58 protein-coding genes (1 of these 58 cut by a window edge) are annotated in these 56,511 nt (G+C 71.5%); 36 read left to right on the plus strand and 22 right to left on the minus strand.

Translation table 11 applies throughout. The annotated features are described in order from the left end of the window. The first annotated feature begins 33 nt into the window (after positions 1–33). Positions 34–3,411, plus strand: a complete 3,378-nt coding sequence (locus FHS29_RS10135; RefSeq protein WP_184690314.1) for a pyruvate carboxylase — start codon at positions 34–36, stop codon at positions 3,409–3,411. A gap of 111 nt (positions 3,412–3,522) precedes the next feature. Here FHS29_RS10135 and FHS29_RS10140 read toward each other — a convergent pair whose 3' ends face one another. Further along, a complete protein-coding gene (locus FHS29_RS10140; protein ID WP_184690315.1) occupies positions 3,523–3,714 on the minus strand; it encodes a DUF397 domain-containing protein in 192 nt (63 codons plus the stop codon). Beyond that, positions 3,711–4,559, minus strand: coding sequence for a helix-turn-helix domain-containing protein (locus tag FHS29_RS10145; RefSeq protein ID WP_184690316.1), 849 nt, complete (start codon positions 4,557–4,559; stop codon positions 3,711–3,713). The genes FHS29_RS10140 and FHS29_RS10145 overlap by 4 nt, the downstream gene beginning before the upstream one ends. Positions 4,560–4,668: 109 nt before the next feature. Here FHS29_RS10145 and FHS29_RS10150 point away from each other — a divergent pair, with 109 nt between their 5' ends. From FHS29_RS10150 to mutM, 12 genes are all read left to right on the plus strand, one after another. Further along, a complete protein-coding gene (locus tag FHS29_RS10150) occupies positions 4,669–4,929 on the plus strand; it encodes a hypothetical protein (protein ID WP_184690317.1) in 261 nt (86 codons plus the stop codon). 70 nt (positions 4,930–4,999) lie between these two features. Beyond that, positions 5,000–6,085, plus strand: a complete 1,086-nt coding sequence (locus FHS29_RS10155) for an MBL fold metallo-hydrolase (protein WP_184690318.1) — start codon at positions 5,000–5,002, stop codon at positions 6,083–6,085. Next, positions 6,082–6,774 (plus strand): SDR family NAD(P)-dependent oxidoreductase, encoded by a 693-nt coding sequence (locus FHS29_RS10160; protein WP_184690319.1) that lies wholly within the window; start codon positions 6,082–6,084, stop codon positions 6,772–6,774. Before FHS29_RS10155 ends, FHS29_RS10160 begins: the two co-directional genes overlap by 4 nt. A gap of 7 nt (positions 6,775–6,781) precedes the next feature. Continuing rightward, on the plus strand, positions 6,782–7,348 hold the full coding sequence (gene rsmD, locus FHS29_RS10165) for a 16S rRNA (guanine(966)-N(2))-methyltransferase RsmD (RefSeq protein WP_184690320.1): 567 nt from the start codon (positions 6,782–6,784) through the stop codon (positions 7,346–7,348). Between the two features lie 54 nt (positions 7,349–7,402). Further along, positions 7,403–7,885 (plus strand): pantetheine-phosphate adenylyltransferase, encoded by a 483-nt coding sequence (gene coaD, locus FHS29_RS10170; RefSeq protein ID WP_184690321.1) that lies wholly within the window; start codon positions 7,403–7,405, stop codon positions 7,883–7,885. Between the two features lie 65 nt (positions 7,886–7,950). After that, positions 7,951–8,391: a guanyl-specific ribonuclease gene (locus tag FHS29_RS10175; RefSeq protein WP_184690322.1), complete on the plus strand. Its 441-nt coding sequence runs from the start codon at positions 7,951–7,953 to the stop codon at positions 8,389–8,391. A gap of 96 nt (positions 8,392–8,487) precedes the next feature. Beyond that, a complete protein-coding gene (locus tag FHS29_RS10180) occupies positions 8,488–9,219 on the plus strand; it encodes a flotillin family protein (protein ID WP_184690323.1) in 732 nt (243 codons plus the stop codon). A 218-nt stretch (positions 9,220–9,437) separates the two neighbouring features. Further along, positions 9,438–10,025 (plus strand): YceD family protein, encoded by a 588-nt coding sequence (locus tag FHS29_RS10185; protein WP_184690324.1) that lies wholly within the window; start codon positions 9,438–9,440, stop codon positions 10,023–10,025. A 2-nt stretch (positions 10,026–10,027) separates the two neighbouring features. After that, positions 10,028–10,210, plus strand: a complete 183-nt coding sequence (gene rpmF, locus FHS29_RS10190) for a 50S ribosomal protein L32 (protein WP_015104500.1) — start codon at positions 10,028–10,030, stop codon at positions 10,208–10,210. A 28-nt stretch (positions 10,211–10,238) separates the two neighbouring features. Further along, a complete protein-coding gene (gene rnc, locus FHS29_RS10195; protein WP_184690325.1) occupies positions 10,239–11,063 on the plus strand; it encodes a ribonuclease III in 825 nt (274 codons plus the stop codon). A 5-nt stretch (positions 11,064–11,068) separates the two neighbouring features. Then, positions 11,069–11,287 carry a hypothetical protein gene (locus FHS29_RS10200; protein WP_184690326.1) on the plus strand — a complete coding sequence of 73 codons (219 nt, stop codon included), beginning with the start codon at positions 11,069–11,071 and terminating at the stop codon, positions 11,285–11,287. 9 nt (positions 11,288–11,296) lie between these two features. Next, positions 11,297–12,157, plus strand: coding sequence for a bifunctional DNA-formamidopyrimidine glycosylase/DNA-(apurinic or apyrimidinic site) lyase (gene mutM, locus FHS29_RS10205; RefSeq protein WP_184690327.1), 861 nt, complete (start codon positions 11,297–11,299; stop codon positions 12,155–12,157). Positions 12,158–12,211: 54 nt separating this feature from the next. On the opposite strand, the gene FHS29_RS10210 is transcribed toward mutM, so the two are convergent. Further along, the gene (locus FHS29_RS10210) at positions 12,212–12,649 is read right to left on the minus strand and encodes a MarR family winged helix-turn-helix transcriptional regulator (RefSeq protein ID WP_184690328.1); all 438 of its coding nucleotides are present in this window, start codon (positions 12,647–12,649) and stop codon (positions 12,212–12,214) included. Between the two features lie 256 nt (positions 12,650–12,905). Here FHS29_RS10210 and FHS29_RS10215 point away from each other — a divergent pair, with 256 nt between their 5' ends. Further along, positions 12,906–13,583 (plus strand): response regulator, encoded by a 678-nt coding sequence (locus FHS29_RS10215; RefSeq protein ID WP_184690329.1) that lies wholly within the window; start codon positions 12,906–12,908, stop codon positions 13,581–13,583. An 85-nt stretch (positions 13,584–13,668) separates the two neighbouring features. On the opposite strand, the gene FHS29_RS10220 is transcribed toward FHS29_RS10215, so the two are convergent. After that, a complete protein-coding gene (locus FHS29_RS10220) occupies positions 13,669–14,799 on the minus strand; it encodes an NAD(P)/FAD-dependent oxidoreductase (protein ID WP_184690330.1) in 1,131 nt (376 codons plus the stop codon). 151 nt (positions 14,800–14,950) lie between these two features. Between FHS29_RS10220 and FHS29_RS10225 the strand changes: the two genes are divergently transcribed. Next, entirely contained in the window at positions 14,951–15,490 is a 540-nt protein-coding gene (locus tag FHS29_RS10225; protein ID WP_376774414.1) for a GNAT family N-acetyltransferase, read from the plus strand. Between the two features lie 5 nt (positions 15,491–15,495). Here the strand turns inward: FHS29_RS10225 and FHS29_RS10230 are convergent, their stop codons facing one another. The 4 genes from FHS29_RS10230 to FHS29_RS10245 form a co-directional block, all read right to left on the minus strand. Next, positions 15,496–16,347, minus strand: coding sequence for a class I SAM-dependent methyltransferase (locus FHS29_RS10230; protein ID WP_184690332.1), 852 nt, complete (start codon positions 16,345–16,347; stop codon positions 15,496–15,498). Positions 16,348–16,399: 52 nt separating this feature from the next. After that, positions 16,400–16,867, minus strand: a complete 468-nt coding sequence (locus FHS29_RS10235) for a hypothetical protein (protein WP_184690333.1) — start codon at positions 16,865–16,867, stop codon at positions 16,400–16,402. A gap of 160 nt (positions 16,868–17,027) precedes the next feature. Beyond that, positions 17,028–17,522, minus strand: a complete 495-nt coding sequence (locus FHS29_RS10240) for a hypothetical protein (RefSeq protein WP_184690334.1) — start codon at positions 17,520–17,522, stop codon at positions 17,028–17,030. A 156-nt stretch (positions 17,523–17,678) separates the two neighbouring features. After that, positions 17,679–18,368: a CAP domain-containing protein gene (locus tag FHS29_RS10245; RefSeq protein WP_221455738.1), complete on the minus strand. Its 690-nt coding sequence runs from the start codon at positions 18,366–18,368 to the stop codon at positions 17,679–17,681. A gap of 67 nt (positions 18,369–18,435) precedes the next feature. Here FHS29_RS10245 and FHS29_RS10250 point away from each other — a divergent pair, with 67 nt between their 5' ends. From FHS29_RS10250 to smc, 4 genes are all read left to right on the plus strand, one after another. Continuing rightward, entirely contained in the window at positions 18,436–18,732 is a 297-nt protein-coding gene (locus tag FHS29_RS10250) for an acylphosphatase (RefSeq protein ID WP_184690336.1), read from the plus strand. Between the two features lie 33 nt (positions 18,733–18,765). After that, positions 18,766–19,269, plus strand: coding sequence for a sigma-70 family RNA polymerase sigma factor (locus FHS29_RS10255; protein ID WP_184690337.1), 504 nt, complete (start codon positions 18,766–18,768; stop codon positions 19,267–19,269). Continuing rightward, positions 19,269–19,919 (plus strand): anti-sigma factor family protein, encoded by a 651-nt coding sequence (locus tag FHS29_RS10260; RefSeq protein WP_184690338.1) that lies wholly within the window; start codon positions 19,269–19,271, stop codon positions 19,917–19,919. The genes FHS29_RS10255 and FHS29_RS10260 overlap by 1 nt, the downstream gene beginning before the upstream one ends. A 79-nt stretch (positions 19,920–19,998) precedes the next feature. Further along, a complete protein-coding gene (gene smc, locus FHS29_RS10265; RefSeq protein WP_184690339.1) occupies positions 19,999–23,754 on the plus strand; it encodes a chromosome segregation protein SMC in 3,756 nt (1,251 codons plus the stop codon). A gap of 13 nt (positions 23,755–23,767) precedes the next feature. Here smc and FHS29_RS10270 read toward each other — a convergent pair whose 3' ends face one another. After that, positions 23,768–24,412, minus strand: a complete 645-nt coding sequence (locus FHS29_RS10270; RefSeq protein ID WP_184690340.1) for a response regulator — start codon at positions 24,410–24,412, stop codon at positions 23,768–23,770. After that, complete coding sequence (locus FHS29_RS10275) at positions 24,409–25,458, minus strand: sensor histidine kinase (protein ID WP_184690341.1); 1,050 nt, start codon at positions 25,456–25,458, stop codon at positions 24,409–24,411. The genes FHS29_RS10270 and FHS29_RS10275 overlap by 4 nt, the downstream gene beginning before the upstream one ends. Before the next feature lie 154 nt (positions 25,459–25,612). Between FHS29_RS10275 and FHS29_RS10280 the strand changes: the two genes are divergently transcribed. Next, complete coding sequence (locus FHS29_RS10280) at positions 25,613–26,278, plus strand: DUF2306 domain-containing protein (RefSeq protein ID WP_184690342.1); 666 nt, start codon at positions 25,613–25,615, stop codon at positions 26,276–26,278. 24 nt (positions 26,279–26,302) lie between these two features. On the opposite strand, the gene FHS29_RS10285 is transcribed toward FHS29_RS10280, so the two are convergent. The 3 genes from FHS29_RS10285 to FHS29_RS10295 are packed head-to-tail and all read right to left on the minus strand — an operon-like array spanning position 26,303 to position 28,012. After that, a complete protein-coding gene (locus FHS29_RS10285) occupies positions 26,303–27,031 on the minus strand; it encodes a lysophospholipid acyltransferase family protein (protein WP_184690343.1) in 729 nt (242 codons plus the stop codon). 15 nt (positions 27,032–27,046) lie between these two features. After that, a complete protein-coding gene (locus tag FHS29_RS10290) occupies positions 27,047–27,388 on the minus strand; it encodes a hypothetical protein (RefSeq protein WP_184690344.1) in 342 nt (113 codons plus the stop codon). A 48-nt stretch (positions 27,389–27,436) separates the two neighbouring features. Then, positions 27,437–28,012, minus strand: a complete 576-nt coding sequence (locus FHS29_RS10295) for a maleylpyruvate isomerase family mycothiol-dependent enzyme (protein ID WP_184690345.1) — start codon at positions 28,010–28,012, stop codon at positions 27,437–27,439. Between the two features lie 50 nt (positions 28,013–28,062). Here FHS29_RS10295 and FHS29_RS10300 point away from each other — a divergent pair, with 50 nt between their 5' ends. Continuing rightward, a complete protein-coding gene (locus FHS29_RS10300; RefSeq protein ID WP_184690346.1) occupies positions 28,063–28,998 on the plus strand; it encodes a GNAT family N-acetyltransferase in 936 nt (311 codons plus the stop codon). Between the two features lie 40 nt (positions 28,999–29,038). Here FHS29_RS10300 and FHS29_RS10305 read toward each other — a convergent pair whose 3' ends face one another. Further along, complete coding sequence (locus FHS29_RS10305) at positions 29,039–30,589, minus strand: sodium:solute symporter (RefSeq protein ID WP_184690347.1); 1,551 nt, start codon at positions 30,587–30,589, stop codon at positions 29,039–29,041. Further along, positions 30,576–31,691, minus strand: coding sequence for an anhydro-N-acetylmuramic acid kinase (locus FHS29_RS10310; RefSeq protein WP_184690348.1), 1,116 nt, complete (start codon positions 31,689–31,691; stop codon positions 30,576–30,578). Before FHS29_RS10310 ends, FHS29_RS10305 begins: the two co-directional genes overlap by 14 nt. Before the next feature lie 114 nt (positions 31,692–31,805). On the opposite strand from FHS29_RS10310, the gene ftsY reads away from it, so the two are divergent. Continuing rightward, positions 31,806–33,287, plus strand: coding sequence for a signal recognition particle-docking protein FtsY (ftsY, locus tag FHS29_RS10315; RefSeq protein WP_184690349.1), 1,482 nt, complete (start codon positions 31,806–31,808; stop codon positions 33,285–33,287). Between the two features lie 10 nt (positions 33,288–33,297). On the opposite strand, the gene FHS29_RS10320 is transcribed toward ftsY, so the two are convergent. Both FHS29_RS10320 and FHS29_RS10325 read right to left on the minus strand, forming a co-directional pair. After that, entirely contained in the window at positions 33,298–33,663 is a 366-nt protein-coding gene (locus FHS29_RS10320; protein ID WP_184690350.1) for a hypothetical protein, read from the minus strand. Positions 33,664–33,743: 80 nt separating this feature from the next. Continuing rightward, complete coding sequence (locus tag FHS29_RS10325) at positions 33,744–34,499, minus strand: IclR family transcriptional regulator (RefSeq protein WP_184690351.1); 756 nt, start codon at positions 34,497–34,499, stop codon at positions 33,744–33,746. 84 nt (positions 34,500–34,583) lie between these two features. On the opposite strand from FHS29_RS10325, the gene aceB reads away from it, so the two are divergent. The 5 genes from aceB (at position 34,584) to FHS29_RS10350 (ending at position 43,595) form a co-directional block, all read left to right on the plus strand. Next, complete coding sequence (aceB, locus tag FHS29_RS10330) at positions 34,584–36,113, plus strand: malate synthase A (protein WP_184690352.1); 1,530 nt, start codon at positions 34,584–34,586, stop codon at positions 36,111–36,113. Between the two features lies 1 nt (position 36,114). After that, a complete protein-coding gene (locus FHS29_RS10335) occupies positions 36,115–37,320 on the plus strand; it encodes a DUF6986 family protein (RefSeq protein ID WP_184690353.1) in 1,206 nt (401 codons plus the stop codon). A 124-nt stretch (positions 37,321–37,444) separates the two neighbouring features. Further along, a complete protein-coding gene (locus FHS29_RS10340) occupies positions 37,445–41,677 on the plus strand; it encodes a CHAT domain-containing protein (RefSeq protein WP_184690354.1) in 4,233 nt (1,410 codons plus the stop codon). Next, a complete protein-coding gene (locus tag FHS29_RS10345; protein WP_184690355.1) occupies positions 41,674–42,231 on the plus strand; it encodes a hypothetical protein in 558 nt (185 codons plus the stop codon). The genes FHS29_RS10340 and FHS29_RS10345 overlap by 4 nt, the downstream gene beginning before the upstream one ends. Continuing rightward, positions 42,231–43,595, plus strand: coding sequence for a hypothetical protein (locus tag FHS29_RS10350; protein ID WP_184690356.1), 1,365 nt, complete (start codon positions 42,231–42,233; stop codon positions 43,593–43,595). The genes FHS29_RS10345 and FHS29_RS10350 overlap by 1 nt, the downstream gene beginning before the upstream one ends. Here the strand turns inward: FHS29_RS10350 and FHS29_RS10355 are convergent. The 3 genes from FHS29_RS10355 to FHS29_RS10365 form a co-directional block, all read right to left on the minus strand. After that, on the minus strand, positions 43,585–43,764 hold the full coding sequence (locus tag FHS29_RS10355) for a DUF397 domain-containing protein (protein WP_184690357.1): 180 nt from the start codon (positions 43,762–43,764) through the stop codon (positions 43,585–43,587). The two genes, FHS29_RS10350 and FHS29_RS10355, sit on opposite strands and share 11 nt — an antisense overlap. 61 nt (positions 43,765–43,825) lie before the next feature. Then, on the minus strand, positions 43,826–44,005 hold the full coding sequence (locus FHS29_RS10360) for a DUF397 domain-containing protein (protein WP_184690358.1): 180 nt from the start codon (positions 44,003–44,005) through the stop codon (positions 43,826–43,828). 2 nt (positions 44,006–44,007) lie between these two features. Continuing rightward, positions 44,008–44,865, minus strand: coding sequence for a helix-turn-helix domain-containing protein (locus tag FHS29_RS10365; RefSeq protein ID WP_184690359.1), 858 nt, complete (start codon positions 44,863–44,865; stop codon positions 44,008–44,010). Between the two features lie 112 nt (positions 44,866–44,977). Here FHS29_RS10365 and FHS29_RS10370 point away from each other — a divergent pair, with 112 nt between their 5' ends. Beyond that, a complete protein-coding gene (locus FHS29_RS10370; RefSeq protein ID WP_184690360.1) occupies positions 44,978–45,196 on the plus strand; it encodes a hypothetical protein in 219 nt (72 codons plus the stop codon). 56 nt (positions 45,197–45,252) lie between these two features. Here the strand turns inward: FHS29_RS10370 and pucL are convergent, their stop codons facing one another. Beyond that, complete coding sequence (gene pucL, locus FHS29_RS10375) at positions 45,253–46,131, minus strand: factor-independent urate hydroxylase (protein ID WP_184690361.1); 879 nt, start codon at positions 46,129–46,131, stop codon at positions 45,253–45,255. 3 nt (positions 46,132–46,134) lie between these two features. Next, the gene (gene uraD / locus FHS29_RS10380) at positions 46,135–46,641 is read right to left on the minus strand and encodes a 2-oxo-4-hydroxy-4-carboxy-5-ureidoimidazoline decarboxylase (RefSeq protein WP_184690362.1); all 507 of its coding nucleotides are present in this window, start codon (positions 46,639–46,641) and stop codon (positions 46,135–46,137) included. A gap of 174 nt (positions 46,642–46,815) precedes the next feature. Here uraD and allB point away from each other — a divergent pair, with 174 nt between their 5' ends. From allB to ffh, 8 genes are all read left to right on the plus strand, one after another. Beyond that, positions 46,816–48,120, plus strand: a complete 1,305-nt coding sequence (gene allB, locus FHS29_RS10385; RefSeq protein WP_184690363.1) for an allantoinase AllB — start codon at positions 46,816–46,818, stop codon at positions 48,118–48,120. After that, positions 48,117–49,115 (plus strand): allantoicase, encoded by a 999-nt coding sequence (gene alc, locus FHS29_RS10390; RefSeq protein WP_184690364.1) that lies wholly within the window; start codon positions 48,117–48,119, stop codon positions 49,113–49,115. Before allB ends, alc begins: the two co-directional genes overlap by 4 nt. Positions 49,116–49,235: 120 nt before the next feature. Continuing rightward, entirely contained in the window at positions 49,236–50,828 is a 1,593-nt protein-coding gene (locus FHS29_RS10395; protein WP_184690365.1) for an alpha/beta hydrolase, read from the plus strand. 175 nt (positions 50,829–51,003) lie between these two features. Continuing rightward, complete coding sequence (locus tag FHS29_RS10400; RefSeq protein ID WP_184690366.1) at positions 51,004–52,350, plus strand: ammonium transporter; 1,347 nt, start codon at positions 51,004–51,006, stop codon at positions 52,348–52,350. Further along, positions 52,347–52,685 (plus strand): P-II family nitrogen regulator, encoded by a 339-nt coding sequence (locus FHS29_RS10405; protein ID WP_184690367.1) that lies wholly within the window; start codon positions 52,347–52,349, stop codon positions 52,683–52,685. The genes FHS29_RS10400 and FHS29_RS10405 overlap by 4 nt, the downstream gene beginning before the upstream one ends. Before the next feature lie 19 nt (positions 52,686–52,704). Further along, a complete protein-coding gene (locus FHS29_RS10410; RefSeq protein WP_184690368.1) occupies positions 52,705–55,167 on the plus strand; it encodes a [protein-PII] uridylyltransferase in 2,463 nt (820 codons plus the stop codon). Between the two features lie 629 nt (positions 55,168–55,796). Continuing rightward, positions 55,797–56,354 carry an AAA family ATPase gene (locus FHS29_RS10415; protein ID WP_312864853.1) on the plus strand — a complete coding sequence of 186 codons (558 nt, stop codon included), beginning with the start codon at positions 55,797–55,799 and terminating at the stop codon, positions 56,352–56,354. A 37-nt stretch (positions 56,355–56,391) separates the two neighbouring features. Then, positions 56,392–56,511 carry the start of a signal recognition particle protein gene (gene ffh, locus FHS29_RS10420; RefSeq protein WP_184690370.1) on the plus strand. 1,419 nt of this gene lie beyond the right edge of the window, so 120 of the gene's 1,539 nt are visible here — the first part of the coding sequence; it begins with the start codon at positions 56,392–56,394; its stop codon lies off the right edge, out of view.

Here is a 56,511-nt window from a genome sequence, read left to right on the forward strand (position 1 = left end):
TTGACCGCCGAGTGACCTGGGAGGGAACGCCGAATGTTCCGCAAGGTTCTTGTCGCCAACCGCGGCGAGATCGCGATCCGGGCTTTTCGCGCTGCCTATGAGCTGGGCGCCGGCACGGTTGCCGTCTTCCCCCACGAGGACCGCAACTCACTGCACCGGCTCAAGGCCGACGAGTCCTACGAGATCGGCGAGCCCGGCCACCCCGTCCGGGCGTACCTCTCCGTGGACGCGATCATCACGGCGGCCCGCAAGGCGGGCGCCGACGCGGTCTACCCCGGCTACGGCTTCCTGTCGGAGAACCCCGAGCTGGCCAAGGCCTGCGCCGAGGCCGGCATCACGTTCGTCGGACCGCCCGCGGACGTGCTGGAGCTGACCGGCAACAAGGCCCGCGCCATCGCGGCCGCCCGGGAGGCCGGCCTGCCGGTGCTCAAGTCCAGCGAGCCGTCCAGCGACATCGACGTCCTGCTCGAAGCGGCGCAGGACATCGACTTCCCGGTGTTCGTGAAGGCCGTCGCGGGTGGGGGCGGTCGCGGTATGCGCAAGGTGGACGACCCCGCCGGGCTCCGCGAAGCCCTGGAGGCCGCCTCCCGCGAGGCCGAGTCCGCGTTCGGCGACCCGACCGTGTTCCTCGAACAGGCCGTGGTGGAGCCCCGTCACATCGAGGTGCAGATCCTCGCCGACGGCGAGGGCAACGTCATGCACCTGTTCGAACGGGACTGCTCGGTGCAGCGCCGGCACCAGAAGGTCATCGAGATCGCGCCCGCCCCGAACCTCGACCCCGAGCTGCGGGAACGCATCTGCGACGACGCCGTCCGGTTCGCCCGGCACATCGACTACCGCAACGCCGGCACCGTCGAGTTCCTGCTGGACCCCGACGGCAACTACGTCTTCATCGAGATGAACCCCCGCATCCAGGTGGAGCACACGGTCACCGAAGAGGTGACCGACGTCGACCTGGTGCAGTCGCAGATGCGCATCGCGTCCGGCGAGTCGCTGGAGGACCTGGGCCTGAGCCAGGACACCGTGCACCTGCGCGGCGCGGCGCTGCAGTGCCGCATCACCACCGAGGACCCGGCCAACGGCTTCCGCCCGGACACCGGCATGATCAGCGCCTACCGCTCGCCGGGCGGCTCGGGCATCCGGCTGGACGGCGGCACGACCGGCTCGGGCACCGCGATCGGCGCGCACTTCGACTCCATGCTGGTGAAGCTCACCTGCCGCGGTCGGACGTTCTCCGCCGCCGTGGCACGGGCCCGCCGCGCGGTCGCGGAGTTCCGCATCCGGGGCGTGTCCACGAACATCCCGTTCCTCCAGGCGGTCCTGGACGACAGGGACTTCTACGAGGGCCGCGTCACCACGTCGTTCATCGAGAAGCGCCCGCACCTGCTGACCGCACGGCACTCCGCCGACCGCGGCACGCGTCTGCTGACCTACCTGGCGGACGTGACGGTGAACCTGCCGAACGGCGCGCGCCCGTCGGCCGTGGACCCCAGGGACAAGCTGCCGGAGATCGACCTGGCGGCCGAGCCGCCCGCCGGCTCCAAGCAGAAGCTGACCGAGCTCGGCCCCGAGGGTTTCGCCCGCTGGTTGCGGGAGAGCAAGGCGCTCGCGGTCACCGACACCACCTTCCGCGACGCGCACCAGTCGCTGCTGGCGACCCGGGTGCGCACCAAGGACCTGCTCGCGGTGGCGCCGCACGTGGCGCGCATGACGCCGCAGCTGCTGTCGCTGGAGGCGTGGGGCGGCGCGACCTACGACGTGGCGCTGCGGTTCCTGGCCGAGGACCCGTGGGAGCGCCTTGCCGCGCTGCGGGAAGCCGTCCCGAACATCACCCTCCAGATGCTCCTGCGGGGCCGCAACACGGTCGGCTACACCCCTTATCCCGAGGCCGTGACCAGCGCTTTCGTCGAAGAAGCGACCAAGACGGGCATCGACATCTTCCGCATCTTCGACGCGTTGAACGACGTGGAGCAGATGCGCCCGGCGATCGAGGCGGTGCGCGAGACCGGCACGGCCGTCGCCGAGGTGGCGCTGTGCTACACCTCGGACCTGTCCAACCCGGACGAACGCCTCTACACGCTCGACTACTACCTCAAGCTGGCCGAGCAGATCGTCGGCGCGGGTGCGCACGTGCTGGCCGTGAAGGACATGGCGGGCCTGCTGCGCCCGCCCGCCGCGGCACGGCTCGTCACCGCGCTGCGCAAGGAGTTCGACCTCCCCGTGCACCTGCACACGCACGACACGGCGGGCGGTCAGCTGGCGACCTACCTGGCGGCGATCCAGGCCGGGGTGGACGCGGTGGACGGCGCGGCGGCGTCCATGGCGGGCACCACGTCGCAGCCGCCGCTGTCGGCGATCGTCGCGGCCACCGACTACACCGAGCACGAGACCGGGCTGGACCTCCAGGCGGTGTGCGACATCGAGCCGTACTGGGAGGCCGTGCGCGAGGTGTACGCGCCCTTCGAGTCCGGCATCCCGGCGCCGACGGGCCGGGTGTACCACCACGAGATCCCCGGCGGTCAGCTCTCGAACCTGCGCACCCAGGCGGTGGCCCTGGGGTTGGGCCAGAAGTTCGAGGAGATCGAGGCCATGTACGCGGCGGCGGACCGGATGCTCGGGCGCCTGGTCAAGGTGACGCCGTCGTCCAAGGTCGTCGGCGACCTGGCGCTGCACCTGGTCGGGGCGGGCGTGTCGCCGAAGGAGTTCGAGGCGGAGCCGAACAAGTTCGACATCCCGGCGTCGGTGATCGGGTTCCTGTCCGGTGAGCTGGGCGACCCGCCCGGTGGCTGGCCGGAGCCGTTCCGCAGCAAGGCGCTGCAGGGCCGGGCCGCGCCCAAGGGCGTGTCGGAGCTGACCGACGAGGACCGCGAGGGGCTGCGGAACGACCGCCGGCAGACGTTGAACCGGCTGCTGTTCCCCGCGCCGACCAAGGAGTTCCAGGCGCACCGGGACGCGTACGGCGACACCAGCGTCCTGCGCAGCAAGGACTTCTTCTACGGGCTGCGGCCGGGCGAGGAGTACTCGGTCGACCTGGAGCCCGGTGTGCGGCTGCTGATCGGGCTCGAAGCGATCGGCGAGGCCGACGAACGCGGAATGCGGACCGTGATGGCCACCCTGAACGGCCAGTTGCGGCCGATCCAGGTGCGGGACCGGTCGATCGCGGCCGAGGTGCCGGTGGCGGAGAAGGCCGATCGGACCAACGCCGGTCACGTGGCCGCGCCGTTCGCGGGCGTGGTGACGCCTTCGGTCGGCGAGGGCGACGAGGTCGACGCGGGTCAGACCGTGGCGACCATCGAGGCGATGAAGATGGAGGCGGCGATCACCGCGCCCAAGGCCGGTCGGGTCAAGCGGCTCGCGGTGCGCGGCGTGCAGCAGGTGGAGGGCGGCGACCTGCTGATCGTCCTGGAGTGACGCCGGACGGCGTGACGCCGGACCGCGGTCGGGCCGGGCACCCTGGCGGGTGTCCGGACCCGGACCGGGTGGAACGGGGTTCGTCGGCTCGTCCGGCGGACCCCGTCCCGGTCACGCGAGGTCGAAGACGCCCAGCTTCGCGCCCTGCGTGAAGAACTCCCACTCGCTGAAGGTGAACCGCTGCGGAGCCTCTTCGGGGCGGTTGGAGTTGCGGACCAGCACCTCGTCGGCCGTCCGCATGACTTCCACGCAGTTGTCGCCGTTCGCGCTGTACTTGGTCCACTGGTGCAGCTTCAAGGTCATCTGGTGTCCTTCTTGATCTGCATCAGGAGTTCGCGGCTTTCTTCGACTCCCAACGCCTTCGCACGGGTGTGGTCGAACCAGCGACTCGTCTTCTCCACCTGGTCGGGCCGGTCGACGAAGTGGGCACCGAACGGCGTGTCGACGCTGACCAGCGACGGCAGTTTGTCGGGCAGCCGGAACAAGGTCAGCGTAGTCCCGGTCAGCATGTGCGCCCCTGCTCCTTGCGGCATCACTTGGACGTCGACATGGGCCAACTCGGTCATCTCCAGGAGGTGGTCGACCTGGTCGAGCATCACGCCGGGACCGCCGATGTTCGCGCGCAACGCGGGTTCGGCGAGCACCGCCCACATCCGCAGCGGCGGTTCCCGGTCGGTGAGCAGCGCCCTCCGGCCGGCGCGCAGCTCCAGGTTCTTCTCCAGCGCCTCGCCGGTGACGCCGCCACCGACCATGATCGCGCGGGCGTAGTGCTCGGTCTGGAGCGCGGCCGGGACCAGTTCGAACGATGAGTAGAGCGCTTCGGTGGCACTCGCCTCCACGTCCAGGATGCGGCGCAGCCACGGCGCGATCATGCCGCCGATCTTGCTCCGGGGACGCCTGCGGTGGGCCTCCGAGTTGAGGCTGAGCAGGTCCTCCCGGGTCTCGTCGTCGGCCCCGTACAGGTCGAGCAGCTTCTCCAGCTCCGCCTGCTTGATGCCGCTGACGGCGGTCTCGATGTTGCCGATCTTGGTGGGCGTGCAGTTCAGCGCCGCCACCGAGCGCTCGCGCGGGATGCCGGCGTCTTCGCGCAGCCGGCGCAGCGTGGTGGCGACCTGGATGCGGGCGGCGCTGCGGTGGGGGTTGGTCATTGCTGCCTCCTCAAGGATTCACCCGTTCGTACGTGGGCCCTATTTGGGTACCCAATATAGCCTCCGTCTATCCGGAAAGTATACGACCTCGTACAAGGAGTGATGACCGGTGGGGCACGCCTTCCAGCAGCTCAGCGTGATCGAGAACAACGGTCGCCAGGCGGCTTACCAACTCGTCGAGCGGTGCGACGAGGTCACCGGCGACCTCGAAGCGTGGGCGAAGGACCGGTTGACGGCCGGTCGGTTCCAGCAGGGCCTCTACGTGGCCGAGCGGGGCCGCACCCGCGACGACGGCCGGGACGACGAGCTGGACGTCGACGTCTGGCTGGCGTGGGACGGCTTCGGGACGTCGCAGGTCGTCTTCTCCTGAGAACTTCACTCGACCGGTTGATCTCCTCACACCTGGGAACCCATCGGTCGGGACGGCCGTTGGAGGAGCCATGAAGAAGGTCACCGCAGCGCTGCTCGGCCTGGCGGCGGGTGCGGTCGCGTGGGCGTTGCGCGACATCCCCGCCGCGCTGGGCGGCACCCCCGGCGGCGAGCGCGTCCGGCGTTCGCCGCAGTTCCGCGACGGGCGGTTCCACAACGCCTCGCGGACCCGCACCATGCCCCCGGGCGGTACCGGGGACACGGCGCGGGAGCTGTTCTTCGGTGGCCAGCAGCGGCACCCGGCGGGCGAGGTGCCGCTGGTCCCCGCCGCGCCGGGCGCTTCGGCGTCGGGGCTGCACATCACCTGGTACGGCCACGCCTCCACGTTGGTGGAGATCGACGGCGCGCGGGTGCTGATCGACCCGGTGTGGAGCGACCGGTGCTCGCCGTCCCGCCTGGTGGGGCCCAAGCGCCTGCACGCGGTGCCGCACGAGCTCAGCGAGGTCGGCCAGGTGGACGCGGTGGTCATCTCCCACGACCACTACGACCACCTGGACCTGCCGACTGTGCGGGCGCTGACGCGGTCCGGCGACGCGGTGTTCGTGGTGCCGTTGGGCATCGGCGCGCACCTGCGGCGGTGGAAGGTGCCCGAGGACCGGATCGTGGAGCTGGACTGGGACGAGTCGCACGAGGTGGCCGGCGTGCGGCTGGTCGCGTCGCCGGCGCAGCACTTCTCCGGGCGCGGGTTCCAGCGGGACAACACGCTGTGGGCGTCCTGGGCGATCGTCGGGCCGGAGCACCGCGTCTACTACAGCGGCGACACCGGGTACTTCGACGGCTACCAGCGCATCGGCGAGGAGTACGGGCCGTTCGACGCGGCGCTGATCCAGGTCGGGGCGTACGGGCCGGGGTGGCCGGACATCCACATGACTCCGGAGGAGGGCGTGGCCGCGCACCGCGAGGTGCGGGGCGGGCTGCTGATCCCGGTGCACTGGGCCACGTTCAACCTGGCGTTCCACGACTGGGCCGAACCCGTCGACCGGGTCTGGCGCGAGGCCAAGGCGTGGGAAATCCCGCTCGCCATCCCACGTCCGGGTGAAAGGATCGACGTGAACGATCCCCCGGCGGTCGACGGATGGTGGCAGGCACTCGTATGAGGACGGCAGTGGTGACGGGCGGCGGCACGGGCATCGGCCGGGCCATCGCCGAGGAGCTGGTGAAGCGCGGCCTCGACGTGGTGATCACCGGTCGGCGGGCCGACGTGCTGGAGACCACCGCGCAGGAGGTGGGCGCGCGGGCGGTGGCCTTCGACGCGGCGTCGCCGGAGGCGGTGGAGGCGGCGCTGCCCGACCTGCCGTCCACAGTGGACGTCCTGGTCAACAACGCCGGTGGTGCCGTGGGCGACGCCGACCTGCGCGCGCGGTGGCTGGCGGACTACGAGGCGAACGTGATCACCGCCGTGCTGGTCACCACGGCCCTGGAACCGCGCCTGGCCGACCAGGCGAGGATCGTGACGATCGGCTCGATCGCCGGCCGGCGCGGCGGCGGCAGCTACGGCGCGGCCAAGGCGGCGGTGGAGGCGTGGACCGCCGAACTGGCCTTCGACCTCGGCGGCCGGGGCATCACCGCGAACGTCGTCTCGCCCGGCTACGTCGAGGACACCGAGTTCTTCGGCGACCGGATGACCGACCAGCGCCGGCAGAAGCTGATCAGCCAGACCGCGAACGGCCGTCCGGGCACCCCGGCGGACGTGGCCGCCGCGGTGGCCTTCCTCACCTCGCCGGAAGCCGGTCACATCACCGGCCAGGTGATCGCCGTCAACGGCGGCGCGGCCCTGGGCCGATAATCCGCCCATGACGAGGATCGTGGCGGGCACTGCCGGTGGCCGTCGTCTGCAAGTGCCGCCGCGGGGCACCCGTCCCACCTCCGACCGGGTGCGGGAAGCCCTGTTCAGCTCGCTCGAAGCCCTGGTCGACCTCGACGGGGCGCGGGTGCTCGACCTCTACGCGGGTTCCGGCGCGCTCGGGTTCGAAGCGCTCTCCCGGGGCGCGGTCGACGCGACGTTCGTGGAGTCGGACAAGCGGGCTGCCGAAGTCCTCAAGGCCAACGCCAGGACGCTCGGGCTGCCCGGCGCGTCCGTCGTCAACCGCGCCGCCGAGGCCGCCGTCGCCACGCCGGCCGAGCAGCCCCGCGACGTGGTCTTCGCCGATCCGCCGTACGCGGTCACCGACGAGGAACTGCACCGGGTGCTGCGGTCCCTGGTGGTCAACGGCTGGACCGCGGACGGCACCGTGATCATCGTCGAGCGCGCCGCGCGCAGTGCCGAGCCGAGCTGGCCCCGCCCGCTGGAATCCTTGCGCAGCAAGCGATACGGCGATACGGCCCTGTACTGGGCCGAGCACGTCGCTTCCGACGGGTGATGCCGACCACGCGTCAGAGTGGACGCGTCCGATCGGGTGCTACCGTCCGAAACCATGACGCGTGCCGTGTGCCCCGGCTCCTACGACCCGGCCACCAACGGACACCTGGACATCATCGGCAGAGCGGCGAAGCTCTTCGACGAGGTCGTCGTCGCCGTGCTCATCAACAAGAACAAGAAGACCTTGTTCTCGGTCGAAGAGCGCACCGAGATGCTCCGCGAGGTGACCGCGCAGTGGCCGAACGTGCGGGTCGACTCCTGGCACGGGCTGCTGGTCGACTACTGCCGCGAGAACGACATCCAGGCCATCGTGAAGGGCCTGCGCGCGGTCAGCGACTACGACTACGAGTTGCAGATGGCGCAGATGAACCACCAGCTGACCGGGGTCGAGACGCTGTTCATGCCGACCAACCCGATCTACAGCTTCCTGGCCAGCTCGCTGGTCAAGGACGTGGCCACCTACGGCGGCGACGTCTCCAGCCTGCTGCCGCCGTCGATCATGGCGCGCCTCGCGCAGCGCCTGGCAGAACGCCGCTGAGCGGTCACGGCCGGTTAACCCCGCGGTGGCCGGCAAATCACTGGAAGTGATTACCGTTCGCTCGCATGAGCGAGATCACATCACGCGGCGCCAAGGCGCTGCTCGCCCTGCTGCTGGTTCTCGTCGGCTCCTTCGGGCTCGCCGGCCCGGCGACGGCCCACGGCCCGGCCCCGGCTGACGCCACCGCGCTCCAAGCGCCCTGCGGCGACACCGCTGCCTTCCGCAAGGTCGCCCTGTCCGGCCTGCCCGCCCAGGCCACCGACACCGTTCGGCTCATCCAGCGCGGCGGGCCTTACCCGTATCCGCAGGACAACCAGACTTTCCAGAACCGCGAGCGCATCCTGCCCGCGTGCGCCACCGGCTACTACAAGGAGTACACGGTGAAGACGCCCGGCAGCTCCACGCGGGGCGCGCGGCGAATCGTGACCGGCAACGCCACGCCGAAGCTGTACTTCTACACCGCCGACCACTACGCGAGCTTCGTCCTGGTGGACGTCACCCGATGAGGTAGCGCGGGACACGCCCTGCCGATCTCCCCGCCGCGGGGAGACCGGCAGGGCACACTGGGACGGGTACCGCTGTGTGGGCGTGGGGGGTGTGCCGTGTACCGGGTGTTCGAGGCCCTCGACGAGCTGGTCACGATCGTCGAGGAAGCGCGTGGCGTGCCGATGACCTCCGGGTGCGTCGTGCCGCGCGGTGACGTGCTCGAACTGCTGGACGACGTGCGCGACGCCATCCCGGCCGAGCTGGACGACGCCCAGGACGTGCTGGACCACCGCGACGAGCTGGTGGGCAAGGCGCAGCACGAGCTGGAGGCGACCACCAGCAAGGCCCGCGCCGACGCCGAGCGGATCGTCGCCGAGGCGCAGCACGAGGCCGAGCGGATGCTGTCCGAGGCCCGGGCCCGTGCCGAGCGCATGATCGCCGAGTCCGAGGACCAGGCCGAGCGGACCATCTCGGCGGGTCGCCAGGAGTACGAGGACCTGGTGGGCCGCGCGCACGCCGAGGCCGACCGCATGGTGCAGGCCGGGCGCGCCAACTACGAGCGGGCGATCGAGGAGGGCCGGGCCGAGCAGGCGCGGCTGGTCGACCAGACCGAGGTCGTGCAGGCCGCGCACGTCGAGTCCGCCCGCGTGCTGGACGCCGCCCAGTCGGAGGCCATCCGGCTGCGCAGCGAGTGCGACGCGTACGTGGACGGCAAGCTGGCCGACTTCGAGGACCTGCTCGCGCACACCCTGCGCTCCGTCGGGAAGGGCCGCTCGCACCTGCGCGGCCCGGCCGTCGCGAGCGCCGCGGCGCCGTTCGACTACCACGAGGCGAACGCCCGCACCTGACGCCCGCGCCCGACCTCCGGAACGCACCTCGCGCGGTCGGCGACGACCCGCCGCCGACCCCCGGAACGCCCGACCGAACACCCCGGAAGCCCTGCCGAACACCCCCGGAACACCCGAACGGACGACGCCGGACCTGCCGATTTCACGTCAGCGCCCATCGTCGCGTACCCTTGACCGGCTGGCCGTGGTAAGTCACCCGTCGGCAAACACCAAACATCATGCCTGATCACCGTCACGCGTCCACGCGTCCCACAGCGACCGGGCCCTGGGTCATCGACACCAGGGACCTCGGGCGTCGCGCGGGCTCCAGCCGCGCCCTGAAGCGGTCTGTGCCCGCCGAAGGAGTCGGCCTGCTCGGGGTGATCGCGGTGCCGCCGGGCGGGAACGTCGAACTCGACCTCCTGCTGGAGTCCGTGGTCGAGGGAGTGCTGGTGACCGGCACGGCCGCGACAACGGTCGAAGGGGAGTGCTCGCGCTGCCTGGAGCCGCTGTCGGCGGAGGTCGAGGTGGAGCTGACGGAGCTGTACGCGTACCCGGACAGCACCACCGACGAGACCACCGAAGAGGACGAGGTCAGTCGCCTGCACGACGACCTGATCGACCTGGAACCTGTGGTGCGGGACGCCATCGTGCTCGCCCTGCCGCAGGTGCCGCTGTGCTCGCCGGACTGCCTCGGGCTGTGCGTCGACTGCGGCGGCAGGCTGGCTGATCTCGGGCCCGATCACGGGCATGAGACGATTGACCCCCGGTGGGCCGCGCTGCAAGAGCGGTTCGACGGGAATCGTGACAATCCAGAGGAGAAATAGTCGTGGCCGTCCCGAAGCGGAAGATGTCGCGCTCGAACACGCGCTCGCGCCGCGCTCAGTGGAAGACCGCTGCCGTGCACCTGGTGGCCTGCTCGAACCGGGCCTGCCGCCAGCCGAAGCCGCAGCACGTGGCCTGCCCGGCTTGTGGCCAGTACGACGGCCGCCAGGTCGTCCAGCCGGCCTGATCCTCCGAAGGCGAAGGAAGCGGCACAAGTGGGGGGTAGGTCGTCGCGCGGTCGGTCCGCCGACCGCGCCCCGCTGCTCGAAGCGCTCGGCGTCCCGTTGGACGCCGAGCTGCTGACGCTCGCTCTGACGCACCGGTCGTACGCGTACGAGAACGGCGGGCTCCCGCCGAACGAACGACTGGAGTTTCTCGGCGACGCGGTGCTCGGCCTCGTCGTCACCGATCACCTGTACCGCACCCATCCCGACCTGCCCGAGGGGCAGCTCGCGAAACTCCGTGCCAGCGTGGTGAACATGCACGCGCTGGCGGGTGTGGCCAGGGGCTTGGGCGAGGACGGTCTGGGCGGGCACCTGCTGCTCGGTCGCGGCGAGGAACTGACCGGCGGCAGGGACAAGGCGAGCATCCTCGCGGACGGCCTGGAGGCCGTCATCGGCGCGGCGTACTTGCAGTTCGGCATCGAGACCGCGCGTCAACTGGTCCACCACCTGTTCGACCCGCTGTTGGCGGAGGCGCCGCTGCGCGGCGCCGGGCTGGACTGGAAGACCAGTCTGCAGGAGCTCACCGCATCGGCGGGGCTGGGCGTGCCCGAGTACCGGGTGGACGACCAGGGACCGGACCACCGCAAGGAGTTCACCGCCACGGTGCACGTCGGCGGCCAGTCCCACGGCGCCGGCGACGGACGCACGAAGAAGGAAGCCGAGCAGAAGGCGGCCGCCGCCGCCTACCGCGTGCTGTCGGAACGGATCCGCGGCGAGCAGGAAGCCGCCGCGGTCGGGAACGGCCACGCCGCAACCCAGGCTCCACCGCAGGCAACCCAGGCTCCACCGCAGACCTCACCCACCGAGGAAGACTGAAGCCGATGCATGCCACGAACGTCCGGACCAACCGGCGCGTGCGCGACCACCGCCACCCCCGACCGTTGACCGCCTCCCGCAGCGGCGGCATCCAGGGCCTCGTCCTGGTCCGCGACACCACGCAGGCCGGTGGCTGGATGCTCAAGCCCACCAAGCCGCAGGCCGCCGCGTACGAGCTCCTGGAGGAGCTGGAAGCCGCCGAGGCCGCGGAGACCGAGGACTGAGTCCGCCACGTGCCCGAGCTGCCTGAGGTAGAGGTAGTCCGCCGAGGTCTGCACGAGCACGTCGCCGGCCGGACCGTCGCCTCCGTCGAGGTCCTGCACGACCGCGCGATCCGCCGCCACCTGCCCGGTGCGGCGGATTTCGCGTCCCGTCTGGCCGGTCGGACGATGGTGCGGGCGCGGCGGCGCGGCAAGTACCTGTGGGTGGACCTGTCCGACGGGGACGCGCTGCTCGCGCACCTCGGGATGAGCGGCCAGATGCTGGTGCAGCCGTCCGACGCCCCCGACGAGAAGCACCTCCGGGTCCGGGTCCGGTTCGCCGACGACGGGCCGGAGCTGCGGTTCGTGGACCAGCGGACGTTCGGCGGCCTGGCGCTGGCCGAGATCGTCGAGGTCGACGGCACCCCGCTGCCGCAGCCGGTCGCGCACATCGCGCGCGACCCGATGGACCCGGCGTTCGACCCGGACGCGGCCGTGGCGGCGATGCGGCGTCGGCGCACCGACGTGAAGCGGGCGCTGCTGGACCAGACCCTGGTGTCCGGGGTGGGCAACATCTACGCGGACGAGGCGCTGTGGCGCAGCCGCCTGCACAGCCTGCGGCCCACCGCGAAGCTCACCCGCCCGAAAGCGGCCGAGCTGCTCGCGCACGCCACGCAGGTGATGCGGGAGGCGCTGGGCGAGGGCGGCACGTCGTTCGACGCGCTCTACGTCAACGTGAACGGCCAGTCCGGCTACTTCGACCGCTCGCTGAACGTCTACGGGCAGGAGAACCGGCCGTGCGGGAGGTGCGGCACGGCGATCGTCCGCGAACCCTTCATGAACCGCTCGTCCTACTCGTGCCCGCGCTGCCAGCCGAAGCCGCGCACGCCTTGACGCCGCCCAGCGCTTCGTCGCCTCGGTGCTCCGCCGGCTCGGCGCGTCCCGGCATCAGCGTTTCTTCGGCTCGGCCAGCCTGCGCAACAGCGGCGTGACCGAGCGGACGTGGTCGCGCTCCTCTTCGGACAGACGCGAGAGCCGCTCGCACAACAGCTCGGCCTCGCCGTGCGCGAGCGACAGGATCGTGTCCCGGCCCGCGCCGGTCAGCTCGACGATCGTGGCGCGGCCGTCCGCCGGATCGGCTTCCCGGCGCACCAGACCGCCGGATTCCAGGCCCGTCACGACCGTGGTCGCCGTCGGCTGCGAGCACAGCGCGCGCACCGCGATCTCGCCGATCCGCATGGGCCCCTGGGCGGCCAGCTCGGCGAGGACGAGGAGCTGCGTGGGCTGCAGCCTCCGCACGGGCGCCGACTGCCGCAGGCTGCGGACCAGCCGGTGCACGGCGACCACGAGCTGTAACGCGTCCTGGTTGGTCACACTGGTGGTCATCGAGGACCTCCTCGTGGCTCACCGACCGTGAGCAGTTGTCCTAATTCGGACAGGACATTCGCACTATCGCACTACCAATGTCCAGCGAATGGATTCATTCGCACCCGTATGTACTCACGGTTTCCGCACCGATGCGGTCCACCAGCCGCTAGAACAGCGTAAAAGCCGAGGTGAGGGGCATCAAGACGCCATCAGAAAGACTGGAAACCCGAGTCGCGCCCGGCGCGGCGGCAGGCACCCGACGTAGTGTCACACCGTGACGAAGGTGCTCGTGGTCGACGACGAACCGCAGATCGTGCGCGCCCTGCGGATCAACCTGTCCGCGCGGGGCTATTCGGTGCTCACCGCGCACGACGGCACGAGTGCCCTCAAAGTCGCCGCCGAGGGCAAACCGGACGTCGTCGTGCTCGACCTCGGCCTCCCCGACGTGGATGGCACCGACGTGATCGCCGGGCTGCGCGGCTGGACGTCCGTGCCGATCATCGTGCTGTCCGCGCGCACCGACTCGTCGGACAAGGTGGGTGCGCTGGACGCGGGCGCGGACGACTACGTGACCAAGCCGTTCGGCATGGACGAACTGCTGGCCCGGCTGCGCGCGGCGGTGCGGCGGTCGGCGGTGGCCGAGGGTGAGGACGCGGTGGTGGAGACCTCGTCGTTCACCGTGGACCTGGCGGCGAAGAAGGTGGTCCGGGAAGGCGCGGAGGTGCACCTCACGCCGACCGAGTGGGGCCTGCTGGAGATCCTGGCCCGCAACCGGGGCCGGCTGGTGGCGCAGAAGCAGCTGCTCCAGGAGGTGTGGGGGCCGCAGTACGCGAAGGAGACGCACTACCTGCGGGTGTACCTGGCCCAGCTGCGGCGCAAGCTGGAGCCCGAACCGTCGCATCCCCGGCACCTGGTGACGGAGCCGGGGATGGGGTACCGCTTCGAGCTGTGACGCCGTTCCGCGAGGTCGCCGGTCGGTGAGCCTGCCGGTGGGTGGGCCTGCCGGTCGGTGAGGCTGCCGGTCGGTCTCGGGGCGCTCAGCCCACGGGCAGCGTCGGGTGGCGCTCGAACAGGATCGTGCCGCGCACCACGGCCTCCTTGTACCGGGCGGCGAGCCGTCCGGTGAGCACGGCTTCGCGCGGGCTGTCGTCGCCGCGCACGAACTGGATCAGACCGTGCCTGCGGCCGAGGCTGATGCACTGGTTGATGTAGGAGAACCGGAACGGCTTGGGCTCCAGGCCCCGCATCCGGTCGGCGAGCGCACGCACGGCCCGCTGAGCGGTGGGCAAACCTGTCGCGCACGCCATGCGCAGCTCCAGGCCGTCCGGGCGGCGGATGGCGGCGGCGTCGCCGATGGCCAGCACCTCCGGGTGCGAGACCGACGTCAACGTCTGGTCCACGACCACCCGGCCGTTGTGGTCGACCGCGAAACCGGCTTCCCGAGCCAGCTCCGGCACCCGGAAGCCCGCCGTCCACACCACCGTGTCGGCCGGGACGCGCCCGCCGTCGGCCAACCGCAGCCCTTCGGCGTCGACCGACGTCACGTGGGCGTTCTCGCGCACCTCCACGCCGAGCCGGGCGAACGTCCGGTGCAGGTAGCGCCGTGCCTTCTCGGACAGCGCGGCACCCGGCACGCCTCCGGTGACCAGCACGACGGTCAGCTCCGGGTGGCTCTCGGCCAGTTCGGCGGCGGCCTCGACACCGGTGAGACCGCCACCGACTACCGCCACCGTGCGGGCCTGCGCGAGGTCGGTGCGCAGCCGCTCGGCGTCCTCCCGGGTGGCCACGGTGTGGGCGTGCTCGCGGACGCCGGGCACCGAGTCCAGGTCCGCGTGGCTGCCCACGGCGTAGACGAGCCGGTCGTAGCCGAGAGTCCCGTCGGTGAGCGTGATCTTGCGGGTCTGCGGGTCGATCGCGGTGACCCGGTCCACCACCAGGTCGACGCCGGTCCCGCGCAGCAGGTCGGCGAGCGGCAGGTCGCGCAGCACCTGGCCGGCGGCGAGCTGGTGCAGCCGGACCCGTTCCACGAACCGGTCACGGGCGTTGACCAGGGTGACCTCGGCGTCGGTCCACTTCGCCGCCAGCTTGGCCGCCGCCAGTCCCGCGTAGCCGGCGCCGATGACGACTATCCGATCGTTGCCTCCGCTGGTGGGCGTCTGCTCCGTCATGTCCCCGTCCTTTCGTCATGGACGGAGCGAGGTGGCGACGCGGTTCGTGACAGCCATGCGTGTGAGTCGCGTCACGGCGTCGGGAAGTCCTGCGGGCCCGCCGGCACTTCGCGGACGACATGATCGTTGTGATGGTGTCGACGGACAGAGGATTGGCGGCCAGGTGATTTCGACGGCTCACACGTCCGAAGTGGACTCCGCGCTGCTCGCGGCGGCGCGCAAGCTGTGCGACGACGCGTTCGACGGCGACTTCAGCGACGACGACTGGGAGCACGCGCTGGGCGGCGTGCACGCGTTCGTGTGGGAGGGCGACGAGCTGGCCGGCCACGGATCGGTGGTGCAGCGTCGTCTGCTGCACGGCGGGCGGGCGTTGCGCGCCGGGTACGTCGAGGCCGTGGCGGTACGGGCGGACCGGCGTAAGCGCGGGCACGGCGCGGCCGTCATGACGGCGTTGGAGGGCGTGGTGCGCGGCGCGTACGAGTTGGGCGCGCTGGCCTCGGCAGAGGACGCGCTGGACTTCTACGGTGCCCGTGGGTGGCAGCTGTGGCGCGGGCCGACCTCGGTGCTGGGCCCCGAAGGGCCGACACGCACCGAGGACGACGACGGCGGCATCTTCGTGCTGCCCGTGACGGCTTCACTCGACCTCACGGGCCCGTTGGCGTGCGACTGGCGGGACGGGGACGTCTGGTAGCCCGGTCAGGGCCGCCGCGCCGTCACGATCCACGCCGCCGAGTCGTACCAGACGCCCTCGGGGGTCTCGTGCGCCGCGAGGCTGGTCCGCAGGTCGTCGAACGCACGCGCCCTGGTGTCGTCGTCCAGTTCCCGCACCAGGTCGCGGTACCGGTGAGACGTGAAGACGAACGCGTCCTCCACGTCGCGGCCGAAGTACATCTGCTCGTTCACACCGCGCAGCCGGACGTCCGTGAACCCGGCCGACGTCAGCAGGTGCCGCACCCGTTCCGGGTCGCTCAGCGAGAACGGGCTCGGCGCGTCCGGCGGCGGCACGGGCAGCTCGCGGCCGGCCGCCAGCGCGGTCCGGAACGCGGTCATGAACTCGTTGGCCGCCAGCGGTTGCCAGGTCAGCAGCACCAGCCGGCCACCGGGCCGCAGGGCCCGCCCGACGTTGCCGAACGCGGCCACCGGGTCGCCGAAGAACATCGACCCGTGCCGGCTGACCGCCAGGTCGAAACCCGCCTCCGGGAACGGGTGGACCTGGGCGTCGGCCTGCTCGAAGGACGCGTTGCGCACGCCCTCCCGCTCCGCCAGCCGACGCGCCAGGTCGATCATCCGCGCCGACAGGTCCACGCCCAGCGCGGAGGCGCCGCGCCGGGCCGCGTCACGGGTCGTCCGCCCGCTGCCGCAGCCGACGTCCAGCACGTCCTCGGCGGGCCCGATCGCCGCCGCGTCCAGGAACCCGGGGTGGTACCGGGCCACCCCGTCCTCGAAGCGTTCGGCGTGGTCCGCCCAGAACGCGCCCTGATCACCGTTCCAGGTGTCCAGCTGACCGGAGTTGGACGGATCGACCCGCACCGCGGAGAAATCGCTCATCGGATCGGACCCTAGCGACCACTCCCCGGTGCCGCCCACCGTTTTCGGGCGTTCAGGGCTGCGCGCTCGTCGTCGGCGCCACGGTCGTCACGGCGCTGGACGAGGACGACGGGCCGTCCGTCGGCTCGTACGACGTCGGCGGGTTGCTCTGCGGCTGGGTCGTGGTCGGCGGCGCGGCCGGCTCGGTCGTCGTGGTCGCGGCCGGCTCGACCTTCGGCGCGTCCGGCTTCGGGGCGGCGGCCTCCGGCTCCTTCGCCGGCGACGGCCGGGAGGTGCGGGCGGACACCGTGATCACCACGGTGGACCTGCTGCCGTCCGGTCCGACCCGGACGGACGTGTCGGTGGTCACCTGGACGTCGGCCTGCGGCCGGGGCGGAGCCACGGCCGGATCGTCGTCGCCCGTCGCCAGCACCGAAGCGAGCGTGGCGATCACCGTGGCAACCACCGCACCGCCGCCGGCCAGCAGCGCCACCGAGGTGGCCTTCTTCTTCGGCGACTGCGGAGGATCTTCCTCGAACACACCATCTCCCTTAGGGGAACCCGGTCGGATGGGTCAGGTGTCCGAGTTATCGGCGGTTGGCGCCGGCCTCCTCATCGTTCGAGCCGCCCTCCACTCGTTCGTGTGGCGGATCGTCACCCGGCTGCCGTGTCCTCGTTTGGGCTCGGCCCGGTGTTCGGGCTCAGCCCGCCGAGACGGCGGTCGTGGTCGTGGTGGTGGACGACGAGGTGACCACCGGAGGTGTCGTGGTGGTCGTTGTCGTCGTAGTGGTGGTGGTCGTGGGCTGTGGCGTGCCCGTGGGCTGCTGCGGCGGCGGGTCGTCGACCGTGGTGGTCGTGGTGGTGCCGTCCGGGTTGGTCACGGTTGTCACGCGGGTGCGCTTCGACGTGGTGGTGGCGGTCGTGGCCGTCTCGGCCGGCGTCGTGGTCTCGGCGGTCGTGGCGAGCGCGACCGACGTGGTCGTGGTCTGCGGCGCGGTGGTCAGCGAGCTGCGCGACACCACGTCCTGGCGCGGGGTCGGCTTCGCCGGCGCGGCGCCCTCGGAAGCACCCGCGATGGACGCGATGGCGGCGAAGATCGTCGCGACCAGCACGCCGGACGCGGCCAGCAGGACGTTCGGCGACACGCGGGGGCGTCGACGGTCGGATTCCGGGGTCTCGTACAGCCCGTCGGTCACGCGTTCTCCCTGTCGGTCGGACGGCTCGCCGTCGTGTCGGTCGGACGGCACCGCCGTCGTGTCGGTCGGACAACTCGCCGTCGTGTCGCTCGGACGGCACCGCCGTCGTGTCGCTCGCGGCTCCGTCGTCGTGTCCGTCGGCCGGTGCCGCCGTCGCTACCAGCCGAAGTTCTGGGTCCAGTACCAGCCGTCTGTGTTCAGGCCGACGCCGATCACGGCGAACCGGCAGTTCAGGATGTTGCGGCGGTGCCCGTCGGAGTTCATCCACGCCTTCATGACCGCCTCGGGCGTGCGCTGCCCCTTGGCGATGTTCTCGCCGCCCGGATCCGGGTAGCCCGCGTCGCGCATCCGGGTCGCGAAGTCCACGCCCTCCGGCGTCTCGTGCGAGAAGTAGTCACGGGCCGACATGTCGTCGCTGTGGCCCTGCGCGGCCCGCACGGCCCGTTCGTCCACGGTCAGCGGTCCGCAGCCGGCGGCGGCCCGTGCCTCGTTCACCAAGTCCACGACCCGCTGCGGCTGGGCCACCGGCGGCGCGTTCGACGTGGTGGTGGTCGTCGGCGGTGCCGTGGTGGTCGGCTCGGTGGTGGTCGTCGTGGTCTCGGTCGTGGTGGTCGTCGTCGCCGTGGTCGTGGTGGTGGCCGGCACGGTCGTCGTCGGCGCGACCACGGTCGGCTCGGTGGTGCGGGCGGGCAGTCCGATGCCGCCGACCCCGCTGTCGCCCGTGTTGTCGCCCCGCGCGTCCTGTGCTGTGGTGGGCGCGACGAACGGGGCGAGCTGTTCGGGGCTGGCGAAGGCCACACCGGTCGCACCGGCGGCCCCGAGGAGCAGCCCGACGAGTCCGCCCATGACGGACCGGTTACCGCGCCGCGCAGTCACGGTCGCGCACCGTACCACTAACGGGTGAAATGTCAGGATGGCAGTCGTGGCTGGAGTAGAGCGGACGGTGCGCCTCACCGCCTGGGTGCGCGGACGCGTGCAGGGCGTCGGCTTCCGGTGGTGGACCCGTGCCAGGGCGCTTGAGCTGGGCTTGGTCGGCAGCGCGTCGAATCTCCGGGACGGCCGGGTGGAGGTCAACGCCGAAGGGACGGAGGACGCGTGCCGTTCCCTGTTGGCGGCCCTGCGCTCCGGTCGTACACCCGGTCGGGTGGAATCCGTGGTGGAGCGCTGGTCCGGGCCACGGGGTGGTCTGACGGGTTTCGTCGAGCGTTGAACGCGCCGGGGCCCGGTGGCGTAGTAAACCGTTGTGGACCGAGGCGAGGACGTGGTCAGGCAGCTGTACGGCCGCTGGCGCGGTCCGCTGCACGGCTACGTGTTGCGCCTGGTCGGCGGTGACCACCGGCAGGCGGAGGACATCGTCCAGGAGACCCTGCTGCGGGCCTGGGAGCACGTCGACGAGCTGACCCCCGAGGCCGCCGGCCCGTGGCTCCGCACGGTGGCGAAGAACCTGGTCGTCTCCGGTTTCCGCCGGCGCTCCGGGCGCGACTCCGAGAGGCCCGTCGAGCCGGCCGACCTGCCGCCGGTCGCGGACGAGGTGGAGCACGTGCTGCAGAGCTGGCAGGTGGCCGAGGCGCTGCGCGGGCTCAGCCCGGACCACCGGGCGGTGGTGGTCGAGCTGTACTACCGCCGCCGAACGGTCGACGAGGCGGCGGCGGTGCTGGGCATCCCGGCCGGCACGGTCAAGTCGCGCTGCTTCTACGCCCTGCGCGCCCTGCGCGACGCCTTGGAGGAGCGCGGGGTGACCGAGTGATGAGCTGCATCCGGACCGTCGCGCTCGGCGCGTACCTGCTCGGCTCGTCGGACCCGGCCGAGCGGTCGGCGTTCGAACGGCACCTGCGGGGCTGCGCCATCTGCCGCCGGGAGATGCTCCGGCTGGCCCCGCTGCCCGGCCTGCTCAACCAGGTCCGGTTGGAGGACCTGGAACTGCCGTTCGACGACCCGGCACCTCACCCGGACCTGCTCCCGCTGCCGCCCTCGGTGCCCGAGCCGGAACCGGAACCGGTCGCGACCCGGCGTCGCCGGCCGCTGCCGGCGGGTGTCGGAGTGCTGGCGGCCGTGCTGGTCGCGGTGGTCGCGGTGGTCGTGATGGTGCTGCGCCCCGACAACCAGCCGGTCACCTGGCAGGCCGTCGACGGCGGCACCGGCGTGACCGCGCAGGCGGACCTGGTCGGCAAGTCGTGGGGTACCGAGCTGTGGTTGACGCTCCGACACATCCCGCCCGGCCGGCGCTGCAAGCTGGTCGTGCACGACCGGAACGGCAAGACCGAGGTCGGCGGCTGGTGGGGCACCGACCACGACGCGGACGAGCGGATCCCCGGCTCCACGTCGTTCCGGCTCGACCGGATCGAGCGGCTGGACGTGGTGGTCGACATGGAGGTGCTGGTCTCGGTGCGTCCGTGAACCGCGCCGCGGGCATGATCACGCTGGTCAGCGGCGCGCCTGGCGACCGGCCCGAAGTGCCCGCGGGTACTCTGCCCCGGTGCACCTCAAGAGCCTGACGCTGAAGGGTTTCAAGTCCTTCGCCTCGGCTACCACGCTGCGCTTCGAGCCGGGCATCACGTGCGTCGTCGGCCCCAACGGGTCCGGCAAGTCCAACGTGCTCGACGCGCTCCGCTGGGTGATGGGCACGCAGGGCGCGAAGGACCTGCGCGGCGGCAAGATGGAGGACGTCATCTTCGCGGGCACCTCCGGCCGCGCCCCGCTGGGCCGCGCCGAGGTGACGCTGACCATCGACAACTCCGACGGCCTGCTGCCGATCGAGTACACCGAGGTGTCGATCACCCGCCGGATGTTCCGCGAGGGCGCCACCGAGTACGAGATCAACGGCAACTCGTGCCGGCTGATGGACATCCAGGAGCTGCTGTCCGACTCCGGCATCGGCCGCGAGATGCACGTGATCGTCGGCCAGGGCCAGCTCGCCGCGATCCTGGAGTCCAAGCCGGAGGAGCGCCGGGCGTTCGTCGAAGAGGCCGCCGGCGTCCTCAAGCACCGCAAGCGCAAGGAGAAGGCGCTGCGGAAGCTGGAGGCGATGCAGGCGAACCTGACCCGCCTCACCGACCTCACCGCCGAACTGCGCCGCCAGCTCAAGCCGTTGGGCAAGCAGGCCGAGATCGCCCGCCGCGCCCAGGCCGTGCAGTCCGAGCTGCGGGACGCGCGGATGCGCCTGCTGGCCGACGACCTGGTGACCCGGCGCGAGGCGCTGGCCCGCGAGGAGCAGGACGAGGCGCAGGCGCGGGCCCGCCGCACCGAGGTCGAGCAGTCGCTGCAGCAGGCCCAGTCGCAGCAGAACGAGCTGGAGGACCAGGTCGCGGCGGACGCGCCGAAGCTCCAGCAGGCCCAGGACACCTGGTACCGGCTGTCCGCGCTGGAGGAGCGGCTGCGCGGCACCGTGCGGCTGGCCGTGGAGCGCGAACGGCACCTGTCGGCGTCCGTGGAGGCGCCGCGCGGCGGGCGCGACCCGGACGAGCTGGACGCCGAGGCGGAGCAGACCGCGATGCTGGAGCAGGAGCTCCAGGACGGCGTGACGGAGGCCCGCGTCGGGCTGGCCGAGGCCGTCGAGACGCGCGCCGAGCTGGAGCGGATGGTGTCGGCCGCGGAGAAGGCGCACATCGCGGCCGTGCGCGCGATCGCCGACCGGCGGGAAGGCCTGGCCCGGCTGTCCGGCCAGGTGGAGGCGCTACGCTCGAAGACGTCCGCGACCGCCGAGGAGATCGAGCGGATGTCCGTGGCGCTGGCCGAGGCCGTGGAACGGGCCGAGGTCGCGGCCGGGGAACTCGCCGAGGCCCGTGAGGTCACCGGCACCGAGGACGAGGACGACGTCGGCCTGGACGAGCGGCACCGGCTGGCCGCGGAGGCGGACGACGCCGCCCGCCGGCGGGTGGAGGAGCTGGTCAAGGCCGAGCGGACCGCGGAGCGGGACATCGCGTCCTGGAAGGCCCGCGTCGATGCCCTGTCGCTGGGCCTGACCAGGAAGGACGGTGCGGGCGCGCTGTTGGCGTCCCGGCTGCCCGGACTGCTCGGGTCGGTCGCCGCCCTGCTGACCGTCGAGCCGGGGCACGAGGTGGCGCTGGCGGCGGCGCTGGGGCCGGTCGCCGACGCGGTGGCGGTGGCGTCCGGGTCCGACGCGCTGGCCGCGCTGGAGCTGTTGAAGGAGCAGGACGCCGACCGGGCCGGGGTGCTGGTGGGCGGCGCTTCGCCGGTGGACCGGTCCGCGTGGCCGGTGCTGCCGGCCGGGGCGCGGTGGGCGGTGGAACTCGTGCAGGCGCCGGAGGCGTTGCGCCCGGCGCTGCACCGGGCGTTGGACCGGCTGGCCGTCGTGGACGACCTGGCCGCCGCGCGGGCGTTGGTGGAGGCGCGCCCGGACGTCCGGGCCGTCACTCGCGAGGGCGACGTGTTCGGCTCCGACTGGGCGGTCGGCGGCACCGCGCGCACCCAGAGCGTGATCGAGGTCCAGGCGGCCGTGGACGAGGCGTCGGAGAAGCTCGCGCTGGCCGAACGGGCGGCGGAGCAGTCGACGGCGGCGCTGGAGGGCGCGCGGGCCGAGCAGCAGGCGCGGCGGGCCGAGGTCAACGCGCTGAAGGAGGAGCTCAACGAGGCCAAGGTGCGCCGGGCCCGGTCGTCGGAACGGCTCAACCGGCTGGCGGCGGCCGTGCGCTCGGCGCAGGCGGAGGTCGAGCGGGTGCGCGCGCAGCGGGAGAAGGTCGAAGCGGCCCGCGAGGAGAACCTGCTCAAGCTCGGCGAGCTGGAGGAACGGCTCCTCGTCGCGGAGGAGCAGCCGCTGGACGACGAACCGGACACCTCGCAGCGCGACGAGGCCGCCGCCGAACTGGCTTCGGCCCGGCAGGGCGAGGTCGACGCGCGGCTGCACCTGCGGACCGCGGAGGAACGGGCGCGGGCGTTGCAGGGCAAGGCGGAAGCGCTGCGCCGGGCGGCGCGGGCCGAACGCGAGGCCCGGGAACGCGCCCAGCGGGCCCACGCGGCGCGTGCCCGGGGTGCCGTGGTGGCGAAGGCCGTTGTCCGGGGCGGTGAGCTCGCGCTGGAACGGATCGCCGCGTCGCTGGCCCGTGCGGCCCGCGAACGGGACAGCGCACAGGAACGCAAGGCGCAGCGCGAGACGTATCTCGCGCAGGTTCGCAACCTGGTGCGCGAGATGTCGGTGGAGCTGGAGAAGCTGACCGACGCCGTGCACCGGGACGAGGTGCTGCGCGCCGAACAGCGGATGCGCATCGAGCAGCTGGAGACCAAGGTCGCCGAGGACTTCGGCATCGGCCTGGAAGACCTGGTCGCCGAGTACGGGCCGGACGTCTACATCCCGCCGTCGCCCGCCGAGGTCGCCGAGTACGAGGCCGCGAAGGAACGCGGCGAAGCCGTCACCGCGCCGCAGCCGATCCCGTACGACCGCGACACCCAGGCCCGGCGCGCCAAGCGGGCGGAACGGGACCTGTCGCTGCTGGGCAAGGTCAACCCGCTGGCGCTGGAGGAGTTCGCGGCGCTGGAGGAGCGGTACAAGTTCCTGTCCAACCAGCTGGAGGACATCAAGGCGACCCGCCGCGACCTGCTGACCGTGGTCAAGGACGTCGACGAGAAGATCCTGGAGGTCTTCACGTCCGCCTACGAGGACGTGGCCCGCGAGTTCGAGGTCGTGTTCAAGGTGCTGTTCCCCGGTGGCGAGGGTCGGCTGGTGCTGACCGAACCCGGCGACATGCTCACCACGGGCATCGACCTGGAGGCCCGTCCGCCGGGGAAGAAGGTCAAGCGGCTCTCCCTGCTGTCCGGTGGCGAGAAGTCCCTGGCGGCGGTGGCCATGCTGGTGGCCATCTTCCGGGCGCGGCCTTCGCCGTTCTACGTGATGGACGAGGTGGAGGCGGCGCTGGACGACACCAACCTGCACCGGCTCATCGGGCTGTTCGAGCAGCTGCGCGAACGTTCCCAGCTGTTGATCATCACGCACCAGAAGCCGACCATGGAGATCGCCGACGCGCTCTACGGCGTGTCCATGCGCGGCGACGGGATCAGTCAGGTGATCTCGCAGCGCCTGAGGGGCCGCGAGAACTTCAAGCCCTCCACCCCCGCGCCCACGCCGGAAGCCGCCGCCGAGCCCACTTCGGTGCCCGAGGCCGAAGGTGTCGCCGCCGCTGAGCCCGATGCTGCCGCGCCCGATGCTGCCGGGGCCGGTGTCGTCGCCGAGCCGACACCTGTGGCGGAAGCCGTCGCCGAGCCGGAGCCCGAGGCCTGATCCGCAGCCGAACCTAGTTCCGGTAGGCGAAACCGGTCCGGTAGGCCCACACCACGGCCTGGGTGCGGTCGCGGACGTCGAGCTTGGTCAGCACGTGCTTGACGTGCGTCTTCACCGTCTCCACCGACAGGTGCAGGGACCGGGCGATCTCCGGGTTCGACAAGCCTTCCGCCATGGCCAGCAGGACGTCCGCCTCCCGGTCGGTCAGCCGCACGGCACGGGCCCGGTCCGCCGGTGCCCGCGCCGCGTGGGCCTCGAACAACCGCCGCGTCACCGAGGACGCGATCACCGCGTCACCCGCCGCCACCGTCCGGATCCCGGCGATCAACTCCTCCGGTGAGGCGCGCTTCAGCAGGAACCCGTCCGCCCCGGCCGCGATGGCGTCGTCCACCACCTCGTCGAGGTCGAAGGTCGTCAGCACGAGGACCCGGGGCCGAGGTGTCGCGGCCATCAGCTCGCGGGTCGCGGAAACGCCGTCCCGGATGGGCATCCGGATGTCCATCACCACGACGTCGGGGCGCAGGACCGACGCCGAGGTCACCGCGTCCCGGCCGTTCGCGACCTCCCCGACGACCACGATGTCCGGTTCGGCCCGCAGCAGGGCCTTCAACCCGCCGCGCACCAACGAGTCGTCGTCGGCCAGCAGCACCCGGATCACGCGTTACCCCGCACCGGCAGCGTCGCCCGGACCCGGAAGCCGCCGTCCACCGGACCCGCCTCGAACGACCCGCCCTCCAGCCGCGCCCGCTCCCGCATGTTCACCAGGCCGCGCCCCGGCGTCGGCGTCGGCAGGTTGCGGCCCTCGTTGGCCACCTCCAGCACCACCGTGTCGCCGACCCGCGCCAGCCCGACGTCGATCCGCCCGGAATCGGTGTGCCGCAGCGCGTTCGTCACCGCCTCCTGGATGATCCGGTGCACCGCCCGCGCCGCGGCCGGCGCCAGGTCCACCTCCGCGGTGTTCATCCGCAGGTCACGGCCCGCCGCACGGACCTGCGAGGTGAGTTCCGCCAGGTCCGGTGGCGGGTCGTCGGGGTGCATCACGCGCAGCAGCCGGTCCAGTTCGCCGAGGGCGTCGCGGCCCACGGTCTCTATGTGCCCCAGCGCTTCCTGCGCGAACGCCGGGTCGTCGTCGAACACCCGCCGTCCGACGCCCGCCTGCATCACCATCACGTTCACCGCGTGCCCCAGGGCGTCGTGCAGCTCACGGGCCAGCCGGGCGCGCTCCTCCACCATCAGCCGGGCCTGCGACGCCGTCGCGTACGCCCGGCGGGTGCGGGCCGCGTCGCCGGCGGCCACCGAGATCAGGAAGCACATGGCGACGCTGAACAGTTCCGGCGCGCCCACCTCCCCCCGGTCGAACACCACGTAGCCCGCCAGGGACGCCAAGGTCAGCGCCGCGCCCACGGTGCGCTTCGCCCAGCCGTAGGTGGCGAACACGGTGAACACCGAGATCCACGCCGGCCACTGCACGACCGTCGGCGGGTAGCCGACCACCGCGTTGGCGACCACCACCACACCGGTCGCGGCCGTCACCGGAAGGGGCGCGGTCGTGCGCCACAACAGGCACAGCGCCGAGGCGACCGCGAAGGCGAGGCCGATGCCGTCCAACGGCCGGTACGGCGGGCCGGAGTCGGCCACCAGCGCGGCGAAGAACGACGCGACGACGAGACCGGCGGCGAGCCAGACGTCGGAGCGGGTGGGCATGGCTCATCGTCCCGCGCCACCCCTACCGCTGGTCAACGCTCTTAAGAGGACAGCTTCTCCCTCTGGAGAGGTATATGTGTCCACTTCGGCGGGGGGCGAGCGGCGGCGGTCGGCGGGCCTAGCGTTCTGGGCGATCCCGGTGGAAGGACGCTCCATGGCAACGATGGTCTCGGCCCGGCGTGTCGTCGGGTTCTGGTGGCTCGCCCTCACCGCGGTGGCGATAGCGGTGTTCGCGCCGTTCCCGTACCTGACGGCGCCGTTGAACGACCTCGGGGACTCCGGGCTGGCCTCGCACTACGCGACCAAGCCGGCGTGGGTGCACGTGGTGCTCTACGTGCACATGGTGGGTAGTGGTCTCGCGTTGCTGCTGTCGCCGGTGCAGCTGTCATCACGCCTTCGTGCCCGCGTGCCGCGACTGCACCGGGTGGTCGGGCGGGTCACGGTCGTGGCGATGCTCGTCGGCGGTACGGCGGGCGGTGTGCTCGCACCGATGAGCGTCGCGGGGGTCGTGGGCGCGTTCGGGTTCGGGCTGCTGGCGGTGCTGTCGGTGGCGTTCCCGGTGCTGGGGTTCGTGGCGATCCGACGGGGCGACGTCGCGGGGCACCGCCAGTGGATGCTGCGGGCGTTCGCGATGGTCTACGCGGGGGTGATGCTGCGGGTCGGGATCGCGGTGCTGATGCCGTTGACGGGTGACTTCATGAGCGCGTACCTGCTGATGCCGTTCGGCTCTTGGGTGCCGAACCTGCTGCTGGTGGAGTGGGTGCTGTGGCGGGAGCGGGCGCGGGGACGGGTGGTCGTCGCGCCTCGAACGGCGGTCTGAAACGGCGGTCTGAGGAGTAGCGGATCAGTGGGTGTCGGGTTCGGTGGTGTCGCGAGGGCGGGCGTCCAGGGCAGCCGCCTCCTCCGGGGTCGGAGCGGTGCCGCCGAGGTGGGCGGGCTGCCACCACTGGCCGTCGCCGGACTCCGGGTAGCGGGCCTGCGCCTCGTCCAGCAGTTCCTGCATCCGGGTGCGCAGGGCCTGGTCGGTGGTCGGTTCGACGGGCTCGCCGACGATGATCGTCACCGGTACGTGCCGCTGGGTGAGGCTCTTCGGGCGCCCCTTGGTCCACAGCCGCTGGGTGCCCCACACGGCGGTCGGCAGGAGCGGTACGCCGGCTTCGGCGGCCAGGCGCACCGCGCCGCTCTTGACGTCCTTCACGGTGAACGAGCGGCTGATGGTGGCCTCCGGGAAGATGCCCACCACCTCGCCCGACCGCAGCGCGGTCAGGGCCTGCCGGTAGGACTCCTGGCCGGCGGCGCGGTCGACGGGGATGTGGTGCATCCCACGCATCAGCGGCCCGGAGATCCGGTGCTCGAACACCTCGTGCTTGGCCATGAACCGCACCAGGCGCCGGGCCGGCACGGCGCCATAACCGGCGAAGACGAAGTCCAGGTAGCTGACGTGGTTGCAGGCCAGCACGGCCCCGCCGGTGGTCGGCACGTGGCGCGCGCCGTCCACCGTGACACGGAGGTCGAGCACGCGGAACATGAGCTTGGCCGCGGCGATCACCGGCGGGTACACGCGATCTGGCATGACGTGAACGGTACGCTACTGGCGGGTAACTGTGCTTCCTTCGTGCTCCCGGACGACGCGCGGTACGCCGGCCAGGTCCTCTTCGTTGCACAACAGCTTGAGGTTGTAGTACGGCGAGCCCTTGGTGTCGTCGTAGTCCAGGTGGATCGCGATCACGTCGACCGGCTCACCCAGCCAGTCCTGGGTCTGCCGCAGCCAGGACGAGGCCCGTTCGAGTGCGCTGGGCAGATCGTCGTCCCGGAATTCCACCGGCCGATAGGGGACTTCCTGCACCTGGTCCCGCTGGTTGGCAGGCATCGGCAGGTCTACCGCCACCCCGCTGTCGTTGAGATCGAGTTGGATCGTTTCCTCACTCACGTCTTTGAGGGTCCACCACCCCACGTCCTGCGGCAAGAGATGAACGCGTCACGACTCGCGCGGGTCGGTGGTCCACCGCCACTTCCGACGGCGCGGCAGGTCGCCCAACGCCTGCCTGCCGTTGGCCCAGAGCAGCGTCTGCCAGGGGTCGGTGTCGGCCGGAGCCTCGGGGAACAGCCGCCGCACGACGCGTTCCGCGAGGTCCTCCGAAGGGACGAAGTCGAGCCCGAGCCCGCGCCCCGCGTCGGAGGTGTGCACGAGCAGTTCGTCACACCCCATCCCGGCGAACCCGGACCCGTCCGACATGCCCCACGGGTGCCAGCCGAGCGCTGCATCGGGAGCGCCCGCCACCACCCTGGCCAGCACCGTCGTGAACGACCGGAGGGTCGCCACCAGGTCCGCGGGCGGTGTCGACGGCCGCACCTCGAGGTCCACGGTGCTCAGTTCACGCGGTCCGGCGGCGAACTCCGTCGCGTACCAGAGCAGCACGTCGCCGACGTGTGCCACGGTCTGCGCGACCGTCCAGTCCAGGTCCGGGACGGCCACCGTCCAGTCGGCGTCGACCGCACCGCCGAGGAACGCCGCGCACTCGTCTGCGGCCCGGGTCAGATCATCAGCGTCCATGCCGGAAAACTCCCTCGCGTTCGGCTCACCCGCGAGTGACTATTCCGGACATGTATGACATCCGTTTCGCCGGCCAGGACGACCTCGCCGAGGTGCTGGCGCTGCTCGTCCGGCTCCAAGCCGACACCGCGCACCACATCGGCTACCTCGGTGAGACGCTCGGCGAGCTCACCGAGGAGCTCGCCGAATTCGAACCGGACTGGCCCTCGTGCACGGTCGTTGCCACCGACGACTCCGGCCGGCTGTGCGGGGTGCTCAGCGTGGAGGTGGACACCGAACTCGGTCGGGTGTTCCTGCACGGCCCGTTCGTGGACGTGCCGGTGAACCACCCGGCGGGCAGCCGGATCTGGGACCAGACTTCCGACGCCCTGTACGCGGAGGCCGCACCGCTGCTGCGGGACATCGAGGACCGGGAGGTGTACGGCCACACCGAGCACCGGCGCCTCGCCGCGTTCGCGCAACGGCACGGCTTCACCGCGGGTCGCGCCAGCGGGATCTACGTGCTCGACGGCGACGGCCTGCGCGGTCTGCTGCTGCGCGAGGCCGGCTGCCCCCGCACCGGTCCGGCGCGGGAGATGCGGGTGCTGCCGACGGATGCCGCCGTCCACGAGGCGGTCGCCGTGCTGCACGAACGCTGCTTCCCCAAGACCTACCTGTCCGGCCGGAAGCTCGTGGACGGCAGCGGCAAGCACACCGTCGTCGTGGCGATGGACGGCGACAAGGTCCTCGGCTACGCGGCGGGCAAAGCCGAGCCGGGGGAGTACTACATCGACTTCGTGGCCGTGGAGCCCGATGTGCGCGGCGCGGGCGTCGGCGCCGCGCTGGTCACCGAACTGGTGTGGAAGCTCGCCGAACGCCTGGGCGCACGCCCCCAGGCCGCGGCGTCCATCCTGGCCGGCAACGCCTCGTCCCGACGCATGTTCGACCGCCTCGGCTTCCGCCTCCACCTCGAACTGGTCGCCTACCGCGCCCAGCGCGCAGCCTGAGTGCCGCGGGGGCCGTCTTCCGACGGCCCCTGGTAACCGCTCAAGCTGCCCTGGCGCTGACGACGTCGTCCGCCTTCGGCGGGGTGTACCCCTTGTGCCGCAGTGACAACAACCCGCCGACGATCAGCGTGACCAGCACGCCCATCGGGGTGTACCACGGGTAGGCCAGCACCTTCGAGGTCGCGGTCGCCGCCGAGAAGTCGATCGTCAGCGCCGCCTCGGGCCCGGCGAACTTCACGCCCAGGATCACGAACGCCATCACCGCGACGGTCACCACGAACGCCACGATCGCGTCGGTCTGCCGGGCCTTCCGGAACAGCAGCCCCAGCAGGAACGCCCCCAGCAGGGCGCCGTAGGTGAACCCGGCGATCGACAGCCCCTGCTCCACGATCGGGTTCCCGCGCCGCGTGAACGACGCGAACAGCCCGGCGCACACGATCAGCAGGCCCGCCCACACCACGGTCCAGATCCGCCCCTGCCGGAACACCTCCGCCTCCGTCATCGGCCGCCGCACCACCCGCTGGTACACGTCCGTCACGGTCGACGAGGCCAGCGCCCCCAGCGACGACGACAGCGCCGCCGCCAGGATGCCCGCGATCACGAACCCGGACAGGCCCGACGGCATGTCCCGCACGATGAAGCTCGCGAACAGCTCGTCGGCGTTGTCCAGCTTCAGGTCCTTGACCGGGTGCGCCCCTTTGTAGAACGCCCACAGCATCACGCCGATGAACAGGAACAGCCCGAACTGGAGGAACACCACCACACCGCTGGCGATCAACGCCTTCTGCGACGCCTTCACGTCCTTGGTCGCCATCAGCCGCTGCACGATCAGCTGGTCCGCGCCGTGCGAGGCCATGGACAGCACCGCACCGCCGACGAACGCGGTCAGAATGGCGTACGGCGAGGTGAACGGGCTGGCGGCGAAGTCCAGGACCTGGAACTTGCCGGCGTCGGCGGCGGCCGAGAACCACCCGTCGGGCAGCTTCCCGGACAGCACCACGATCACCGCGACCGCGCCCAGCACGTACCAGAGCATCTGGATGGCGTCGACCCACACCACCGCGCGCACGCCGCCCAGGAAGCTGTACACCACCATCACCAGGCCGAGCACGACCACGATCAGCCAGTACGACGCGTTCACCCCGTACGCGGCGAGGACGACCTTCACCGGGATGGCGGTGGCGAACAGCCGCAGCCCGTCCGCGAGCAGCCGGGTGATCAGGAACGTCACCGACGCGGTGCCCCGCAACCCGCCGCCGAACCGCTTGCCGAGGAACCCGTACGCGGTGACCAGCTCGCCCGCGATGTACTTCGGCAGCAGCACGAACGACACCACGATCCGCCCGATCAGGTACCCGATCGCCAGCGACAGGAACGTCATCGTCCCGCCGTACGCGACGGTCGGCACGGACAGCACGGTCAGCGTGGACGTCTCCGCCGACACCACCGACACGCACACCACCCACCACGAGATGCGCCGCTCGCTGACGAAGTAGTCCGTGGCCGACCGCTGCCGCCCGGCGATCCACACCCCCAGCAGCGGCATGCCCACCAGGAACAGCACGATGATCGCCACATCAAGTGCGCGCACGGTGTCCTCCAACTCTGAGCCCGGTGACGGGGGTGTCCGCGGGGTCCGGCAGGCGCAGGGGGCCCCGGCCGGGGGTGATCGAGCCGAGCAGGCGCGGGCCGGACGCGCCGGTGGCGGCGGGCACGTTCGCGGGCAGCCCGTGCCAGGTCAGGAAGCCCAGCAGGGCCGCCAGGTAGGCCTCCTTGCCGTCGGCGGGCAGGCCCAGCTCGTCGCTGCCGCGCAGGTTCACCTTCTTCCGCAACGAGTCCACCAGCACGGGGTTGCGCATCCCGCCACCGGAACCGATCACGGTGGACGCGCCGGCGCACCCGTCGGCGATGGTGCGGGCGGTCAGCTCGGTGAGCGTGGCCAGGAAGTCCTCGGCGGGCAGCACCAGCCCTTCCACCGCGCGGTCCAGGTAGGCGAGGTTGAAGTGCTCCTTGCCGGTCGACTTGGGCGCGGGCCGGGCGTAGTACGGGTCGGCGAGCAGCCGGTCGAGCAGTTCGGCGTGCACGTGGCCGCGTGCGGCGAACTCGCCGTCGGTGTCCTGCGGTCGCATCCCGGCGGACAGCGCGGTCATCGCCGCGTCCATCAGCGCGTTGCCCGGTCCGGTGTCGTAGGCGATCACACCTTCGGGCGAAATCCTGGTGATGTTCGCGATACCGCCGATGTTCAGCGCCACGGCGTCGGGCAACTCCGCCAGCCACAGCGCGTCCAACGTGCTCGCCAGTGGCGCGCCGTGCCCACCCGCCGCGACGTCCCGGACCCGGAAGTCGGCGACCACCGGCAGCCCGGTGGCTTCGGCGATCCACGCCGGCTGCCCGACCTGGAGCGTGCCGAGGCAGCGGCCGTCCGCCACCCGGTGGTGCGCGGTCTGGCCGAGCGAGGCCACCAGGTCGGCCCGGTGGGGCCGGGCGGCCTCGGCGAACGCCTGCCCGAGCCGGGTGTCCAGCACGCACAGGGCCTCGGGGCTGTCGGGAGGCTCGCGCAGGTCCGCCGGGAACGGGTGCTCGCCGTGCCAGACCGGCTCGAGCACGATGGTGGCGCCGTGCAGGGTGAAGTCGCCGACCGCCACGTCGATGGCGTCCATCGACGTCCCCGAGATCAATCCGATCACCCTCACGCCCTGTGTCCTATGCCACACTGCCCGTGGGCGCAAGGGGTGTCGTGGGAAAGTTGCCGGAAATCAACATGGTTCGTTGATTGATCACGGACGGTGGCGTGCGAGGATTGCGCGGTGTCCACGGAGCTCCTGATCTGGATCGTCGTAGTCGTCGCGTTGCTGCTCGCGGTCGCCATCGTCACGGGTGTCGTGCTGGCCAAGCGCAGGCGGATCAGCCTGGCCGAACCCGAGCAGGACAAGCCGGTCAAGGGTTACCAGGCGGGCGGCGGCGTCACGTTCGCCCAACCGGGCCGCGTGGTCGAACCGGACGTCGCCGGCAAGCCCGAGGTCACCGCCACACCGCCGGCGGTCCCGCATCCGGTCACCAAGCCGCCGGTCACCAAAACCCCGGTCACCAAGGCCCCGGTGACCAAGCCGCCGGTCACCAAAGCCCCGGCTGCCAAGCCGCCGGTCGCCGAACCGCCGGTCGCCGAACCGCCGGTCACCGAGACGCCGGTCGCGCCTGCCGAACCCGAGGTGGCCGCGCCGGAGCCGGTCGAGCACCCGGTCGCCGACCGCACCGAGGTCGACGGCCAGCCCGGCGTCGGCGACGACGCCGCCGTGCCGCGCGACTCGGTCAGGCGCGGCTTCGTGGAAGTGCCGCTGCCCGAAGAGTCCTCCGAGATCGACGAGATCGAGCCCACCGCCGGCCGGCTGGAACGGCTGCGCGGCAAGCTCGCCCGGTCCCGCTCCACGTTCGGCCAGGGCCTGCTCGGCCTGCTCGGCGCGGGCGACCTGGACGAGGACTCGTGGACCGACGTCGAGGACACGCTGCTGCTGGCGGACCTCGGCTCGAACGTCACCGACCAGGTGGTGAACGCGCTGCGCGAGCAGATCGCGGCCCGTGGCGTGCGCTCCTCCGACGACGCCCGCGCACTGCTCAAGGACGTGCTGGTCGACGCGCTGCACCCGGAGATGGACCGCGCCGTGCACGCCCTGCCGCACTCCGGCAAGCCCGCCGTGGTGCTGGTCGTCGGTGTGAACGGCGTCGGCAAGACCACGACCACCGGCAAGCTGGCCCGCGTGCTGGTCGCGGACGGCCGCACCGTGCTGCTGGGCGCGGCCGACACGTTCCGCGCCGCCGCCGCCGACCAGTTGGAGACGTGGGGCTCGCGCGTCGGCGCGCGCACCGTGCGGGGAGCCGAGGGCGCGGACCCGGCGTCGGTCGCGTTCGAGGCGGTCAAGCAGGGCGTGAACGCCGGCGTCGACACGGTCCTGGTGGACACCGCCGGCCGCCTGCACACCAAGACCGGCCTGATGGACGAACTGGGCAAGGTCAAGCGCGTGGTGGAGAAGCAGGCGGCGGTGGACGAGGTGCTGCTCGTGCTGGACGCCACCACCGGGCAGAACGGCCTCACCCAGGCCCGGGTGTTCGCCGAGGTGGTGGACGTGACCGGCATCGTGCTGACCAAGCTGGACGGCACCGCCAAGGGCGGCATCGTGTTCCAGGTGCAGCGCGAGCTGGGCGTCCCGGTCAAGCTCGTCGGCCTCGGCGAGGGCGCGGACCACCTGGCCCCGTTCGAGCCCGCCGCGTTCGTGGACGCCCTGCTCGGCTAGCGCCGGCGGCCTACGCGTCGGCGCAGCGGTGCCAGCACTCCTTGACCTGCCGCCGCGCCGGGAACACGTGGTAGTGCAGCGGCTCCAGCGCCGACCGGACCACGTAGGACGACGGCCCGGTCGGATCCTCCCGCGGCATCACGTACCGCAGGCGCCCCGGCACCGGCTCCCGCCACCCGTCCCGATTCGTCGCCCGCACCCGTGCGCCCGGGAAGGCGCGGCGGTACTCGCCGATCAGCTCCACCAGCCACTGCACCCGGTCGGCCGGGTTCCCGGCGGGCACCGGGTCCAGCTCCGCGCCGTCGCTCCACCTGCCCACCACCTGGCGGTCGTCCCAGTGCAGGGTCAGGGTGCGGCCCTCGTATGTCGTTCCCACGCGGAAGATCCTGACCGGTGGGACCGGCGTTCGCCGAGCCGGGTCATCCGATCGAGTCGTCCCGGAATGGGCGTCCGGCGTCACCTCAGAGCGGCCTGGGCGGACAGCCGGCGGGCAATGGCGAGCATCTCCGGCACCATCCGGTCGACGGCTTCCTCGGTCAGCCGCCCCTCCGGTCCCGACACCGACACCGCCGCCCTGGTCGGCCCGCCGGCCAGCGGCACGGCGATGCACCGGACCCCCAGCTCCTGCTCGCCCTCGTCCAGCGCGTACCCCTGCGCGGCGATCCGGTCCAGCGACGCCAGCAGCTCGCCCGCGTCCGTGATGGTGTTCGGCGTGTAGGCGGGCAGCCCGGTCCGCTCCAACAACGCCCGCGCCTCGTCGCGCGGCAGCTGCGACAGCATCGCCTTGCCGACCCCGGTGCCGTGCGGCAGCAGCCGCCGGCCCACCTCGGTGAACATCCGCATCGAGTGCCGGGACGGCACCTGGGCCACGTAGACGACCTCGTCACCGTCCAGCACGGCCAGGTTCGCGGTCTCCCCCACCGAGTCCACCAGCTGCGCCAGGAACGGGCGTGCCCACGTGCCGAACTGCCGCGAGGCGCTCTCGCCGAGCCGGATCAGCCGCGACCCGAGGGTGTACCGGCGGTTGCTGTTCTGCCGCACGTACCCCAGCGCGACCAGCGTGCGGATGAGCCGGTGGATGGTCGGCAGCGGCAGCCCGGAGGCGGTGGCCAGCTCGGACAGGCTCGCCTCGCCGCCCGCGTCGGCGAGCCGTTCGAGGAGGCCGAAGGCACGCTGCAACGACTGGACGCCGCCCGTGGACTCCCGTGCCATCGGACCACTCCTCCGTTGCTGTTCCGCGATGCAAAAACTATAGTCCACGAAGTAGAACTCTTTCGCCAGAGAGGTGGGCCTGTCATGACCGGTATCCGCGTGCTCGGGGGCGACGTGGAGCGCGGCGGGGAAATCCTCACGCCGGACGCCCTGGAGTTCGTCGCCGGCCTGCACCGCGCCTTCGCCGCCACCAGGGACGACCTGCTCGCCCGCCGGAGGGACCGGCGTCCCCTGGGGTTCCTGGACGACACCGCGCACATCCGCGAGGGCGACTGGCGGGTCGCCGAAGCGCCCGAACCGCTCCGCGACCGCCGCGTCGAGATCACCGGCCCCACCGAGCGCAAGATGACCATCAACGCCCTCAACTCCGGTGCGAAGGTCTGGCTGGCCGACCTGGAGGACGCCAACACCCCGCACTGGCACAACGTCGTCGCCGGTCAGGTCAACCTCTACGACGCCGCGCGTGGCACCGTCGACTACCGGTCGCCGGAGGGCAAGCACTACTCGCTCAAGGACGGCGACCGCCCCACCGTCGTGGTCCGGCCGAGGGGCTGGCACCTGCCCGAGCGGCACATCGAGATCGACGGCAGGCCCGCCGTGGGCGCGCTGGTCGACTTCGGGCTGCACTTCTTCCACAACGCCGGGCTCGGCCGGCCGTACTACTACCTGCCGAAGCTGGAGAGCCACCTCGAAGCACGCCTGTGGAACGCCGTCTTCACCGCCGCGCAGGCCACCCTGGGCGTCCCGCACGGCACGATCCGCGCCACCGTGCTGATCGAGACGATCCCCGCCGCGTTCGAGATGGAGGAGATCCTCTACGAACTGCGCGACCACGCCTCCGGTCTCAACGCGGGCCGGTGGGACTACCTGTTCAGCATCATCAAGTACTTCCGCGACCAGGGCCGGGACTTCGTCCTCCCGGACCGCAACAGCGTCACCATGACCGCGCCCTTCATGCGCGCGTACACCGAGCTGCTGGTCCGCACGTGCCACAAGCGCGGGGCCTTCGCGATGGGCGGCATGGCGGCGTTCATCCCGAACCGCCGCGATCCCGAGGTCACGCAACAGGCCCTGGCGAAGGTCCGCGACGACAAGAACCGCGAGGCGAATGACGGGTTCGACGGCAGTTGGGTGGCGCACCCCGACCTCGTCCCGGTGTGCCGGGAGATCTTCGACGCCAGGCTCGGCGACCGGCCGAACCAGCTCGACGTGCTGCGCGAGGACGTCGACGTCACCGCCGACCAGCTCCTCGACTTCAAGTCGGCCGGCGGGCACGCGACCCGCGCGGGCGTGGAGAGCGCCGTGGACGTGGGCGTGCGCTACCTGCTGTCCTGGCTGGGCGGCAACGGTGCGGCGGCCATCCACAACCTGATGGAGGACGCGGCCACGGCGGAGATCTCCCGTTCGCAGTTGTGGCAGTGGATCCACAACGACGTGGTGCTGGACGACGGCACCCCGGTGACCGCGGACCTGGTCCGCGAAGTCCTCCACGACACCAGGGGCAGGCTCGACGGCGAGCACCTGGACCTGGCCGTGGAACTGTTCGAGCAGGTGGCCCTGTCCGACGACTTCGTGGACTTCCTGACGCTGCCCGCCTACGAGCGGATCGCCTGACATGCCGAGGACGTCCCTGGACCCGTCGGCGGTCGCGGCGGCCACCGCCCGGCTGTCCGACGCGGACCAGCGGGCGCCCGAGGGCCGCCAGCCGGTGCACACCTGCTACGTCCCGGCGGACGGGGTCACCGCGTCCACCCTCGCGGACTGGGGCGCGCAAGCGCTTGCCGCGTTGCACCGGCACGCCCCGACCCCGGCGGACCTGGCCCGCATCCTCGCCGTCCCGGACGCCTTGGCCGAGGTCCTGCACGGCAGGGTGCGGGCCAAGCTCGCCGTCGAACCGGTGGAAGACCTGCGCATCGACTTCGAGGACGGCTACGGCACCAAGCCCACCGAGGACGACGACGCGGAGCGGACCGCCGGCATCGTCCGGACCTGGCTCGCCGACCGCACCGCGCCCGCCCGGTTCGGCCTGCGCATGAAGTCCTTCGACACCAAGGCGTCGCGCGACCGGGGCATCCGCACCCTGGACGTCTTCCTGACCGCGCTCGGTGAGGTGCCGCCGAACTTCGTGATCACGTTCCCCAAGGTCACGTCGGTGGCGCAGGTGGAGGTCTTCGGCGACATCCTGGACATGTTCGGCCAGGACCTCCGCTTCGAGATCCAGGTGGAGACCACCCAGTCCATTGTGGACGGCAGCGGTCGGCTGGCCATCCCGGCGTTCATCGAAGCGGGACGGGGCCGCGTGACCGGCCTGCACTTCGGCACCTACGACTACACGGCCGGCTGCGGCCTGGGCGCGTCCCACCAGCACCTCGCCCACGAAGCCTGTGACTTCGCGCGGAACGTCATGCAGGTCTGCGCGGCCGGCACCGGTGTGGCGCTGTCCGACGGCTCCACGAACGTCCTCCCGGTGGGCGACAACGTCGAACACGGCTGGCGGACGCACTACGAGCTGGTCCGGCGTTCCCTGGCGCACGGCTTCTACCAGGGCTGGGACCTCCACCCGGCGCAACTGGTCACCCGCTACGCGGCGGTGCACGCCTACTACCTGGAAGGCGCGGAAGCCGACGCGGAACGCCTGAAGGCCTACGTCGAACGGTCCGGCGGCGCGGTGCTGGACGAACCCGCCACCGCCCAAGCGCTCTCGGCGTCCTTCCTCCGCGCCCTCGACTGCGCGGCCCTGGAACCCGACGAGGTCCGGAGGCTCACCGGTCTGGACATCCCGGCCCTGCGCGCCCTGGCCCGACGGACGCCGATCGGGTAGCACTTCCCGGCCCGCACTTCCCGGGTAGCTCTGCTCGGGTAGTGCTGTTCGGGCGACAACGCCCTGGTAACACCGTCAGGATTTCCGGCGACCAAGGAAGGACGACCACGCCGCCGGAGGCCCCATGTTCGCCGAACGCCTGGAGGACGCACGTCGGGCCCTGGAAGAGGGCAACCACGACCAGGCCGTGCTGATCGTCGGCAGCGGGCTCGCAGAGGCCGCGCGCCAGGCCGCGCAGGGCGACGGCGACGCCCTGGCCTGGACCATGATCCTCACCAACGAACTGGACGAGCTCACCGAGGAGGTCCTGCCGCCGGCCGACCGCACCCGGCCGTGGGAGGACCTGCGGGCCCTGGCCAAGCGCACCGGCACCACCCCGGCCGAGCTGGGTGCGTCGCTGCGCCTGGCGGTGCTGCACCTGCGAGCGGACAACCCGGACGCCGCCACCCGGTACGCGGAGACCCTCATCGACCTGGCCCCGCACAACGGCGTCGTCCAGGCGGAGGACTTCGAGATCGCGGGCCCGGAGCCGGGGACCATCCACGACGTGCTGGCCGCCGTCGCGGAGAACCTGTACTACCACCACGAGAAGTTCGCCGAGACCGAGTCCCTGGCGCGTCGGATGACGGAGCTGTTCCCGGACTCGGCCACCCCGTGGTACTACCTCGGCCACTCCGCCTCGCGCCTGGACCACCACGAGGACGCCGTCGCGGCCCTCTCCCGACTGGCCGAGCTGTTACCCGACCAACCAGGCCCCCTGATCGCGCTGAGCCGCGCCCTCTACTACGTCGACCGCGGCCGGGAGGCCGTCGAAACCGCCACCAAGGCGATCGAGCTGAAGCCGGACGACCTCCAGTACCGCTTCGCCCGCGCCCAGATGCGCATGGGCACCGGCCACCTCGAACAGGCTGTGGCCGACCTGGACATCGTCATCGAACAGGCCCTCCGCGCCCCGCTCCACGAGCCCCGCGACGACCTGACCCAGGTCGAGTACCAACGCGACCTGCCGCTGCGAGACCTCGCCGACTTCGCCCGCATCACCCGCCTGCACCTGCTGGTCGACCTCGACCGCGGCACCGAGGCCAAGGCCGACGCCCACGACCTCGCCGCCACCGCCGACGAGGCCACCGCCGGCGCGGCCCACGCGATCCTCGGCGGACTCGCCTACGCCGAGGGCGACTTCGACCAGGCCGTCATTCACTTCACCGGCCAGCTGGACCGCCACGGCTCCACCGAGGCCCGGCTCGCCCGTGCCGCCGCGCACGAGGCGGCCGGGCGCCTGGAGGAGGCGATCGCGGATCTCGACGCCCTGTCCAGGCAGGACCGCGATCCGCAGGCGGCCGTGGAGGCGCTGACCGAGCTGGCGGAGCGCCATCCGGACCACCTGGGACTCCGGAAGGCCTTGGCCCACGCCCTCCTCGAAGCCTGGAGACCCGCCCAAGCCGCCGAACTCCTGGAGGACGTCCGCGCCCAACTGCCCGACGACTGGCAGGTGCACGCCTGGCTCGGCATGGCCCAGGTGACGCACAGCAACGAAGAAGAACACTGGAACCAGCTCACCGAGGTACGCATCTTCAAGGCGCTGGATCTGCTGACCGAGGCCGTCCGGCTGGCGCCCGACGAGCCGTACCCGAGGCTGCACCTGCGCTGGCTGGTGGAGCGCGCCTGCACCCAGCCGGCCATCGTGGACCGCCTGGCCACGCTGCACTTCCTGCTCAAGGAGCACCGGGAGGACTTCGGCCTGGTGGACGCCCTGCCGGAGCTGGACGAGCCGTTCACCCGCTGGTACCGGGCGACCCGGGGCGAGCAGGGCGAACGCCGCTGGGCGCGGTCCCTGGTCGAGTTGACCGCGGCCCGCGCGGCCACCGAGGGGAAGCTGCCGATCCTCACGGCCATGATCGACCTGCGCTTGGCGGACAACTACCTGCGGCTGTACGAGGTGCAGAAGGCGATGGACCACCTGGCGTCCGCCGAGGGCGCGATGGTGGAGATCGGCCGCCTGCCGGTGATGGCCGGACCCGCCCTGGACCGCGTGGACGAGGACGCCCGGGACAGCGGGCGGCAGGTGGCCACGATCGACCTGGACCACCTGGAGCTCAGCGTCGCCGCGCAGGGTTCGCTGCGGGACTGGCTCGCCCTGCTCCGCTCCCAGGCGCTGCAACGGATCGGCGACGTGGACGGCGCGCTGGACGAGGCCGCCGACCGGGACACCGGCGACGCGTTCGTCGCCCTGCACCACCGCGCGCTCCTGCTCCGCGACGCGGGCCGGGCCGAGGAGGCGCTGGCGCTGCTGCCGGAGCTGGCCGGGCTGGTCGGGCCCCACCAGCTGAACAACGCCCGCAAGCTCGCCAACCTGGAAGCCACCATCCACCTGGCGCTGCGGGACTTCCGGCAGGCCGCCAAGGTGATGGAGCAGGCGCTCAAGACGGTCCGGCCCGACTCCTACGACGCGTCCGTGTTCGTCGGCAACCTGATCACCGCGTACATCCAGCAGGGCAAGGCGCGCAAGGCACTGCGCCTGATGGAGCGCTACCAGCTGCCCGAGGGTTCCCAACTGCCCCTGGTCTACGGCAGGCACGTGGTGCGCGCGCAGGCGCTCACCGAACTGCGCGACTTCCGAGCCGCGCTCGACTCCTACCAGGCCGCCCTGGCCACCGCCGACGACCTGCGCGGCAGGCTGCACGACGAGCGGTCGCGGATGTCGTGGCAGGAGCGCCAGCTGTCCGTCTACGAGGTGGCGGTGGACGTCGCGCTGGCCGCCGAAGACACCACGGCCGCGCTGGAACTCGTCGAGCGCTCCAAAGCCCGCGCGTTCGTCGACCAGCTCAGCCTCGGGCACGTCGAGCCCACCGAGCGGACCGAGAAGCTGCGCCGCAACTGGGAACGCGCCCGACGCCGTTACACCACCCTGGAAACCCTGGCCGCCGCGCCGGACCCGGCGTCCGAGATCGAACTCCGACTGCGCTACCGCGAGCTCAACAACGGCCGCGGCGCATCGTCGGACGACCTCGCACGCGAACTGGAGGCCGAGCAGAGCGCGGTGGACCGGCTGGCCCGCCTGCTCGCGCTGGAACAGGTCAAGAGCAAGACTTCGGTGGCCGGGGAAACCCTGACCGGTCCCGAGATCCACGCCCTGCTGGCCGAGGACCGCCGCTGCGTGCTGGCCGAGTTCTTCGTCGCCGAGGACCGCACGCTGCTGTTCGTGATGACCCCGGACCAACCGGAACCCGAGGTCTACGAATGGGACCTGACCGCCGCCGCGCTGACCGAGGCGGTCGGCTACTTCTTCGACACCCCGGTGCGGGCCCTGGTCCCGGCCGAGTTCGCCGAGGCGTTCGGCCCGCTGCTGGAGCCGATCGCCGACCACTGCGCACCCGGTGACGTGGTCCTGCTGGTGCCGCACGGCCTGCTGCACTACGTGCCGCTGCACGCGTTGCTGATCGAGCGCAACCCGGTGTGCCGGGTGCCCAGCGCGTCGCTGCTGAGGTACCGCAGGCGCGCGGAGAGCCGCCAGTGGCGCACGGCCGCGGTGTTCGGCGACTCGCGCGGCGACCTGGTGCACTCCCGCCAGGAGGCGGACCTGGTCGCGTCGCTGTTCGGCGCGGAAGCCGCGCTCGGCGACGACGCGTCCCGCGAGCGCCTGCTCGCCGCCGTGACGGCCGAACCGGGCCCCGACCTGATCCACCTGGCGTGCCACGGGCGGTTCGACGACGAGCGGGCCGTCGACTCCGCCGTGCTGCTCGCCGACGGCCGGCTGACCGTGGAGGACATCTTCCAGCTCAGCCTCACCGCGAACCTCGTGACGCTCAGCGCGTGCGAGAGCGGCGTCAACGCCAACCGGGCGGGCGACGAGCTGATCGGCCTGACCCGGGCCGTGCTGTACGCGGGCGCGCCGTCGTTGGTGGTGAGCCTCTGGGAGGTGGACGACCTGTCCACGGCCCTGCTGATGGCCGACTTCTACCAACGCCTGCGGGCCGGCGAAGACCTCGCGGGTGCGCTGAGCAGGGCTCAACTCGCCTTGGCCGCGACCACCGCGCGGGACGTCGTGGACTACTGCGACGGACGCCTGGCGGTCACCCCGGACCCGTTCACCGCTGCGGCGCTGCTGCTCGACCGGGCGAGGGCGCAGTCCACGGCCGGCGACCTGGAGGCGGCGATGGCGACCTGCCGCGAGGTCGACGCGAAGTCGGCCGACGTGCGCGGGGAGCCCGCCCGCCTGCTGCGCGCCCGTGCCGCGCGTCAGCTGAGCCTGCTGACGTTGAAAGCGGAATCGACGCCGCCGGTCGACTACGGCACGCGGCCGTTCGGGCATCCCTACCATTGGGCGGCATTCGTGCTCGTCGGTGATTGGCGGTGAGGGCAGTGCTGTTGTCGTCGTTGACCAGGAGCCACGTCGTCGTGCGGGACGACGTCCGGGTGCCTCAGGCGAGAGAGGCGTTGGACCGGGTGGACGCCGAGTACGTGGTCGTCGTGACGTCCGACGGCAACCCGTTGGCGGTGTTGGGCCGACCGGAGCTCGCCGGCCTGGGGACGACCACCGACACCCTGACCACGGTCGCCCACCGCCTGCCGCCGCTGGTGGTGATCGGCGGCGACCCGGACGAACTGGACCTGGACGAGCTGTTCGACCTGGCGGAGCTGGTGGTCCGCGAGGGACTGCGGTTCGTGCTGGTGGAACGCGACGGCCAGCCGTCCGGCGTGGTGCCGCGCAACGCGATCTCCGAAGCCCTGCCGCTGGACCTGCTGGACACCGGCGTCCGTGCCGGCAACCCGAACGTCCCCGCGCTGCGGTACGTGTGCCGCAAGTGCGCGCCGCCGTCGTTCCAGCTGCCCAGGGTGCCGGGGGAGAACGGCCGACCACCCAACTGCCGCCGCGTGTTCTTCCACGGCTCGATGGAACCGGACGCCTGATGTTCGCCTCGGTGCTGCGCGAGATCACCGGCTACCTCGACAAGCGCGCCCTGATCTCCACGTTCTTCCCGGTGCTGGTGTTCGTCGGTGGTGTCGGGATCGTGGTGTGGACGACGGTCGCCGGCGTGGACGGCGCGGTCAAGTCCTGGGGTGCCCGGCCCGCGACGGTGCAGGTGGTGCTGGTCGCCGGGTTCCTGGTCCTGGTCGCGTTCCTGACCTTCGTGCTCGGCAACCTGCGCGAGTGGCAGGACCGCATGTGCCAGGGCTACTGGCCCACGTGGGCGGCCAAGGCGGCGAAGTGGTTCGCCGGAACCCACCGGGCGGCCCGCGGGAAGCTGATCGCCGAGGACGAGGCCCTGCAACGCCGCGAGGAGACCTTGGCCGTGGAGCGCGCGGCCCTGCCCAGCCCCGACGACACCACGCCGGGCACGTTGTCCGACGAGGCGTTCGCCGAGATGTTCAAGACCCTCGACGCGCTGCCGGCCCAGGACCCGCCCACCTGGCCGGACGGCACCGCCGCCGCGCTGACCGGCCTGGTGCGCTCGGTCCGCACCAGGCCGGACCGGGTGGAAGCGGTGACCGGGTTGGCGCTGAGGCTGGACGCCCACCTGGCGGCGGTGGAGCAGCAGGTCCGCGACCGACGCGCCGAGGTGCAGCAGAAGCTGTTCCTCTGGTACCCGCAGCCGCCGGGCGACGTGCAGCCGACTGCCATGGGCAACGTCGTGCGGGCGGCCGAACAGCACCCGTCGACCCGGTACAAGCTGGACGCGGTCGTCCTGTGGACCCGGCTGCAGCCGTTGCTGCCCAAGGACTTCGCGGAGACGGTGAAGGACGCCAAGGTGTCGGTGGACCTGCTGCTGACGATGGCCGGGTTCCTGCCGCTGTTCGGGGTTCCGCTGACGTGGTGGCTGGTGTGGCGGCTGCCGAGGATCGAGGGGTTGGCGGCGTGGCTGACGGTGTTCGCGATCGCCGTGTGCGCCTTCGCCCTGTGCCGGGCGGCGCCTCGCATGACGCCGGTGGTGGCAGCCGGGGCCGGTTTCCTGGTGGTCCACACGTTCACCGGCTTCTGGCACCCGGTGCTGAGGGCCGAAGTCGGTCTGCTGTGGACGGCCGCGCTGTTCGTCCTGTCGTACCTGCTGTACCGCAACGCCACCCACGCCACGTTGGCGTACACCGAACGCCTACGAACCGCCTTCGACCTGTACCGCTGGAAGCTGCTGGAGGAGCTGAGGCTCAAGCTGCCGGAGACGTTGGCGGAGGAGCGGAAGGCGTGGAGCGGCCTGAGCCAGTTCCTGTACCGAGGAGGAACGACCGACCCGACCGCCCTGCACTACGAGCACCCCAAGCCGGACCCTATCGCTTGAGTCCGGCGACGAACGCCGTCCAGGTCTTGCCTGGGAGGGACAGCCGGGGGCCGGTGGGGTTCTTGGAGTCGCGGACGTCGGTGTGGGAGTCGGTCAGCCGTACTTCAACGCAGTCGTTGCTGGCGGCGGCGCTGTGGCTGCTCTTGAGCCAGCCTGTGTCGTGGCGCATGGTCACGTTTCCTTCGGTCAGGGAGGGTCCACCGCCGGCTTTGGGCACTTGAGGTCGGACGCTACCGCTTGAGTTCGGCGACGAACGCTGTCCAGCCCTTGCCGGAGATGGTCAGCCGGGGGCCGGTGGGGTTCTTGGAGTCGCGGACGTCGACACTGGCGTCGGTAGGGCGGACTTCGACGCAGTCGTTGTTGGCGGCGGCGCTGTGGCTGCTCTTGAGCCAGCCTGTGTCGTGGCGCATGGTCACGTCTCCTTCAACGACTCGATCAGCAGGGCCTTCGAGGCCTCAGGCGAGAGTGCCAGTTCGTGGACGCGCTCGAAAGCCCTCCCCATCGGTTGAGTGTCGGACGGCTGGTTGTAGTAAGTGGTCGGTCCGTAGATCGCTGGTGCGTAACCGATTCTCGGAGCGGACACGAAGTCGAGGATGATCAAACTTCCACCGAGGGCGGGGTTGTCCGCGGTGCCGGAAGGCAGGACCTGCACGGTCATCGCCGGGTGCTTCGCCATCAGTTGCAGCACATGAAGGATCTGGCCCTGCATCACCGACGCGTCTCCGAGCGTGTTGCTCAGCGCATCCTCGGTGAAGACGAAGGTTAGGACCTTCGGGCGGGCGGCTTCGAGTACTCGGCGTTGCTGCTCCAGGCGGAACGCCACCTTCGCCTCGGCTTCGTCGGTCTCATACCAGACGCTGCCCGCGACTTTGATCAACGCGCGAACGTAGTCCGGCGACTGGATCAGGCCGGGAAACGTGCCAGAGGTGTACTGCCTGATCTGCGAGGCGTTCGCCTGCAGGTCGGCAAGGCGCTGGAAGGCTTCCGGCAGGACGTCGGTGTAGGACCGCTTGGGTGCCCGCCGTCGCGCTTCCACGCCGATGGCGAGGATCGTCTCGCGTTCCTCGGCGGTCGCGTCGTAGAAGTCGAGCAAGGTCAACAGATCGTGGTGCTTGAGCGCGCCCTTGCCGTGCTCGACCTGGCTGATGCGGACGTAAGACTTGCCGATGGAGGTGCCCGCTTCCTGCTGGGATCTGCCCGCTCGCTGTCGCAACTCCTGTAGCGCCAAGCCCAACTGCATCCGCTCGACTGTTTGCTGTGCGTCGGGCACGCGACCCCTCACTCTTCCAGGGCAATGATCTAACGGAACTTACGGTCTATCGTCTCAGCTATCCGTCAATTCCGTATATCTCAGCTGCTATCGCACTCTACGGGAGGCTTCCATGTATCGCGGCAGTCCGGTCGAGGTCTCGACCCAGGTCGACATCGCCGAGAACTTCACCCTGCTCAGTGCCGTCCACAACGGCGGTGAACAGGTCGAACTGGAGTTCTCCGGTGGCACGCACGCGGCGCTGTTCTTCACCCGGCGGGGGTTCGAGCAGTTCAAGCAGCAGTGGCCCGCGGTGGTCGCCAAAGCCGAAGAGGCTTTCAAAAGTCACTAGAACGGGTGACAGTCCCGGCCAGGTGCGGGTGCTTGGCCGGGACCGGTGTCGTGCCGTCAGAACGCAGGCAGTGTGTGCCAGGCGGCACCGGCGTCCTCGGCGTCGTCGCGCAACACCGAACCCTCGATCAGCCCGTAGGGCCGGTCCGCCGCGTAGAAGACCTCGTTGCCGTTCTCCAGCCCGAACGGGCTCAGGTCGACCTCGAAGTGGTGCTTGTTCGGCATCGACAGGCGCACCTCGGCGACCTCCGGCCGTTCCTCCAGCACCGCCGCACCCATCGCGTACAAGGTCTGCTGCAACGACAGGCTGTACTTGGCCGCGAAGGTCCGCAGCAGGATCCCCCGCACCTCGGCGAAGCTCTCCGCCCAGTCGATCCCGGACCCCTGGTACCGCCACCGCGCCGTCACCGACGTGGCCAGGATCCGGTCGTCGGTCTCCTTCAACGTGGTGTACCGATCACGCGGGAACCCGTGGAACTCCGAGCCGGTGGACTTCAGCACCACCAGGTCCTTCAGCCCCGACACCACCCACGCCCGCGGACCCTCCACCGTCACCGCCGTGGTCCGCTTCTCGTTGCTGCCCTGAAGGAACGAGTGGTCGTTGCCCTCGATCCGCTGCCACGAGTGCTCGTCGATCAGCACCCGTGCCCCGGTGATCGCCTCCTGCGTGGACACGAAGTGCCGCCCCAACCGCAGGGCGAAGTCCTCGATCTCACCGACCGGGGCCTCCTTGGCGAACGCGTAGACCGTGTTCTTCTGCGTGTCCGTCGCCAACACCGCCGAGTTGTCCCCGGTCAGGTGGGTCTCGGCGAGGTCACCGCGCAGCGAGGTGCTGACCGTCAGGTCCTTGATCGTGTGCACGGAGCCGTCGCGGGTCACCGTGACGAGTCGGTTCTCCGCTTTCCCGTACTGGTTGGGCCCCAGGACGATGGCCATCGGTCAGCTCCCTCGCGTGTCGTGACGGTCGAGCACCTTCCGCAGCCGCAGCGCGGCGATCTCGGCCAGTTCCCGGTTCACCACCCGGAGTTCCGCATCGGCCGGGTGCTCCAGCCGGGACGCCAGGTCGGCCAGCACCTGCTCACCGCTCAACCCGGTCGCGCACACCAGGTAGATGTGACCGAACCGGTCCTCGTAGGCCTGGTTGGCGGACTTCAACCGCTCGGCCAGCGTCCCGGCCACGCCGGACTGCTCGTCGGCCGACCAACGCGCCGAAACGCCGCCGTGCGCGGACTTCTCGCCGATGCGGGGGTGGCCCGCGATCGCGGCGCGCACCTCGTCGTCGCTCAGCGAGGCGGCCCGGTCGGACGCGGCCAGCAGCGCGTCCACCGAGGCGTACGGGCGGCCGGCGAGCACGGCGTCGACCCAGCGGGGCACGGCGAGGCACTCGGCCAGCAGCGGGCGGAGCTCCGCTGCCGGCGCGGAGTTGAACCCGTCCAGATCGGGCACTGACGCTCCAAGTTTCTGTATCGCGGAAAGTCGTTTCCGCTCTGAGGGACGGTACGAGTGGCACTCGGGGCGTGTCAACAGTCATCTGCCGGTCCGGCGCATCCCCTCGCCGAAGTCCGTGCCGGCGCATTCGGATGGTCGCTTCTCGGCCATCCGGCTGGAAGAGTGAGCCCCATGGACCTGGTATTCCGGGCGAACCGGGCGATCACCCCCGACGGCGGGACGGCCGCCGACGTCGGTGTGCGGGACGGTCGGATCGTCGCCGTGGCCGAACGGGGCCGACTCGTCGGGGACCGTGTCGTCGAACTGGCCGAGGACGAGGTGCTGCTGCCCGGTCTGGTCGACACGCACGTCCACGTGAACGACCCCGGCCGCGCGGAGTGGGAGGGGTTCGCCACCGCGACCCGGGCGGCGGCGGCCGGCGGCGTCACCACGATCGTCGACATGCCGCTGAACAGCCTGCCGCCCACGACGTCGGTCGACGCGCTGGAGGTCAAGCGCGCCGCCGCGCGGGGGAACGCCCACGTGGACGTGGGTTTCTGGGGCGGCATCGTCCCCGGCAACCTGGCCGACCTGCGGCCGTTGCACGACGCCGGCGTGTTCGGGTTCAAGTGCTTCCTGATCCACTCCGGGGTGGACGAGTTCCCGCACGTCTCGTCCGCGCAACTCGCTGCGTCGTTGACCGAGCTGCGGTCGTTCGACGCGCTGGCGATCGTGCACGCCGAGCACCCGTCGGACGTGACGGAACCCGGACCGGACTACCCGGGCTTCCTGGCGTCGCGTCCGCACCGGGCCGAGCACCACGCGATCGCGGACCTGGTGCGGGTGGCCCGCGAGACCGGGGCGAGGGTCCACGTGCTGCACCTGTCCAGCGGTGAGGCGCTGAGCGAGGTCGAGGCGGCCAAGGAGGAGGGCCTGCGGCTGACCGCCGAGACGTGCCCGCACTACCTGACGTTCGTGGCCGAGGAGATCGGGGACCGCGCCACCCAGTTCAAGTGCTGCCCGCCGATCCGCGACGCGGCCAACCGCGAACTGGTGTGGCGGGGCCTTCGGGCCGGCTCGATCGACCTGGTGGTCAGCGACCACTCGCCGTGCACGCCGGAGCTGAAGGAGGGCGACTTCGCCACCGCGTGGGGCGGCATCGCGAGCCTGCAACTGGGCCTGTCGGCGGTGTGGACGCAGGCCCGGCAACGCGGCCACGCCCTGACCGACGTGGTCCGCTGGATGGCGGCGGGTCCGGCCGAACTGGTCGGGCTGCGCCGGAAGGGCCGGATCGCGGAAGGCCACGACGCGGACCTCGTGGTCTTCGCGCCGGACGAGGCGTTCGTGGTGGACCGGGCCGCGTTGCACCACCGCAACCCGGTCACGCCCTACCACGGCCGTCCGCTGGCCGGGGTCGTCCGGCAGACGTGGTTGCGCGGCAAGAGGATCACCGGAGACCGGCCGCAGGGCCGGTTGCTGAGCAGAGGAGACGCATGACCCCCACCTGGACCCGGCTGCCGGACCTCGCGTCGCGTGCCGTGGGCGGCGGTGTGGCGTGGGCCAACGACGAGCTGTTCGCCGAGCGGGAGAACCTGATCACCAAGGCGGAGCCCGAGTACCGGCCGCACACCTTCGGCCACAAAGGACAGATCTACGACGGCTGGGAGACCCGCCGCCGCAGGGAGGCGGGCGACGACAGCGCGATCGTCCGGCTCGGTCTGCCCGGGGTGATCCGGGGCGTCGTGATCGACACCGCGTTCTTCAAGGGCAACTACCCGCCGTTCGCGACGGTCGAAGCGACCCGCGCCACCGGTCACCCGAGCCCGGACGAGCTGACCGGGTGGGAGGTCGTGGTGCCGAAGTCACCGCTGGAAGGCGATCGGAAGCACTACTTCGACGTGGCGGTGGAACGCCGCTACACGCACGTCCGCCTGATCATCCACCCGGACGGCGGTGTGGCGCGGCTGCGGGTCTTCGGCGAACCGGTGGCCGACCCCGGGCTGCTGCTGCCGGACGCGCTGGACCTCGCCGCGTTGGAGAACGGCGCGTCCGTCACCGGGTGCAGCAACATGTTCTACAGCTCGCCGAGCAACCTCATCGCGCCCGGTCAGGCCAACAGCATGGGCGACGGCTGGGAGACCGCGCGGCGCCGTGACGACGGCAACGACTGGGTGGAGATCAGACTCGCCGCCGCCGGTCGGGTGCGGCTGGCGGAACTGGACACCAGCCACTTCAAGGGCAACGCGCCGGGCTGGGCGTCGGTGCGGGGTCGGGACGCCCGCAAGGACCCGGACGACTGGTTCGACCTGCTGCCCCGGACCCGCCTGCAACCCGACACCCGGCACCGGTTCCGGGTGTCCGGCGGGGAAGTCACCCACGCGCGGCTGGACATCTACCCGGACGGCGGTATGGCGCGGTTGCGGCTGTTCGGCTCGCTCACCGAGGACGGGCTGGCCGAACTCGTCCGGCGGCACGGGGAACTCACGGGTTAGCCCGGAGGACGTCAGCCCAGCGGTGGACGCCGTGTCCGACTTCAGGCGGTTGTGCGCCGGGTGCGCCCCTGACAGCCTGCGATCACCCATCAGGGTGACAGGAATGAGGGAGGCACACCTGTGCGACCGATCATCCGAGCGTTAGGCGGTGTCGGCACCGCGTTCGCACTCGTCGTCGGCATGACGTCGTTCGCGTCCGCGGACCCGGCGGACTCCGCGGACGTCCAGGGCACGGACGTCCAGGGCACCGGCATCCGGGATGCCGACTTCCAGGACGCGGGCCTGAAGGCCATCGACTGGAAGCCGTGTCCGGAACTCGCCGAGGTCGAGTGCGGCACGCTGAGGCTGCCCATCGACTGGTCCAAGCCGCGCGGCGACAAGTTCGACCTGGCCGTGGCGCGCCGCAAGGCGACCGATCCCGCCAAGCGCATCGGCGTCATGGTGATCAACCCCGGTGGCCCCGGCGGCTCCGGGGTGGACTTCGCCCTGGGCGCCAACCGCTTCTTCAGCCCGCAGGTGCAGGAGCGCTTCGACATCATCGGCTTCGACCCGCGCGGTGTCGCGCGCAGCCAGCCGGTGAAGTGCTCGATCGACATGCTGCAGAAGCAGCCGTCGGTGTACCCGGCGAACCAGGCGGAGTTCGAGGCGCTCGGGCAGTACAACCGCGACCTGGCCGCCGACTGCCGCAAGAACACCGGCCCGATGTTCGACCACGCCGACACCATCGGCGTCGTCGACGACATCGACGCCCTGCGGCGCTCGCTCGGCGAGCGCGAGATCAACTACTACGGCGTCTCCTACGGCACGCTCATCGGCCAGCAGTACGCCGAGCGCTACGGCCGCAACATCCGGGCCATGGTCATCGACTCCAACATGGACCACAGCCTCGACACGTGGCGCTTCAACGAGACCGAGGCCCGCACCGCCGAGGACTCGTTCCGCGAGTTCGTGAAGTGGTGCGACCGCTCGACGTCGTGCGCGCTGCACGGCGAGGACGTCGCGAAGGTCTGGGACGACCTGCTGGCGAAGGCAGATCGCGGTGAGGTCACCGACCCCGACTTCCCGACCCGCAAGGTGACCGCCGACGACATCATCGGCGCCGCGTTCGGCGCGTTCTACGGCCCGCACTGGCAGAGGCTGTCCGAATTGCTGGTGGCGCTGGGCGCGGGCAAGGCCGCTCCGCAGGCCTTCGCGGTGGAGATCGCGGAGAACCCGTTCCCGGCCGTGTTCTGCCAGGACTGGGCGATCCGGGTGAAGGACCACCGCGAGTTCTCGTCCCTGGTCCGTCGGGCCAGGCAGCTCGCTCCGCACATGCGCGGCTCGTCGCTGGGCCACGTCGCGATCGCCGGCTGCGTCGGCCTGCCGGAGAAGGTCAACAACCCGCAGCACCGGCTGCGCATCAAGCACGCCCCGAAGATCCTGATGCTCAACGCCCTGCACGACCCGGCGACGGGTTACGAGTGGGCCGTCAACGCCCACCGGCAGAGCCGCGACACCACCGTCCTGCTGACCTACGAAGGCTGGGGCCACGGCGTCTACAGCCGCAGCGCCTGCACCAGGGGCGCGTCCGACTCCTACCTGATCGAGCGGAAGGTGCCGCGTGACGGCACCCGCTGCGCCGCCGTCGAGCCCTCGGCCCCGGCCGCGGCCTCGTCCGGGACGCCTCACGTCCCGGTCGGGCCCAAGCCCGGTCTGCCCGGCTGGGTGAAGTAACCGCTCGGACCGTCCGAAGGGCCGCTCCTCGCTTCGCGCGAGGGGCGGCCCTTCGCGTCGAAACGTGCCTGTAACACCGGCACCCGGACAGTTCACCGGCGCGAAACCTGCCGCGCGTCCCGGCGAAACAGGACATCCCGATGCTCCCTGCAACCGACGCGCAGTGGAGGTCGACGTGGATACAGGGGACACCGCCTGGTTGCTCACCAGCTCCGCACTGGTGCTGCTGATGACACCCGGCCTCGCCTTCTTCTACGGGGGCATGGTCCGGTCCAAGAGCGTGCTCAACATGATGATGATGAGCCTGGGTGCGATCGGCGTGGTCGGCGTGCTCTGGGTGCTGGTCGGCTACTCCGCCGCGTTCGGCACCGATGTCGGGGCCGGCCTGCTGGGCAAGCCGTTCGAGTTCTTCGGCCTGGACGGGCTGCTGGGCAAGGACGCGTTGACCGGCACCATCCCGACCACGGTGTTCGTCGCGTTCCAGGCGATGTTCGCGATCATCACGGTCGCCCTGATCTCCGGCGCCGTCGCGGACCGCGCCAGGTTCGGGCCGTGGCTGCTGTTCGCCGGGCTGTGGTCGCTGGTCGTGTACTTCCCGGTCGCGCACTGGGTGTTCGACTTCGACGGCAAGGACGCGGCCGGCAACGTCGTCGACCCCGGCGGGTGGATCGCCAACGAGCTGTCCGCCATCGACTTCGCGGGCGGCACGGCCGTGCACATCAACGCCGGCGCGGCGGGCCTCGCGCTGGCGATCGTCCTGGGCAGGCGCGTCGGCTGGCCCAAGGACCGGATGAAGCCGCACAACCTGCCGCTGGTCGTGCTGGGCGCGGGTCTGCTGTGGTTCGGCTGGTTCGGGTTCAACGCGGGCTCCGCGGTCGGCGCGAACACCACGGCCGGCGTCACGTTCGTCAACACCCTGGTCGCCACGTCCGCCGCCATGCTCGCCTGGCTGGCCGTGGAACGCGTCCGGGACGGCAACGCCACCACCCTCGGTGCCGCGTCGGGCATCGTCGCCGGTCTGGTCGCGATCACCCCCGCGTGCTCCGCTGTCACCCCATTGGGTGCCATCGCGGTCGGCGCGATCACCGGCGCGCTGTGCGCCCTGGCGGTCAGCCTCAAGTACCGCTTCGGCTTCGACGACTCGCTCGACGTGGTCGGCGTGCACCTGGTCGGCGGTCTGTCCGGCACCGTCCTGATCGGCTTCTTCGCCAGCGACACCGCCCCTGCGGCGGTGAACGGCCTCTTCTACGGTGGCGGCGTGGACCAGCTGTGGCGGCAGGCGGTGGGTGCGGTGGCCGTGCTCGGCTACTCGTTCGTGCTGAGCCTGGTGCTGGGCTACCTGGTCAAGTTCACCGTGGGCTTCCGGGCCGACGAGGAGGCCGAGATCGCCGGCATCGACGAGGCCGAGCACGCGGAGACCGCCTACGAGTTCGGCGGCGGCCTGTCCGGTTCGCGTGGCAACACCAAGCCCAACGTGGCCGCCGGCGCGTCCGCGGTCCTTGAGGGGAGCACCAAGTCATGAAGCTGGTCACCGCGATCATCAAGCCGTTCACGCTGGACGACGTGAAGACGTCGCTGGAGCAGCTGGGCGTGCTGGGCATGACCGTCAGCGAGGTCCAGGGCTACGGCAGGCAGAAGGGGCACACCGAGGTCTACCGGGGCGCCGAGTACGCCGTGGACTTCCTGCCCAAGCTGCGCGTCGAGGTGCTGATCGACGACGCGGCCGTCGACAAGGTGCTGGACGCGATCGTGGAAGCCGCCCGCACCGGCAAGATCGGCGACGGCAAGGTGTGGGTGACCCCGGTCGAAGCGGTCGTCCGGGTGCGGACCGGGGAGCGCGGATCCGACGCTCTGTAGGGAACGGGGGACGGCCGTGATGGAGAACGCCGGGACGGCCGTCGTCACGGCTGACGACCTGGTGCGGGCACGTGATCGACTGCTCGCGCCGGGGCGTCGGCGGCTGGTGGGGGAGTCGCTGCGCGAGGCGCTGGTGGACCTGCACGAGTTCTGGCTGACCGCGCACGCCTTGCGCGCGGGTGTCGGTGGGCTGGGTGGCGGGTTGGCGAGCGGGCCGGGCAGTGGGTTGGGCAGTGGGCAGGGCGGCGGGTCCGGGAGCGGGCCGGGCAGTGGGTCGGCCCTGGTTGCGGTGGGGGGCTTGGGCAGGCGTGAACTGGTGCCCTACTCGGACCTGGACCTGGTCCTGGTGCACAACGGGCACAAGGGCGTGGAGGAGGTCGCCGGGCGGCTCTGGTACCCGCTGTGGAACTCGGGCATCGGCCTGGACCACTCGGTGCGCACGGTCGGCGAGGCCCTGCGGGTCGCGGCCGGGGACCTGCGGACCGCGATGGGGCTGCTGGACCTCCGGCACATCGCGGGCGACCCGGAGATCAGCGGGCGGCTCGCGGAGAACGCCCGCCAGGCGTGGCGCTCCGGGGTGCGGACCAGGCTGGACGAGATGGCCGAGTCGGCGCAACGGCGGTGGGCCCGCAGCGGCGAGATCGCGCACCGCGTCGAGCCGGACCTCAAGCACGGTCGGGGCGGGCTGCGGGACGTGGCCCTGCTGGACGCGTTGTCCGTCGCGCAGCTGACCGATCGGGCTTCGGCGGAGGTCGACGAGGCGCGGAAGCTGCTGCTGGACGTGCGGACGGAACTGCGGCGGGTGGTGCGCCGGCCGCGTGACGTGCTGCGGGCGCAGGACGGTGACGAGGTCGCCTCGGCACTGGGGCTGGCCGATCGGTTCGCGCTGGCCCGCGCCACGTCCTCGGCTGCTCGGACCATCGCCTACGCGGTGGACGTGGCCATGCGGACGGCGCGTGCGGCGGTGCCGAAGCGGGGGTTGGGCGTGTTCGCGCGGTCACCGCTGCGGCGGGTTCCTGCTCGGCGGCCGTTGGACGAAGGCGTTGTGCTGCACGGGTCTGAGGTCGCGTTGGCGCGTGACGCCATGCCCAGCCGTGACCCGGCGTTGTTGTTGCGGGTCGCCACGGCGGCGGCGCGGAGCAAACACCCGATCGCGGCGGGGACGTTGTCGAAGCTCGCCGATTCCGCGCCGGAGCTGCGTCAGCCGTGGCCGCGTGAGGCGCGTGAAGAACTGCTGGCGTTGCTGGGCAGCGGCTCCGGGCTGGTCGACGTGGTGGAGGCGCTGGACCGGACCGGACTGTGGGGACGGCTGTTCCCCGAGTGGGGCGCAGTCCGCGATCTACCGCCGCGCGATGCCGCCCACATGTGGACTGTGGACCGGCATCTGGTGCAGGCGACCGCTCATGCGGCGCGGTTGGTGACTTGGGTGTCGCGGCCGGATCTGCTGCTGCTGGGCGCTTTGCTGCACGACATCGGCAAGGGGCGGCAGCAGGACCACTCCGAGGTCGGCGCCGCGTTGGCCACGCAGGTCGCCGAGCGGTTGGGGTTGTGGCCGCAGGACGTCGTCACGTTGAGCGCTCTCGTCCGGCATCACCTGCTGTTGCCGCACACGGCGACCCGGCGAAATGTTGAGGACGAGGCGACTGTGCGGCGGGTGGTCGACACGCTCGGCGGCGACCCGGTGCTGTTGGAGTTGCTGCACGCGTTGGCCGAGGCGGACGCGGTGGCGACCGGGCCCGGGGTCTGGACGGAGTGGAAGGCGTCGCTGATCAGGGATCTGGTGGCGCGGTGCCGGACGGCGATGGCCGGGGATCCGTTGCCCGAGCCCGAGCCGTTGGACCGGCGGCAGCAGGATCTGGTGGCGGTGGTGTCGGGTGTGGGGGCGGGGTCTGAGACGGGAGCGGGAGCTGGGACGGGGAAGCCTGATGTGTTGGTGGACGTGCATGGTCATGTTGCTTCGGTGACGGTGGTTGCTCCGGACCGGCCGGGGTTGTTGTCGCGGGCGGCGGGGGTGTTGGCGTTGAACTCGCTTGAGGTGCATTCGGCGGTGCTGCGGTCCCACGAGGGGGCTGCGGTGGACGTGTTCACGGTGTCGCCGAGGTTCGGGTCCATGCCTGATGTCACTTTGTTGCGGGAGCAGTTGACTCGCGCGGTCGACGGGTCGTTGGCGTTGACGGAGAAGTTGGCGGCGAAGGAACGTGACTACGGGGGCCCGCCGCTGGACCCGCCGCCGCCGAGGGTGTTGTGGTTCGACGACGAGTCGACCGGGGGCGTGGTGCTGGAGCTGCGGGCGGCGGACCGGATCGGGTTGCTGCACCGGGTGGCGGATGCGTTGGAGCGGGTCGGGGTGGATGTGGTGTGGGCTCGGGTGTCCACGTTGGGTTCTACGGTGGTGGACTCGTTCGCGATCACCGGGGTGGGGGAGCTGGACGGGGTGTGGCGGGAGCGGGTCGAGAGGGCGGTGTTGGGGGCGGCGCGCTGAGTGGTTGTCGGCGGGTGTTTGCGTAGGTCTACGCACAACCGATAGCGGGTGCTCACGCTGCCCGTGGGCTCCTGTGGCGGGCAGGCTTCCAGCTGTGACGCGGGGGGCCGCCGGAGTCGGGCGGATGGAGCGTCACCGACGAAAGGTTCGGGGGCGGTCCACTGAGGGGTTGGACCGCCCCCGAACATTTCCAGGTCTGATTTCTTGTCGGGCTGCGGGCTGCGGCCCGCGGGGTGCGGGATGCGGGTGTTGGGTGCGGCTGGGTGCGGCTGGGTGCGGGCTGTGGGTGCTCTCAGCTTTGCGGGCGGCATTGTCGGTGCCTCGTGGGATGATCGATGTGGGGGCCGGAGGCCACGGGCTGGCTGTGCTATAGGGCTCTGACCTGCGGTTATCTGGTCGGCCTGCTGCGTGCTGCCTGTCCGCTGTCACTCCGGTTGTCACCCGTGCGCACCCATCCCGTCGGCCTGCCGGCTGAGGCCGGCGGTGGCGGATGGGTTGGGAGGGGTTGCGGTGGTGCGGGCACACGGTGCTGGGGCGGGGTGGTGCGGGCGCGCACGGTGGGGTTGCGGACGCGGGTTGTGAGGGAGGGAACTCTGTAGCGTCCGAAACGTCTCTTTAGTATGGATGCGATGACCGCCGTCGCCGTAGCGCCGCGTGCCCTGGTCGTGCTGGCCGGACTGCCGGGCGCGGGTAAGACGACGTTGCTCGCCGGGGTCGACACGGGTGGCGCGCCTGCCGTTGTGCTGGACTCCGACCAGGTTCGCGGTTATCTGCGGGATGTGCTGCCGGCGTCGCTGCCCTACCGCTTCTACCGGCCCCTCGTCCACCTCGTGCACCGCCTTCGCATCCTCTGGTTCGCGGTCACCGCGTCGAGCCTCCTGCTGGTGCACGAGCCGTCCACGCGGCCGACCACCCGGGCCGGCCTGGTCGCGGTCGGGGTGATCAGCAACCGGCCCCGGCACTTCATGTGGCTGGACGCGAGTCCCGAGGAGGCGTTGTCGGGGCAGGTGCGGCGGGGGCGGTTGATCCGGGAGAGCTCGTTCGCCCGGCACGTGAAGCGGGCCGGGCAGTTGCGGGAGAGGTTCGCCGGGGGCCGGGCCCCGCGGGGGTGGCAGGCGTTGACGGTGCTGACCCGCGCCGACCGTCTGCGACTGTCGGTCGGCACGAGCGGCTACCCTGACTCTTAGTCATTCGGTCCGACGACGTGCGAGGTCTGGCGGCATCGTGTTCAACACCCTTTCCGACCGGCTCACCTCCGTCCTGCAGAACCTGCGGGGCAAGGGGCGGCTGTCCGAGGCCGACATCGACGCCACCGCGCGCGAGATCCGCGTGGCGTTGCTGGAG

Origin of the sequence: Saccharothrix tamanrassetensis (assembly GCF_014203665.1) — a bacterium.
GTDB classification, from domain to species: domain Bacteria; phylum Actinomycetota; class Actinomycetes; order Mycobacteriales; family Pseudonocardiaceae; genus Actinosynnema; species Actinosynnema tamanrassetense.

Coding starts and splice junctions, on each gene's coding strand:
- pucL (WP_184690361.1), bottom strand. CDS start 46,131: ATGGCCATCGTCCTGGGGCCCAACCAGTACGGGAAAGCGGAGAACCGA.
- FHS29_RS10220 (WP_184690330.1), bottom strand. CDS start 14,799: ATGACGGAGCAGACGCCCACCAGCGGAGGCAACGATCGGATAGTCGTC.
- FHS29_RS10415 (WP_312864853.1), top strand. CDS start 55,797: ATGACCGCCGTCGCCGTAGCGCCGCGTGCCCTGGTCGTGCTGGCCGGA.
- FHS29_RS10360 (WP_184690358.1), bottom strand. CDS start 44,005: ATGCGCCACGACACAGGCTGGCTCAAGAGCAGCCACAGCGCCGCCGCC.
- FHS29_RS10335 (WP_184690353.1), top strand. CDS start 36,115: ATGCCGAGGACGTCCCTGGACCCGTCGGCGGTCGCGGCGGCCACCGCC.
- FHS29_RS10260 (WP_184690338.1), top strand. CDS start 19,269: ATGAGCTGCATCCGGACCGTCGCGCTCGGCGCGTACCTGCTCGGCTCG.
- FHS29_RS10160 (WP_184690319.1), top strand. CDS start 6,082: ATGAGGACGGCAGTGGTGACGGGCGGCGGCACGGGCATCGGCCGGGCC.
- FHS29_RS10300 (WP_184690346.1), top strand. CDS start 28,063: ATGTATGACATCCGTTTCGCCGGCCAGGACGACCTCGCCGAGGTGCTG.
- FHS29_RS10355 (WP_184690357.1), bottom strand. CDS start 43,764: ATGCGCCACGACACAGGCTGGCTCAAGAGCAGCCACAGCGCCGCCGCC.
- FHS29_RS10370 (WP_184690360.1), top strand. CDS start 44,978: ATGTATCGCGGCAGTCCGGTCGAGGTCTCGACCCAGGTCGACATCGCC.
- FHS29_RS10155 (WP_184690318.1), top strand. CDS start 5,000: ATGAAGAAGGTCACCGCAGCGCTGCTCGGCCTGGCGGCGGGTGCGGTC.
- FHS29_RS10245 (WP_221455738.1), bottom strand. CDS start 18,368: ATGGGCGGACTCGTCGGGCTGCTCCTCGGGGCCGCCGGTGCGACCGGT.
- FHS29_RS10405 (WP_184690367.1), top strand. CDS start 52,347: ATGAAGCTGGTCACCGCGATCATCAAGCCGTTCACGCTGGACGACGTG.
- FHS29_RS10175 (WP_184690322.1), top strand. CDS start 7,951: ATGAGCGAGATCACATCACGCGGCGCCAAGGCGCTGCTCGCCCTGCTG.
- FHS29_RS10280 (WP_184690342.1), top strand. CDS start 25,613: ATGGCAACGATGGTCTCGGCCCGGCGTGTCGTCGGGTTCTGGTGGCTC.
- FHS29_RS10185 (WP_184690324.1), top strand. CDS start 9,438: ATGCCTGATCACCGTCACGCGTCCACGCGTCCCACAGCGACCGGGCCC.
- FHS29_RS10230 (WP_184690332.1), bottom strand. CDS start 16,347: ATGAGCGATTTCTCCGCGGTGCGGGTCGATCCGTCCAACTCCGGTCAG.
- FHS29_RS10250 (WP_184690336.1), top strand. CDS start 18,436: ATGGCAGTCGTGGCTGGAGTAGAGCGGACGGTGCGCCTCACCGCCTGG.
- FHS29_RS10275 (WP_184690341.1), bottom strand. CDS start 25,458: ATGCCCACCCGCTCCGACGTCTGGCTCGCCGCCGGTCTCGTCGTCGCG.
- FHS29_RS10200 (WP_184690326.1), top strand. CDS start 11,069: ATGCATGCCACGAACGTCCGGACCAACCGGCGCGTGCGCGACCACCGC.
- aceB (WP_184690352.1), top strand. CDS start 34,584: ATGACCGGTATCCGCGTGCTCGGGGGCGACGTGGAGCGCGGCGGGGAA.
- FHS29_RS10210 (WP_184690328.1), bottom strand. CDS start 12,649: ATGACCACCAGTGTGACCAACCAGGACGCGTTACAGCTCGTGGTCGCC.
- alc (WP_184690364.1), top strand. CDS start 48,117: ATGACCCCCACCTGGACCCGGCTGCCGGACCTCGCGTCGCGTGCCGTG.
- FHS29_RS10135 (WP_184690314.1), top strand. CDS start 34: ATGTTCCGCAAGGTTCTTGTCGCCAACCGCGGCGAGATCGCGATCCGG.
- FHS29_RS10350 (WP_184690356.1), top strand. CDS start 42,231: ATGTTCGCCTCGGTGCTGCGCGAGATCACCGGCTACCTCGACAAGCGC.
- FHS29_RS10140 (WP_184690315.1), bottom strand. CDS start 3,714: ATGACCTTGAAGCTGCACCAGTGGACCAAGTACAGCGCGAACGGCGAC.
- rsmD (WP_184690320.1), top strand. CDS start 6,782: ATGACGAGGATCGTGGCGGGCACTGCCGGTGGCCGTCGTCTGCAAGTG.
- FHS29_RS10295 (WP_184690345.1), bottom strand. CDS start 28,012: ATGGACGCTGATGATCTGACCCGGGCCGCAGACGAGTGCGCGGCGTTC.
- FHS29_RS10145 (WP_184690316.1), bottom strand. CDS start 4,559: ATGACCAACCCCCACCGCAGCGCCGCCCGCATCCAGGTCGCCACCACG.
- FHS29_RS10410 (WP_184690368.1), top strand. CDS start 52,705: ATGGAGAACGCCGGGACGGCCGTCGTCACGGCTGACGACCTGGTGCGG.
- coaD (WP_184690321.1), top strand. CDS start 7,403: ATGACGCGTGCCGTGTGCCCCGGCTCCTACGACCCGGCCACCAACGGA.
- allB (WP_184690363.1), top strand. CDS start 46,816: ATGGACCTGGTATTCCGGGCGAACCGGGCGATCACCCCCGACGGCGGG.
- FHS29_RS10285 (WP_184690343.1), bottom strand. CDS start 27,031: ATGCCAGATCGCGTGTACCCGCCGGTGATCGCCGCGGCCAAGCTCATG.
- FHS29_RS10325 (WP_184690351.1), bottom strand. CDS start 34,499: ATGGCACGGGAGTCCACGGGCGGCGTCCAGTCGTTGCAGCGTGCCTTC.
- FHS29_RS10340 (WP_184690354.1), top strand. CDS start 37,445: ATGTTCGCCGAACGCCTGGAGGACGCACGTCGGGCCCTGGAAGAGGGC.